Source organism: Staphylococcus massiliensis CCUG 55927 (genome assembly GCF_000298075.1).
In the GTDB taxonomy this organism is placed as follows: domain Bacteria; phylum Bacillota; class Bacilli; order Staphylococcales; family Staphylococcaceae; genus Staphylococcus; species Staphylococcus massiliensis.
In genome coordinates, this window is record NZ_JH815593.1 from 441,013 (window position 1) to 494,067 (window position 53,055).

Below are 53,055 nucleotides of genomic sequence, written 5' to 3' on the forward strand. Positions count from 1 at the left end.
GAAGCCACCTTGGTATGCTTACCAAGGTGGCTTTTGTTAATTATTATTTTGAATCTTTTACCATATTTTTTCTATAAAGGGCTTTTGCTATATAACCAAACGGAACATTCAATACAGTAGCGACTAGTTTAAGAATATATGTTGTTATAAAGATTTCGATTATTGCTTCGTTCGGTAGGGGACCGCCATAAAACGCTATGAGCACGAATAACGCAGTATCAATAATTGAACTGATTGCTGTACTACCATACGCACGAATGATAAATGTCTTATCTGAACTAAATACTTTCTTAATCAGTGCGAATATGAAAACATCAATATGTTGTCCAATGATATATGCAATAATTGAACCTAACGCGATACGGGGTACGAGACCAAAGATTGTTTTCATTGCGTCTTGAGCAACGTCTGCGCTTGCTGGATGGAACATTAATGATAATTGCATGACGATTATCATGACGATAGTAGAACTAAATCCTAACCATACTGCTTTTTTAGCGTCCTTACGACCGTAAATATCATTTAAGATATCTGTTGCTAAATAAATAGAAGCGAACATGACATTACCTAACGTGGCTGAAATCGTGAATATATCGACCGTTTTAATGACTTGCATGTTGGCAATAATAGTACCAAATGCAACCCAAACGAATAAACCTTGTTTACCGAAAAATTTATACATACTAACCATTAAAATAAACGTAACGAGAAATGAAATGACACCTAATATTTCATTCGACATTTTAAAACCTCCTAAATTTTGATAGTGCGGGTGTTTAGAAACCGCAAAATTCAACTCATCAATTTTAGTTGATATTGGCGATAAAATCAATAGGCTTTTAAAGCAAGATAATCTGCAAAAATAGAACTCAAATGATATAATGTATAACAATAAAGGAGTGACAATTATTCTAACTTTTGAAGAGAAAAAAGCGATTCAGTCAATTGATAAATTAATGAATCAATATTGTCATAGATGTTTACTAAAGACACACCTTAGAAAAGCGTATGGTAAGACACATGCACATCAGTTTTGCATCAGTGAATGTTCAGTCGGTAAACAGATTAAACAATTAGGAAACGAATTACAATAGGAGGCCATGTATGGAGATTTTACGTGTAGAACCAACACCAAGTCCGAATACGATGAAGATTGTACTGAATGAACATAGAGAAGGTAACCAATCTGATACGTATTCATCAGTTAATGAAAATAACCCTCAATTTATCAATGATTTACTTGAGTTAGAAGGGGTTAGATCTATATTTCACGTTATGGACTTCTTAGCTATAGATAAAAAACCTAAATTTGAGTGGGATGATGTATTACCTCAAATTACGTCAACTTTAAATGAAGAAAATCAAACAAATGAAACGCAGCCTGAAGAAAATTATGGTGAAATTAAAGCTGAAGTTTTAATGTTTAAAGGTATACCTTATCAAGTTAAATTGACGACTAAACAAGATGAGAAGCGTAAACAGTTACCTGAAATGTTTATTGATAGTATGATGGCTGCTCAAAAAGATGAAGACAACATTGTATTTCAACGTAAATGGGAAGATTTAGGTAGCCGTTATGGTGACATTGATGACGTTATGGATGAAGTTCATGAGGAGATTATTGCCCTTTATCCTGAAAGTCGTTTACAAGAACTTGTTAAGGATGCGAAAGAAACAGATGTTGTTATACCTGAGAAAGTATACAAACATGTAACGTTAGATGAATATAAAAATAGTGAGGACTGGAAAGAAAGACTACGTATGTTAAATGCTTTTCCAAAGCCTACTGAAGAAGACATTCCATTATTAAGTTATGCTTTAGATGAAGAAAAGGTTCCACTTCGTCGTGAAGCTGTTGTATTATTAGGAATGATTGAAGATAAAAATATCTTAGAATATATTTATAAAGGATTACATGATAAAAGTCCTGCTGTAAGACGTACTGCGGGTGATTGTTTAAGTGACCTTGGTTATAAAGAAGCTTTACCTGAAATGGTTAAAGCTTTAGATGATCCTCAAAAAATCGTTCGTTGGCGTGCAGCAATGTTTATCTTTGATGAAGGTAACCAAGATCAACTTGAAGCGTTAAAAGCGCATGCGGATGACCCTGCTTACGAAGTTAAATTACAAATTGAAATGGCAATTACACGAATTGAAAACGGTGAAGAAGCATTAGGTTCCGTATGGAAGCAAATTGCTAATCGAAATAAATAAAATGGAGTGATTAATCATATGAATCCATATGAAGCATATATGAAAGAAATCGCAAAACCAATGCGTGAAGAACTTGTTCAAAATAACTTTAAAAGTTTAGAAACTAAAGAAGACGTCTCTACTTACATGAATCATGTAGGCGAAGATGAAACAACATTTGTTGTTATTAATTCGACATGTGGTTGTGCTGCTGGCTTAGCGCGTCCCGCAGCTGTTACAGTGGCTGAACAAAATGATAAGAAGCCAGATCACAAAGTAACGGTATTTGCTGGGCAAGATAAAGAAGCTACTGAAGAAATGCGTAACTTTATCCAACAAGTACCTTCAAGCCCTTCATTCGCATTATTTAAAGGACAAAATCTTGTACACTTTATTCCAAGAGAGCATATTGAAGGCCGCGATATTCAAGATATTTGCATGGACATCAAAGAAGCATTTGATACACATTGTTCATAATTCAATCAATTAATTATAACGACTGATATCCGACGTGACACATTAGTTGGATACAGTCGTTTTTACTAAAATCGTTTATAATGAATTTTAAAGAGGTGAGAGATATGAATCCTTTCGATAAAAGTTATCACGAATTATGTGAGGAAATATTAGAAATAGGGAATAAGCGAGATGACAGAACGAATACGGGAACTATTTCTAAGTTCGGTCATCAATTACGATTTAATTTAAATCAAGGTTTTCCATTACTTACAACGAAACGAGTTCCTTTTAAACTTGTAGCAACAGAATTAATTTGGTTTATCAAAGGGGACACGAATATCAAATATTTACTTGAATATAATAATAATATTTGGAACGAGTGGGCTTTTGAAAAGTATGTGAAATCAGACGATTATCAAGGTCCTGATATGACTAACTTCGGACACAGAGCTTTAGAGGACGAGGCTTTTAAAGCAGTTTACCAAGAACAGATGGAAAAGTTTAAGACACGCATACTTGAAGATGACGCGTTTAGCGAACAATATGGTGATTTAGGTAATGTTTACGGTAAACAATGGCGTGACTGGGTTGATCAACACGGTAATCACTTTGATCAATTGAAACAAGTGATTGAACAGATAAAGACGCACCCTTACTCAAGACGCCATATTGTTTCAGCGTGGAATCCAACTGAGATTGATACGATGGCTCTACCGCCGTGTCATACGATGTTCCAATTTTATGTTCAAGATAACAAGTTAAGCTGTCAGCTCTATCAAAGAAGTGCAGATATCTTCTTAGGTGTACCATTTAATATTGCGAGTTATAGCTTACTTACGCATCTCGTAGCGCATGAGTGTGGTTTAGAAGTTGGCGAATTCGTGCATACATTTGGTGACGCACATATTTATTCAAATCATTTAGATGCTGTTCAAACTCAACTCAGTCGTTCAAGCTATAAACCGCCTAAACTTAAAATACTTACCGACAAATCGATTTTTGATATCGATTATGAGGATCTAAAAATTGAAGGGTACGAATCTCATCCATCAATAAAAGCACCGATTGCAGTTTAAATTTTAGAGGAGGATTAGTATGACTGTATCCATTATTGTTGCACACGATAAAAATAGAGTAATCGGAATTGATAACCAATTACCTTGGCACATTCCGAACGATTTAAAGCATGTTAAAAAACTAACTACGGGTAATACGCTTGTAATGGGACGTCAGACGTTCGAATCAATTGGGAAGCCTTTACCTAATCGTCGTAATGTCGTTTTAACGCGTAACACGTCTTTTAACCCTGAAGGTTTAGATGTGATTCATTCATTCAATGATATTGAAAAATTAGAAGGTCACGTATTTATATTTGGTGGCCAAACGTTATTCGATGAAATGATTGATAAAGTTGACGACATGTACATTACAGTTGTTGAAGATACGTTCCAAGGCGATACTTTCTTCCCGCCATATACGTTTGAAGATTGGGAAGTTGAATCATCAGTACGAGGCGAACTCGATGACAAGAATACGATTCCGCATACCTTCTTACACCTTATTAGAAAGTCAAAATAACGGAGGATAAAAATTTATGCCACAAAAGATTATAGTTACAGACTCTACTTCGGATTTACCGAAATCGTTTATCGAAGAACACGATATTAAAGTCGTACCTTTAAATATCACGATCGACGGTAAAAGTTACGAAGACCAAAATGATATTACTTCAGAATCATATATCAATTATTTAACTGAAGGCAAAAGTGATTTAAAGACAAGTCAACCTGCAATTGGTAAGTTCCTTGAGCTTTATGATTCTTATGCAAATCAGGACGTTGAAATTATCAGCATTCATTTATCATCATCAATGAGTGGTACGTACCAAACTGCATTACAAGCGAGTGAAATGACGAATACGAAAGTGACAGTCATTGATTCTAAATCCATTTCTTTTGGATTGGGCTTTCAAATTCAACATCTCGTTGAATGGGTTAAAGAAGGTTTACCTACAGAAGAAATTATTGAAAAGATGAACCACGTTATTAAAAACGTTAAAATCTTTGTGATTATAGGTCAATTAAACCAACTTATTAAAGGTGGACGCGTGAGTAAAGCTAAAGGGCTCATTGGTAATCTTATGAAGATTAAACCTATTTGCGAAGTTATCGATGGAAAAATTGAAATGGTTCATAACGCTAGAACTTATAACGCATGCATGAAATATATCAAGAAAGAATTACATCACTTTGTTGGTAATGATCATATTAAAGCTTTAGGTTTAGCGCATGCGAATGCCGAAGATTTAGTAGAAAAATTTAAAGCACAAATGGAAGAAACTTTCCAAGTAGATCGAGTGTCAACTAACGTTACTACACCTGTAATTTCTACGCACACTGGTTCTGGCGCACTAGGTGTTGTCGTGCTTAAGTCGTAACTTTCCGCTTACTCATATTTTAAAATAGCATTTCGAAAAGCAACATGTTAATTTTAAATCAAGCAAACTAAGGAGGGATTTTATGGCATATGCAACACTTGCTGGTGGTTGTTTTTGGTGTATGGTAAAACCATTTGATTCATTCGATGGTGTACATGCTGTGATTTCAGGTTACAGTGGTGGCCATACCGATAATCCTACCTATGAAGAAGTTTGTACCAATCAAACTGGACACGTTGAGGCAGTTCAAATAGAATTTGACCCAGATGTTATCAGTTATGAAGAAATCTTACGTAATTATTTTAAAACGTTTGACCCTACAGATAATAAAGGTCAATTTTTCGACCGTGGTGAAAGTTATGAGCCTGTCATTTTTTACCACTCGGAAGAACAGTTAGATACTGCTCGAGAAGTCATCGAAGATATCGATCAGCAAGGTATCTTTGATAAACCTATCGTTACACCTGTGAAACCTTATAAGAACTTTTATGAGGCAGAATCATATCATCAAGATTATTATAAAAAGAATCCGATGCACTACAACCAGTATCAAAATGGTTCAGGTCGTAAAGCGTTTATTGAAAAGCATTGGGGGCGTTCAAATGATTAAGAAGAATAAAGCAGATTTAAATGAAATGGAGTACTTAGTGACTCAAGAGGACGGTACTGAACCGCCTTTTCAAAATGAATATTGGAATCACTTCGAAGAGGGTATATATGTAGATAAGCTCTCAGGCAAACCATTATTTACATCTAAAGATAAGTTTGAGTCTGATTGTGGTTGGCCGAGCTTTTCAAAATCATTAGATGATGACGAAATTGTTGAACTCGTTGATAAATCATTTGGCATGGTTAGAACGGAAGTTCGTTCTGAAGGTAGTAATAGTCATTTAGGGCACGTCTTCCATGATGGACCTAAAGAAAAGGGTGGCCTACGTTATTGCATCAATTCTGCTGCGATACAGTTTATCCCGTATGACAAACTTGAAGAACTTGGATATGGCGATTTAATCCCATATTTTAAACAATAAGGAGAGATATCATGTTTAAAAAATTATTTGGCAAAAACGAAGAAGTTGATAAAAACTTAGAAATCTATGCACCGATGTCGGGCTCATATGTAAATATTGAAGATATTCCTGACCCAGTTTTCGCTCAGAAAATGATGGGTGAAGGATTTGGTATTAAACCTAACGATGGGACAGTTGTATCACCAATTAATGGTACAGTTGACAATGTTTTTCCAACGAAGCATGCGATTGGTTTAAAGTCTGAGAATGGCCTTGAATTACTCGTTCATATCGGTTTAGATACTGTTCAATTAAATGGTGAAGGCTTTGAAACACTTGTAGAAAGTGGCGATACAGTTGAAGTCGGCACACCTATCTTAAAATTCGATGTATCATATATTAATGAAAACGCGAAATCTATTATTTCACCAGTTATTATCACTAACACTGATGCATTAGAGTCTGTGAACGTTAATCAATTAGAAACACTTACTAAAGGTGAAACTAAAGTCATTGACGTGACGATGCAATAATGAAAGATTATTCATTTTACCAGTTCATAATGGCTGTCAGAAATCGACCTAATGAAGAGGGTCGTTTTGCTGAAATGGTTTATAATGATTTGTCGTTCCCTAAACAAGAAAGTGACTTTAACGTCTTATCGGACTACATTGAAACGTCGTCTGATATTACGTTATCAATGTCAGTTTTCGATGATTTATATGAAGAATATCAAGAATGGTTAAAATTCTAATGTAGCATGATTCATATATGAACAGGGGCGTTTAGAAGTCCCTGTTCTTATTTTGTATGACCTTAAGTGTTAGGAAGTGAATGAAATGCAGAATCAATCCCACAATGAAAAGCAACAAGAAGATAGCAATGCTAACTTACATAATCGTAATATGATGCACATATCTAAATTTCGATATATCTTAACAATCTTACTTACTATTATTCTTACTTCCTTTATACTTTTAGCAATCTTATTTGTTGGTACTAAAGGATTTACCATCTTTACGAGCAAGCAGAGTGGCCAAACGGCTAAAATCCAACAGGTCTATAATATGCTTGATCGCAACTACTATAAAAATTTCGACAATGATAAAGTTATTGATCAAAGTATCAAGGGCATGGTTAAAGGATTAGATGACCCTTATTCTGAATATATGACTAAAAAAGAGACTGAAAAGTTTACAGAAGATGTTTCAGGTGACTTTGTTGGAATTGGCGCTGAAATGCAGAAGAAACATGATGAGCTCATGGTAACAAGCCCGATTAAAGGTTCTCCTGCAGAAAAATCAGGTCTTATGCCTAAAGATGTCGTATTAAAAGTTGATCACAAATCGATTAAGGGTAAGGCTTTTGAAGAAGTGGTCAATTCAATCAGAGGTGAAAAGGGTACGGACGTGACGTTAACGATTAAGCGTGGCGGCGAGACGAAAGATATTACGATCACACGTGATGAAATTCATGTTGATAGTGTTACCTATGAGAAGAAAGGTAAAGTCGGCGTCTTTACGATTAATAAATTCCAAGAAGATACCTCTAAAGAATTGAAACTCGCGATTAAGAAAGCGCATAAACAAGGCGTTCGAGACATCGTCCTTGATTTACGTAACAACCCTGGAGGCTTGCTCGATGAAGCTGTGAAGATGAGTAATATCTTCATTGAAAAGAACAAAACTGTCGTCAAGCTTCAAAAAGGTAATCAAAAAGAAGCTGTTAAAACGACGATCGATCCTCTTAAAGAAGCGAAAGATATGAACGTTTCAATTTTAGTGAATAAGGGTTCTGCGAGTGCCTCTGAAGTCTTTACTGGTGCTATGAAGGATTACGGACTTGCGAAAGTGTACGGTGAAACAACATTTGGTAAGGGCATTGTCCAAACTACGCACGAGTTTAAAGATGGATCGTTACTTAAGTTTACTGAAATGAAATGGTTAACACCGAAAGAACATTATATTCACAAGAAGGGTATTAAACCTGATGTGAACATTAAGTCGCCTCGTTATCAATCATTAGACCTCATACCTGATGATAAGACGTTTAAAGTTGGTGACAAAGGTAAGAATGTGAAGTCGATTAAAATTGGTTTAGAAGCGCTTGGTTATTACAAGGGCGACGATAAACCAGTATTTGATAAAGACTTAGAACAAGCCATCATGACATTCCAACAGGATGAAAAGATAGAGTTGACAGGAACGTTTGATAAAGAGACAAATGAACGCTTCACTGAGAAACTTGTTGAAAAGGCTAATAAGCATGATGCAGTGTTAGATCAATTATTAAAACAAGTTAAATCTAAGGAGTGACGCTTTTCACATGAGAATCGCAACAGAGAAAGACATCAAAGCTATTATGCATATTACAGATCAAGCAAAATCTTTAATGAACGATGATGATCATTCACAGTGGGATGAACGCTATCCCACTCGTGATGATTTTATGCAAGATATTCAGTTAGAAAATATGTATGTTTATGAAATGGATGAACGCGTGGTAGGTTATATCGTTATCGATCAAAACCAAGCAAATTGGTATGACCGCTTTGAATGGCCGGTTAACCGCGATGGCGCTTACGTCATTCATCGTTTAGCAGTCGATACATCTCAAAAAGGTATCGCACAAAAATTAATTTCATTTGCGATAGAATTTGCTTTATCGCATAATAGCACTGTACTACTTACAGATACGCTGTCGTTAAACCAACGTGCACAACGTTTGTTTAATAAGTTTGGATTTATTAAAGTAGGTGAGACGGTTATTGACGACCCGCCATACGACCACAAAGATCCATTTTACGTATACTATAAAATACTTAAAGAATAGAGGTAGTAATTATGGCTAAAATTGCTTTTACAGGCGGCGGTACAATTGGACATGTATCCGTAAATTTAAGTTTAATTCCAGTTGCTGAAGAAAAAGGCCACGAGGTCTTTTACATAGGTTCAAAGACTGGCATTGAAAAGGAAATGCTTCAAGATAAATTACCTCAAGTTAAATATATGCCGATTTCAAGTGGTAAGTTACGTCGTTACCTTTCTTTTGAAAACTTGAAAGATGTGTTTAAGGTGTTAAAAGGCGTGCTTGATGCGAGACGCATTTTGAAAAAGGAAAAGCCGGATATTTTATTTTCAAAGGGTGGTTTCGTATCCGTGCCGGTTGTAATCGCGGCCAAATCTTTAAACATACCAACTATTGTTCATGAATCAGATTTAACACCAGGTTTAGCGAACAAAATTGCGTTGAAATTCGCTAAAAAAATGTATACGACTTTCGAAGATACTGTGAAACATTTACCTCAAGATAAAGCTGAGTTCATCGGCGCGACTGTACGTGATGACCTTAAAACAGGTAGCAGACAGAAGGGTTATGATTTAACTAACTTTAATGCTGATAAAGAAGTTTTACTTGTTATGGGCGGTAGTTTAGGAAGTAAGAAAATTAACGATGCTATCCGTAATAATCTATCGACGCTACTCGATAAATATCAAATCATTCACTTAACTGGTAAAGGTATGAAAGACGATAGTATTTCTCAAAAAGGGTATGTACAATATGAGTTCGTTACGGATGAACTAACAGATTTACTTGCGATTACGGACAAAGTTGTATCCCGAGCTGGCTCTAATTCAATTTATGAATTTCTAGTGTTACGCATTCCAATGTTACTAATTCCCCTAGGACTTGATCAATCAAGAGGCGACCAAATTGATAACGCGAAAAATTTCGTTAAAAAAGGTTACGCTAAAATGTTAAATGAGTCAGATTTAAATGAAGATAGTTTAAATAACGCTTTAACTGTTTTAGAACAAGAGCACGAGGCAATTGTTGAACAAATGCAAACATTTAAAGAAAGTTATACTAAAGAAGATTTATTCAATAAAATTATGAAAGATGCTTTAGAATAAGAGAGGTGTCCTCAACATGAGCCGTTGGAAAAGAATTTCATTATTAATTATCTTTACCTTAATCTTCGGCATTATCGCGTTCTTCCACGAATCGCGACTAGGTAAATGGATTGATAACGAAGTTTATGAATTTATCTATTCATCAGAAAGTTTTATCACGACAACAATCTTCCTTGGCGCAACTAAGATTGCCGAAGTTTGGACGATGGTCGTATTGTCGTTACTTGTCGTGTGTTATCTCATGCTTAAAAAGTTACACATCGAAGCATTATTCTTCTTCATCACGATGTCGTTATCTGGAACTTTAAACCCTATCTTAAAGAATATATTCGATAGAGAACGTCCAACATTACTACGTTTAATCGACATTTCTGGCTTTAGCTTCCCAAGTGGTCACGCAATGGGATCCACAGCGTTTTTTGGAAGCTTGATGTATGTCTTTAACCGTACTTTAAAAGGCCAGTCCAAAGGATTCATGATAGGATTATGCGCATTGTTTATATTACTTATTTCATCATCGCGTGTGTACTTAGGCGTACATTTCCCAACAGACATCATTGCTGGTATTATCGGCGGTACGTTCTGTATCGTATTCGTTCAACTTTTACTCATTTCGAAGTTAGAACAACATAAATTAGCTTAGTTGGTAGGGCGCACGTTTGAGGTTAGTTAGTTTGTGTAAGCTTAGTTTTGTGAAGGCTAAGTAAGGAATAGGGAAGTTGAGCGGGCTAACGCGGTGCGGTCGTGTAGGTTTGACTGGTCGCCGGATCACTGAGCGTCGTGCCGACGTTTACTCGAGTCGACTGAGATGATTTATAGGTGAAGCACTCATTAAGTTGAGTGCTTTTTCTTTTAATACAGATCCGCCTAGATAAATGTAGTTTCTTGTTCAATCTAGTCGAGTTCACAGGAAGGTAGGATTTTAACCATTTAATTGCAGGTAGTGGTAGTTATAAACATACATGCTTAAAGGCGATTATCAAGACTTTTCAAACGTGAGAAACGAAGGCCTTTAGTTTATCAAGACTACTCAAACGTGAGAAACGGAGCCCCTTGGTTTATCAAGACTACTCAAACGTGAGAAACGGAGGCCCTTGGTTTATCAAGACTACTCAAACGTGAGAAACGAAGGCCCTTAGTTTATCAAGACTTTTCAAACGTGAGAAACGGAGGCCTTTGGTTTATCAAGACTTTTCAAACGTGAGAAAAGAAGGCTCTTGGTTTATCAAGACTTTTCAAACGTGAGAATTGAAGGCCCTTGGTTTATCAAGACTACTCAAACGTGAGAAACGAAGGCCCTTAGTTTATCAAGACTTTTCAAACGTGAGAAATGGAAGCCTTTGGTTTATCAAGACTTCTCTAACGTGAGAAATAGAGGGCCTCATATTTACAAGACTTTCGTAACGTGTAATGCAATCACCTCTAAATTTACAAGACTCCAAAAACGTGTAAACGAAAGGGCTTTAAATTTACAAGACTTTCGTAACGTGTAAATCAAACCCCTTCAAATTTACAAGAATTTTAAAACGTTTAATTTAACCCCCTCTAAATTTACAAGACTATCAAAACGTGTAAATCAAACTCCTCCAAATTTACAAGACTTTCGAAACGTGTAAATCAAACAGCTCTAAATTTACAAGACTGCAGAAACGTGTAAATCAAACAGCTCTAAATTTACAAGACTCTAGAAACGTGTAAACCAAAGGCACTCATATTTACAAGACTTTCAAAACGTGTAATGCAATCACCTCTAAATTTACAAGACAATGCAAACGTGTAAAACCACTAAAACCAACCACAATCTAAAAAATTTACCGCTAACACTATCTATACTACCACCATTACCTAACAACCCACACAAAAAAGCCGACTTATCCGCCACAGGATAAATCGGCTTATTCTACTGTAAGAACATTCATTCTTACACGTCATTTTAGTCTTTTACACGGGCATATAAAAGGGGATACTGTGTTGAAAATGATTCAGCCAAATCGAAAGATATAGTTTGTGGGGGGAGTATATCCATGGCACTGATAATCATTTTCAATTACATTATAACGTAATGAGAATGATTGTCAATTAGAAACCCCAAAAAATTTTAAATTTATCTTTTCACTTCCGGGAACAGTGTCTATACTTTATGATAAGGATTGAGGTGTACTGTATGAAAAGAATATTAATTGTAGAAGATGAGCAAAATTTAGCTCGCTTTATAGAACTAGAATTAAAACATGAAGATTACGACGTCGACATCGAATATGATGGCGAGAACGGTTTAAACCGTGCATTAGATGAAGACTATAATTTAATACTACTCGATCTAATGCTGCCGAAAACGAATGGCCTCGAAGTATGTAGACGCATCAGACGTACGAAAGAGACGCCAATCATCATCATTACCGCAAAGGACGATACATATGACAAAGTTGTAGGTCTCGACTACGGTGCTGACGATTATATCGTTAAACCATTCGACATTGAAGAACTGCTTGCGCGAATTCGTGCAATAATGCGCCGTCATGGTGAGAACATTTCAGTACCGACGAATCAAATCGCAATCGATAACCTCATTATCGACAAAGACGCTTTCGAAGTTCGAATCGACAACCAGAATCTGGACCTTACTAAAACGGAGTACGATCTTCTGTTACTACTCGCTGAAAATAAAAACCACGTCCTTCAACGTGAGCAAATTCTAAGTCACGTTTGGGGCTTTGACACAGAAGTCGAAACGAACGTAGTTGACGTTTACATTCGATACTTACGCAACAAGTTAAGACCCTTTGAAAAGAACAAACTGATTGAAACTGTACGTGGTGTTGGCTACGTGGTACGCGCATGAAACAACGTACATTAAAGACGAAATGGACGCTTATAACAACGACTTTAACCTTTTTAATTATATTTATATTTTGTTTAATGATTATCTACTTTTTAAGTGATGTCCTTAAGCAAAAGGAACTTGAAACCATCGATCGCAGTTCTGACAATATTATTAACCTTATGGAAAATAAACCGATCGATGAAATCACTTTTTTAGATCTAAACGCATCACTAGGTAACTTTCAAAAGGTTATACTATACGATTCCAATCGAAAAGAGCTTGTTGAGAGTACGAACGATGACTCAATAACGTACTCTCCAAAGCTTAGTCAGCTTTCAAATAAGAAGATTTCGATACAACATCATAATGGAAATGACTACTTAGTTGTAAAAAGTGATATCGATAATTCGAATTTTACCGGCTCAAGCGTTATCATTCACTCTATGGAGAACTATAATTCTGTGATTCAATCCATTTATTATCTTGCGATTGTATTTGGACTTATAACACTCGCCATAACGGCATTAATTAGTTATATCTTTTCAATCCAGATTACGAAACCAATCGTAACATTATCGAATAAAATGATTCAGATTCGCAGAAATGGTTTCCAAGAGCAACTTCGCATTCCGACAAACTACGAAGAAACTGACGATATGATTGATACGTTTAATAAAATGATGGAACAACTGGAAGATTCATTTAAACAGCAACAACAATTTGTTGAGGATGCTTCTCACGAACTTCGTACGCCACTTCAAATTATTCAAGGCCATCTTAACCTAATTAAACGCTGGGGGAAAAAGGACCCTGAAGTACTTGAAGAATCATTAAACATTTCAATAGAAGAGATGAAACGCATTACACGATTAGTTGAAGAGCTTTTACTTTTAACAAAAGACAATGCCAAGATGAATGAAAACGAAATTGAAGTTGTAGATGTGAATCATGAGATTAAATCTCGTATTAAGTCACTTGAACAATTACATCCTGACTATACGTTTCTATTTGATACATCTCATGAAAAGATATCTTTAACGATGAACCGTTTCCATTTAGAACAAGTGTTGCTCATCTTTATTGATAATGCGATTAAGTACGACCAGAAAGAAAAGCGAATTAACATACAAACAACTTTAAAAAATAAACGCGTGATGATAGAGATAACTGACCACGGTCTTGGTATTCCTAAGAAGGACCTTGAATTCATCTACGACCGCTTTTATCGTGTTGATAAATCAAGGTCACGAAAACAAGGTGGAAACGGCTTAGGATTATCCATTGCCCAAAAGGTTATTAAACAATATGAAGGACATATTAAAGTGGATAGTGAAGTGGGTAAATTTACGACATTTACAATTACATTTTAAATTGTCACTTTACCTATTACTACAGTGTTTTCCCCTTTAAATGATAGTCATAAAGTGCTATTATTGTCCTGTAAGCGTTTTTATTTTTTCTGTGGAGGGTGGAACATGACGAAAGATAAACAGGTGACTGAAGCGCCTGTAAATTTTGGTGCAAACTTAGGCTTAATGTTAGAGCTTTATGATCAGTTCTTAGAAGATCCTAGTTCTGTATCAGATGATTTGCAAGTGCTCTTCAGCACAATCAAAAACGATGAAGCAACAATTGCTGCTCCGTCAACACAATCAAACTCTGGTGACGCTACTATCAAAAGCTTAATGCGTTTAGTAGATAACATCAGAATGTACGGACATTTACTTGCTGATATTTACCCAGTAAATAAACCAACAAGGAAGAATGTCCCTAAATTAACGATTGAAGACTTTGGATTAGATCGTGAAACATTAGAAAAGATTCCAGCAGAACTTGTTTCTGATCACTTCAAAGGCATTTATGACAATGCTTATGAAGCTATTCTTAGAATGGAGAAACGTTATAAAGGACCTATCGCGTTTGAATATACGCATATTAATCATAATGAAGAGCGTGTATGGCTTAAGAGTCGTATCGAAACACCTCATCAAAATGAATATTCAAACGAAGAAAAGATTGAATTCTTTAAAAATCTTGCACACGTAGAAGGTTTCGAAAAATATCTACATAAAAACTTCGTAGGGGCTAAACGTTTCTCTATTGAAGGTGTAGATACATTAGTACCTATGCTTCAAAGAACGTTACAACTTGCTAGTGATGAAGGGATCACTAATATTCAAATCGGTATGGCGCACCGTGGTCGTTTAAATGTTCTGACTCACGTATTACAAAAACCATACTCAATGATGATTTCAGAATTTATGCACACTGATCCAATGAAATTCTTACCAGGGGACGAGAGTTTAGAATTAACTTCTGGTTGGACAGGCGATGTTAAATATCACTTAGGTGGTACTAAAGTGACTGACGCATACGGCATTGAACAACGTATTTCACTTGCTAATAACCCAAGTCACTTAGAAATCGTTTCACCAGTTGTTATTGGTAAAACACGTGCAGACCAAGACGACACAATGCACGAAGGTGCACCTACAACAGATTATACGAAAGCAATGCCAATCATCATTCATGGTGATGCCGCTTATCCAGGTCAAGGTATCAACTTTGAAACGATGAACCTTGGTAACTTAAATAGTTACTCTACTGGCGGTACATTCCATATCATTACGAACAACCGTATAGGTTTCACTACAGAACCAGAAGATGGTCGTTCTACAACATATGCTACAGACGTAGCTAAAGGTTACGATGTACCAATTATGCACGTTAACGCTGACGACGTTGAAGCTACTATCGAAGCAATCAACATCGCTATGGATTTCAGAAAAGAATTCCATAAAGACGTTGTTATCGACTTAGTTGGTTACCGTCGCTTCGGTCATAACGAAATGGATGAACCATCAATTACAAACCCAGTTCCTTACCAAAACATCCGTAAACACGATTCAGTTGAAATTCTTTACGGTAAAAAACTTGTTGAACAAGGTATCATTTCTGAAGATGAAATGAACGAAGTAATCGATGGCGTTCAAAAAACAATCCGTGCTGAACACGATAAAATTGACAAAGAAGACAAAATGGACGATCCAGACATGGATAAACCAAATTCAATTGAATTACCGTTACAAGATAACGAAAGCGAGTTAAGCTATGAGCGCTTAAAAGAAATTAATGACGCTATGCTTTCTTATCCTGAAGATTTCACTGTCTTCAAGAAGTTAAATCGTGTACTTGAAAAACGTAGAGAACCATTTGAAAAAGAAGATGGTCTTGTAGATTGGGCTCATGCTGAACAATTAGCTTTTGCTACAATTATGCAAGAAGAAACACCAATTCGCTTAACTGGACAAGATTCTGAACGTGGTACATTCAGTCACCGTCACGCAGTATTACATGACTCAGAAAACGGTAATGAATTCATCCCACTTCAAAATGTACCAGATCAAAAAGCGACATTCGATGTTCACAACTCACCACTTTCTGAAGCAGCAGTAGTTGGTTTCGAATATGGTTATAACGTTGAGAATAGTAAAACAATGACGATTTGGGAAGCACAATACGGTGATTTCTCAAACATGTCACAAATGATCTTTGACAACTTCTTATTTAGTGGAAATGCTAAATGGGGTGAACGTTCAGGTTTAACATTATTCTTACCTCACGCTTATGAAGGTCAAGGTCCTGAACACTCTTCAGCTCGTTTAGAACGTTTCTTACAATTAGCTGGAGAAAACAACATGACTGTTGTTAATTTATCTAGCTCAGCAAACTACTTCCACTTATTACGTGCACAAGCTGCAAGCTTAGATACAGATGCAATGAGACCACTCGTTGTTATGTCACCTAAGAGCTTATTACGTAATAAAACAGTAGCTGACACTATTGATAAATTCACATCAGGCAAATTTGAGCCAATTTTACCTGAACCACATGAAAAAGAAAAAATTAAAAAAGTCATTTTAGCATCGGGCAAAATGTTTATCGACTTAAAAGAGCATATGGCTAAAAATCCTGATGAAGAAATTCTTTTAGTAGCGGTTGAACGTTTATATCCATTCCCAGAAGAAGAAGTTCAAGCAGTTATTAATGAACTTCCAAACCTTGAAACAGTAGCTTGGGTTCAAGAAGAACCTAAAAACCAAGGTTCATGGTTATACGTATATCCTTACCTAAAAGAAATTGTTGGTGACGCATATAACTTAAGCTATCATGGAAGAGTAACGCGTGCGACGCCAGCTGAAGGTGACGGAGAAATCCATAAACTTGTTCAAAAAATTATCATCGAAAATAGTATGAATAAAAACTAGGGGGAAGTAAGATGCCAGAGGTAAAAGTTCCAGAATTAGCAGAATCAATTACAGAAGGTACAATTGCAGAATGGTTAAAGCAAAAAGGTGACACTGTTGATAAAGGTGAAGCTATTTTAGAATTAGAAACAGACAAAGTTAACGTTGAGGTTGTTTCTGAAGAAGCAGGAACATTACAAGAATTATTAGCTGAAGAAGGCGACACTGTAGAAGTAGGTCAAGCAGTAGCTGTAGTAGGCGAAGGCGTCGCTAGTTCTTCAAGTGATGACGCTAAAGAAGAGAAAAAAGACGACAGCAATAAAGACAACAAAGAAGAGAAGAAAGAAGAATCATCTTCAGATAACAAATCAGAAGATACTTCATCTAAAGACGAATCTTCTCAAGATCGCGTAAATGCGACACCATCAGCTCGTAAATATGCGCGTGAAAAAGGCATCGACTTAAGTGAAGTTAGTGGTAAGTCTAACGATGTTGTACGTAAAGAAGACGTTGACCGCAGTCAACAACCTAAATCACAACCATCAAATGAAAAATCTCAATCTAAACCACAAAAACCTGAAAACCCATCTAAACCAGTTGTTCGTGAAAAAATGAAACGTAGAAAACAAACAGCTGCTAAGAAATTATTAGAAGTATCTAATAACACAGCAATGTTAACTACATTCAACGAAGTTGACATGTCAGCAGTTATGAACCTACGTAAACGTAAAAAAGAACAATTTATGGAAAACCATGATGGTACTAAACTTGGTTTCATGTCATTCTTCACTAAAGCTTCAGTAGCTGCACTTAAGAAGTTCCCTGAAGTTAATGCTGAAATTGACGGCGAAGACATGGTTACTAAGCAATACTATGATATCGGTGTAGCTGTATCTACAGACGACGGCTTATTAGTACCGAATGTTCGTGACTGTGATAAGAAAAACTTCGCAGAAATCGAAGCTGAAATTGCTAACCTTGCTAAAAAAGCAAGAGACAAAAAATTAGGCTTAGATGACATGATGAACGGTTCATTCACAATCACTAACGGTGGTATCTTCGGTTCTATGATGTCTACACCAATCATCAACGGTAGCCAAGCTGCTATCTTAGGTTTACATTCAATCATGACACGTCCAGTAGCAATCGACAAAGACACGATTGAAAACAGACCAATGATGTACATCGCATTAAGCTATGACCACCGTATCATCGATGGTAAAGAAGCAGTAGGTTTCTTAAAAACAATCAAAGAATTAATTGAAAACCCAGAAGATTTATTATTAGAATCATAATTCTGGAACATACGTTAACTTAATTCACAATATAGCTACCAACATGGCACATTGCTTTGTTGGTAGCTTTTTTTTGCCTTTTTTCTCTCCCTTCAGCAAAAGCCCTTTATATCAAACATCTCTTAATTAAGCGTAATTAAATATGTGATAACAATAGTCTTGTTTTAAAATTATTTATGAAATGTAAACTTTTAGTAATTTCTTTAAAATGCTTGCTTTTACTAAAAATTATTATGATATAGTATTATTATATTGAAATCTGACTATAATAATTTGAAAGGAGCATTAAATGAGATTTCTAAATAACAAATACTATAAAACCGTAGCAATCACGACATCTTCAGCGATTCTACTTACGTCGCTTTTCACAGGGAATACGCAAGCAGAAGAAAAACCTGCAGAAGCCTCTAAGACGCAACAATCTCCTAAAACGGCCAATCATAATGAGCTTGAACAACAGGCTAAACAACTTCAATCTCAATCTGAAGAGAAACAAACAAATCAATTACTTCAACAAAACGCGAATCCTAAATTTTCACGTGATGCTTCTGTAAACCAATTATCACGTGACTCAAAAGGAATTAAACAGGCGAATACGCAAGCTAACCAAACTAAAAACAAGTATCCGATCGTCTTCGTTCATGGCTTCGCTGGTTTAGTAGGCGAAGATCGACCAAGTGCTATTTATCCGAACTACTGGGGTGGCGATAAATCACCATTAATGGAAACACTTAGAAATAGTGGTTATGAAGTATATGATGCCAATATTGGTCCATATAGTAGTAACTACGACCGTGCAGTCGAATTATACTACTACATTAAAGGTGGTACGGTTGATTACGGTGCTGCGCACGCTAAAAAATATGGACACGCACGTTATGGTCGTACGTACGAAGGGGTTTATCCTGATTGGAAACCTGGCGATAAAATCCATTTAATCGGTCATAGTATGGGTGGCCAAACATCTCGTTTACTTGAAAATATGTTACGTCATGGTAATCAAGAAGAGATTCAATATCAAAAAGAACACGGCGGCAAGATTTCACCATTATTCAAAGGACAAAAAGACCATATGGTTTCATCTATGACGACACTAGCTACACCTCATAATGGTACGTATGCTTCAGAACCAGGTGAAACGAACAAAAAGTCTACTGAAATCCTATATAATATTGCTACATTCTTCGGTCATAAGGGCTCTAAAGTGAACTTAGGATTCGATCATTGGGGCTTACGTCAAAGAGATGATGAAACATATCTTGAATATGCAGACAGAGTTAACAAAAGTAAGTTATGGAACACGAAAGATAACTCATTCTATGATTTATCACCAGAAGGCTCTCGTAAGTTAAATGAACAAACTACAACGAACCCTGAAATTGCTTACTCAAGCTATGCTGGTGAAGCATCACATCCTAACGCACAAGGTGATCACGTGCCAGATATGGGTATGTATTTCTTAGGTCTTGATTCAGGTAAGACAATCGGTAAAAATGCACCTGAACAATATAAGATGAATGATGGTTTAGTACCAACGCGTTCAGCGTTCTATCCAGAAGGCCGTAAACATACAACGGATACAAGTACAATTAAGAAAGGTACTTGGCAAGTATTCCCAGTTAAGAAAGATTGGGATCACTTCGATTTAATCGGTCTTGATACGCTTGATCTTAAACGTACGCCAAAAGAGCTCGAAAACTTCTATCAACAGTTAGCCGAGCGAACAGTTAAAGTAGAGCAACAAGAAGATAAATAATAATAAAAAGGGACTTGGATTTCATCAATAAACCCAAGTCCCTTTTCTGTATTTAGGATATATATAAGCCCTCGCTCCATAGTCGGGCTTTGTTATACATACAAACGTTTACACATTGGCAATGTACACAAGTTAAACTTTAGTACATCACTACCATACATACAAAATTCACCCTAAAAGTTAAAGTAAAACAGAAGCGCAATCGTTATTGCAATCGCAAATATCGTCAAAATGCTTCCTATTTTTACATTTTTATAGTGAAACATTAATGCAGGAATCATTAATACCGAAAGTACCCCTAATGGAATAGGGTTAATAAAGTTGTTTTGATATTGATTTAAAATAAATGTCGCGATAGATACTAGAAACATCAGTACAAAAAATATCAGACCCACATGCGTAACTTTCGTGTTCATTGTATATCTCCTTAAATAACTAATTTATAATTTTGATATTCTAAATAATTTGATAACCTAACACTTAATTTATGTCATTTTACTTTGGAATTCAAATAATCCCATTGAATAGTTATTGATACTATGACAGATTCCTATTGTACGTTATAATAAATTTAACTTAATAATTTAAGGAGCGATTTTGATGAGTGGCATTCGAAGTATTACTTTAGGTACAACTAACATAGATCAAACAATTGAATTATTTAGAGATATTCTAGGTATGAACTATCGAAGTGTGAACCAAAATGCACAGTTCGGTGATGCTGAATTCAGTCCTGGAACATGTATTCAGTTTGTAGAGGTTCCTGAACTACAAGATAGCTATCAACATTATAGAAGCATCGGTTTAAGAATTCCGACAGACGATGGACTAGAGGAGTATCAAGCATTACTTGATAAATCTAATATTTCTTATAGTGATGTCGCACATCTTAATCAAAACGAACATTTTGGTTTTAACGACAGCAACCATCAATATTATGATATTTATTCTAATGAAACGAATAGCGGTATCCCGTTAGGTGTACCTAGTGATTCAAGTAATGTAAGTCCGTTTCATCAAATAACTGGTCTTGGACCAATTATCTTAAATACAAATGAACCTATCGTGACCGGTTCACTTTTAACTCAAATTTTCGGATTCAAGCCTTTAGCTGAATATACTGTTGAAGATGGTAATAAGAAAGTGATCGTATTTACAGTAGGTGACGGTGGCCTAGGTGGCGAAGTTCACGTTGTTGAGGCTGATGAAGCAATGAAGCTTCCTGAATTTGGTATCTTTGAACAACTTGAATTCACTGCGCCTTCTCAAAAAGCATTTGAGACAGCACTTGAAAAGCTTAAGCTTAACGAAATTCCTTTTCAAGAGTTGAAGAGTGAAGAAAGACAAACACGTTCTATTCGAGTTAACGATACAAGTGGTATTGCATTCATATTCACGCTTGATGAAAAGTAGAACATGAGGCATAATAGAATTTATTAGAATAAGGACGGTGTAACAATGTTACATGAAACATGGAAAGATAAGACACCTATCAAACAAGTTAAGGTCGTACATACTGATGCGAAGAAATTCACTGTAGCCGATATGCTTACGATCGATAAAGTTTACGACGTTGTTAATGAAACTGAGGAATATTACCAAATCATTGACAACTCAGGACTTGTAGGTGGTTATTACAAGGAATATTTTAAAGAAGTTTGATGTCTATAAACTTTAAGGGAATTAGACTTATGTCTAATCCCTTTTTTCATTGTAAATAAATAGAGAGGGAGTTTGAAGATGGCTAATACGAAATATATCAATTCTGATGAAACTGTATACAATGATGCGAAAGCGCTATTTCAACTAAATAAAAACATTTTATTAAAAGGCCCAACTGGTTCAGGTAAAACGAAGCTCGCTGAAACGTTAAGTGACGAGCTTAATCAACCGATGTATCAAATCAATTGTTCTGTAGATCTTGATGCTGAGAGTTTACTTGGTTTCAAGACCATTGAATCTACAGAAAAAGGCCAACAAGAAATTGTCTTTGTCGACGGCCCTGTTATCAAAGCCATGAAAGAAGGTTCGATTCTTTACATTGATGAAATTAACATGGCTAAGCCTGAGACATTACCTATTCTAAATGGTGTACTTGATTACCGCCGTAGTTTACAAAATCCTTTTACAGGAGAAACGGTTGTAGCGAAACCTGGATTTAACGTTATCGCAGCAATTAACGAAGGATATATTGGTACGTTACCGATGAACGAGGCGCTTAAGAACAGATTTGTCGTAATTGAAGTTGACTATATCGATAGTGAATCACTAGCAGAAATTATCTTAAGTCAAAGTAAGTTACAAGATAAAGCACTTATCAAACAAATCGTTCAATTTAGCAACGATCTCAAAACTATGACGAAACAAGGTCAAATTTCTGAAGAGGCAGCAAGCGTTAGGGCGCTCATCGACCTTTGTGATTTAGCAACGGTTATACCAGTTGAACGTGCGATTAAACGTGTTATTACAGATAAACTTGAAGACGAGCGTGAACGACGTGCGATTATAAATGCCGTAGAACTTAACTTTTAGTAAGGAGATTTTACATGAGTGAACGTTTTATAAAGTTTAATGACGAACAGCTTGATGCGAAAAAGGTCATGATGCTTCAAGACTTAGCACGTTTATTGTTGAAAGATCCCACAACTAAGGTTAAGATTCACAAGTTTCCGTACTACGATCCGATTCATAATGAGTTGATAGCAAGTTCTTTCTGGTCACATCGACCTGAAAACATAGAAATAACAGGTCTTAAATCTGATGTCTTATTAGCTACCTATAGCTATCTAAAGATGTCTGTAGAGATTACGAAAGAAGTACTCGATAACGATTTCATGCATCCAAAGATCTATTATCAGCTCTTTAAACTTATTGAAGAAATCAGAGTAACACAGGCAATCGTTAACGAGAGGCCGTTTGCTGATAAAATCTTTCAACTCAGACGTGACATGCGTTTGAAATATAATCGAAGTCAAATCAAGGTTTATCAAACAAAGACGACATATACAGACTTACTCTTTCTATACTTGGAGCAATCATTTTTAACTGGTAATTTCTATGACGTACCTCAAATGACGGACGAACTTGATGATATTTTAAATGCAATGTACATGTATTTACCAGATATATTCCAAATAGAAAGCTCTGAAGACAGTATGTTTTTAGCTGATCGCATTATGTTCCAAATTGACGATATTTTAAAAGAAGATATGTTAAATGAATACTACCACTTACCTAGACGCGTTTATGAACAAATGGATACGATTGACCCTGGAAAACGCGTCGACTCAGACAATTCTGATGGTAAGAATGATCAAACTAATGAAGAAGACGAGACCGAAGAAGTCGACATGAAAGCCGAAGATTCTAAGTCAAGTGGCGGTAGCTATATGGAAATGGAACTGAATGAAGGCGAAAATTCTGACGCATCTACTTCAAATGACGACACAAGAGAAGGTGATTCAACAGACGATATCACTGAAATGGCTACTAAGAAAGGCAAGGGTACAAATGACGACGTCCTTGATGATGAAGAAGGTGGCCAGCTCGGCATGAACCCAGGTCTCAAACTTAAAGGTATTAACGAAAACGTTGAGATAAAATGGAACACACCATCCATTGAGCCTGAATTCTATGAATCGTATCGTGAAGTTGAGGAACATGTCCATTTTGAAATCAAAGATTTAATTCAAATGATTAAAAAGACAATTGAACGTGAACAACAGTCTGAACGCCATAATTTAACAAAAGGGCGTATACAAAAGAATTTAATTAATTGGTTTATAGATAACCAATACAAAATGTTCTATAAAAAGGAAGATTTAAGTCACGAATTCGATGCAACATTTACGTTGTTAATAGATGCATCGGCAAGTATGCATGACAAAATGGATGAAACGATTAAAGGTGTCGTCTTATTCCATGAGACATTAAAACACCTTAATATCAAACACGAAATTCTAGCGTTTAACGAGGATGCTTTTGACGCAGATGACAGAAAGCAACCTAACATTATTGATGAAATTATTTCGTTCCATCAGTCTGTCACTAACAAAGACGACTTACGCATCATGGCATTGGAACCTCAAGATGATAACCGAGACGGCGTTGCGATACGTCTTGCAAGTGATCGTTTACTACGTCGCTCACACAAGCAAAAGTTCTTAATTGTCTTTTCAGATGGGGAACCATCCGCTTATAACTATAGCCAGGATGGTATCTTAGACACTTATGAAGCAGTTGAAACGTCGCGTAAACTTGGTATCGAAGTCTTTAACGTTTTCCTTAGTCAAGACCCGATTACTGAGGATATCGAAGAAACGATTCATAACATATATGGACCATATGCTATATTCGTTGAAGGTGTCGAACATTTACCTGAACATTTATCACCTTTACTCAAAAAGTTACTTTTACAGACATTTTAACGCTTTATACTAACAAAGTTTTTAAATTTTCTGAAAAATGTATAGACCTTACATTTATTATGTGTTAGAATGACGTATAATTTAAAAATGATACTATCTGGAGGATAAATTAATAATATGAATAAAAATACTTTAATTATAGGATTTATGTTATTTGCGATATTTTTTGGCGCAGGAAACTTAATCTTTCCGCCTAATCTAGGGCTTAACAGTGGACCTAACTTTTGGCCAGCTATTTTCGCATTTGTGATTACAGGGATAGGGCTACCGTTATTAGGCGTTGTTGTTGGTGCACTCGATAAACAAGGGTACATCGGTGCTTTTAATAAGATTCATCCTATGTTCTCAGTCGTGTTCTTAGTTGTGATTTACCTAACAATCGGACCACTATTTGCGATTCCGAGAACAGCATCAACATCTTTTGAAATGACCATTACACCGATATTCCATACGACGAATAACATCGCTTTATTTGTATTCTCAGCAATATTCTTTTTAATCGTCATCTTTTTATGTATCAATCCTAACAAGATTGTTGACCGCATTGGGGCAATCTTAACGCCATTACTTCTTATTACGATCATTGCGATGATTATCAAAGGGTTTACGGATTTTGGTACAGCGCCACAGGGTGCAGGTGATACGAAAGCTTTCGCTACGTCAATGTCTAGTTTTGCGAAAGGCTTCACTGAAGGATATTTAACGATGGATGCAATAGCAGCTATCGCATTTTCCATGATTGTGGTTAATGCTGTAAAAGCCACGGGCATCTCTCATGCAAACACAATCTTTAAACATACTGCTATGGCTGCTTTAATTGCGGCTGCAGCACTAGCCGTTATCTATATTTCTTTAGGATTTATTGGTAACCATATGAATATTTCTGAAGCTAAAATGAATGAACTGGTATCTAAAGATCAGAACATCGGTACATTCTTGTTAATTACGATCGCGAAAACAGGTTTTGGTGCCTTTGGTAAGTACTTATTAGGTATTATCGTTGCACTAGCTTGCTTAACGACTGCTTGCGGTTTAATTGTCTCTGTAAGTGAATACTTTAATAGCATATTTCCTAAACTTTCATATAAAGCATACGTTATTATTTTCACTTTAATTAGCTTTATTATCGCAAATTTAGGATTAAACACAGTCATTTCGATGTCAGTACCAGTTCTATCAGTTGTGTATCCAATCGCGATAACAACGGTACTCTTAATCTTAATCGCACGATTTGTTCCTATGAAACCAATCACACAACAAATTACCGTACTAGTTGTAACAATCGTATCGATTTTAAGTGTAATTCATTCTCTTGGTGTCAAAGCACTCGACTTTATGAATCATTTACCACTTAAGTCATATTCTTTAGAATGGTTCCCAATTATGATTATTGGTCTTATCATTGGATACCTCATTGGTATTTTCTTTAAAAAGCAATCCGCTATCGTTTATCAAAAAGAATAAGTACGCTATTTAATTCGATAGGGTAGAAATGAGCTTGGGACCTATTAAACAATTCTCTTAAAACAGCATGCTTTCCTGTAAAGTTCAACTCGAATTTTAATTCGTTAGTTGAACTTACAAAGAAGCTTTCGCTTCTTTGTTCATTACATTGAAAGCCCCGGCAGAGAAATTTGCTAGCGCAAATTTCTCTGCCGGGGTCCCATCCCTAGGAGTCAGCTGTTTTGAGAATTGTATAAAATAAAGTTTTAATGCACTATTTCATAACTTATGTCTCAAGCTTATAAAAAAGCCACTCGTTAACGTATAACGAGTGGCTAAATTTTTATTTTAAATTAATTTAAACGGTCACGGTTATCTTGATTAATTGTAAGCTTTTCTCTTAAATCAGTCTCAAGTTGTTGTAACTCAACTTCAGCAGCTTGTCGTTTTTTACGACCGTCATCTTGAATACGAAGTGTTTCTTCAATCGTTTCAATAATGTTATCTTGCGTCGTACGTAACGTTTCAATATCTACAATACCACGTTCGTTTTCCTTAGCAGTTTCAACGGCATTGTGTTTAAGCATTTCAGAGTTCTTCACAAGAAGTTCGTTCGTTGTATTCGTAACTTGTTTTTGAGCTTCTACTGCGTTGTGTTGACGCATAAGCGTTAGGGCAATAGCCATTTGATTTTTCCATAATGGGATACTTGTAAGAATAGAACTTTGAATTTTCTCAGCAAGCGCTTGGTTAATATTTTGAATCATTCTAATTTGAGGTGCAGATTGTAAGGTGATTTGACGAGAGAGTTGTAGGTCATAAATACGTTTATCTAAACGATCAACGAATTGTTCCATATCCGCTACATCTTGAACTGCCATTTGATTACCATCTTGTTGTTTCGCTTTATTCCTAAGTTCAGGTAACGTGATAGTTTCAATGTCTTCTTTTTTCTTCTTAGCTGCCGCGATATAAATATTTAATACATAAAAATAGTCTTTATTTTGGTTGTATAATTCATCTAATAATTTAATGTCTCTCATGAGTGTATTTTTGTTCTTTTCAAGTTGAACTGAAATACGGTCAACTTGAGAACCCACTGATTGCATTTTCGTAAATACTTGTTGAATCGAATTTTTAGTACGTTTAAAAATACGTTTGAATATAGATTGTTCTTTTTGGTTTAATTCATCAGGGTCAACTTCTTGAAGTTTTGACATCAGTTGTTGCAACGTATCTCCAATAGGACCCACGTCTTTAGATTGAACTTCATCTAACATTTTATGAGAGAAGTTTGATAAATTACCTTGAGCGTTAGAACCAAACTTTAATAATGCGTCATTATCAAGCGGTACGATTTGTTTAGATAATTCATCAATCTTTTGTTTATCTTGTTCAGTAAAATGTGATTCATACGTCGTAGAAGGGTTGTTTTCTTTCGACTGCTTTTCGAGTTCATTCGTCTCTTCAAAGTATGCATCTAATGGGTGAGAATTTTTAAGATCTTGTTCCTTCATTTATTTTCTCTCCATTTCTTTTGGATTTTCTTGTTTATCGAATTGTTCTTGAATATCTTTAGTCTTCGTGCGATTGCGCTTTTGCTCAAGATTATTCAATTCAATTTCTACTTCTAATTGACTATAATCATCCTCGTTTAAACGCTTTAAGTCAGCTACAAGCGTACGTTTAATCTCATGAAGCGTAATGCGCGTTTGTTCAAGCGTTTGCTTCTCGTCTTTGGATTTATTAGAAATACGTGATAGGCGCGTATAATTATCAATTAGATTTGTAGCGTTTTCGATATGGGAGTAGAAATAACTTTCTACTTTATAAAACTTATATGGACGTTTAGCAACGATTTGGTTAATTGTGCGTGTTAGTCGATAAATATCATTAACCGTTCTAAAATCTTTCACTGAACGCACATTAATAAAACTTTTGAAAATGCGCTTAGATTTATGTTGTGATTGTTCAAGTTGACGTCTAATATAGCGGTATTCTTTTCTCGATAGGCCATTCTCTTTTAAAAAGGATCTAGACACAAGTCTTTGAGTAGGGAGATAACCTACAAAGAAGCCTAGAAACCCTATTAAACCATCGAATAAAAAGAAGATATCTAATCCAAACACACTACTGAGCCATGCTGCAATAGCGATTGGGATACCAACTAATACACCAATGACTTTTGAAATATAATATCTCATTTACATCTTCCTTTATTTAGTCCAAAATCCTTTAATACTCTCATCAGGAGGTAATTCATCAATTGTATACGTATCTACCTTTGACATAGGGGACGGACCTTTAACAATTCTTTCAATAAAGTTATTGAGCTGAGTTTCAGGACCTTGTGCGTAGATTTCTACAAAGTCCTCGACGTTTTCAACAGTGCCCTCAATGTCTAAGGCTTTAGCAATTTTTTCTGTATAAAACCTAAACCCAACACCTTGAACACGTCCATACACACATATATGTTTAAGTTTCATAATAATCACCTCTTAATTACATTATACGTATTTTAATCGCAAAAAACTAATATTTGCGTTAGTGAAACATCGGCCATAGGACTTAAGTCTTTGGACTTGATTTTAAAGTTTAAAGGCTTTACATTGTTTCATAAGAGTTTATAATTAAGGAGGTCATCCTCACATGTGGACAATTACTAAAATTGTTGCTGATTTTGAAGGATGGTGGCTGTTTGATGATTGGAAAACTTACATAACTGAAGAAGAATCCTTTAATACATATGATGAAATGATAGAAGAATATTCAAGTAAGATATATACTGCGATCGATAAATACGATAATTATATAGTTGGTAAATATAATATATATGCATTTTACAATAATTGTGACTTAAAATTTTGTAAGCATTGTGATGAGGACTTACAGATATTTCACAGTTATATCATTTTAAAAAACAATAATATTTATTATAATCTACCTATTATTGAATAATTACAAATTTTTCAAATTTGTATTGCAATTGTTTATTCATTACTCTATAATAGTTAATAGCAAGTGCATTATTCCATATTGCAAAGAATATTTTTACATAAAAGTTGAATAATTATAAGTATTTTTTGTAATATGCGAATAACGCATATTGAATTTTAGTCTTGGAGGTTTCACAGATATGAAACAAGGTACAGTTAAATGGTTTAATGCTGAAAAAGGATTCGGTTTTATCGAAGTAGAAGGTGAAAGCGACGTATTCGTTCACTTCTCAGCAATTAACCAAGAAGGTTACAAATCTTTAGATGAAGGTCAAGCAGTTGAATTTGAAGTAGTTGAAGGCGACCGTGGCCCACAAGCTGCAAACGTTGTTAAACTATAATCATAGATTGTAATATTGACTAACAAACACCTTACAGCACGTAAGGTGTTTTTTGTATGCATTCATTTAAATGGATCTATTATCTATAATCCATGAGGCTTTATACATCGAAAATAGAGGATTTTAATTGATAATAAAATTATTTTATAATACTATACATATATAATTTATGACTAGAAGGTGCATATATGTATAAAGTGCTTTTATATGATAACGACGCTCAATTCCTTAATACTATGACTAACAATATAAACTGGCATGATTATCACTTTTCTAAAGTGCTTTTCGCAAATGAGGGCAAAGAAGCCTTTAAACTCATCTATACACATCATCCTGAACTCGTAATCACAGAGATATGCATGCCTCAAGACGATGGGTTCACATTGCTACATACTATCCAGGATTACGCGTGTGAGAAAGTAGTCATTTCAGTGTCTAAAGATTTTGATTGTATAAGAGCCGCACTTAAATTACGAGTTTCTGATTATATCTTGAAGACTGAAGTTATGCACGAGCTCCCTAAATGTCTTGAACAATTTACACTTCGTTCGGTGCATCAACTCCCAGTGTTCCAGCCTCTAGAGCCGAGAACGTATCATCACTTTTACGTAAATAAAGTGATCGAATTTATGAAACAGAATTATCATACGCATTTTAATGTTTCTCATCTCGCAAAAGCCCTTCACGTTAGTGAATCGTATGTAATGCGTATCTTTAAAGCAGAAGTGGGTATTTCAATCAAAGATTATTTAAATCGTTATCGAACATTAATGGCATTGAACTTCCTTAACCAACATTATAAGCACTATGAGATAGCACAAATGGTTGGCTTTAACGACTACAAGAACTATATTTATCACTTTAAAAAGTATGTAGGCGTAACACCAACTTTATATAGAAATATGAGTAGCACTTCTAATAATCAAAAAAAGGCTAAGACATTGAATCATGTCTTAACCTTCAATATTAATGATTGAGCGATCGAATTTTCTTTTCCTCAAAGATAGCTACAACTGCGAGTAATATAATGCCGAGTATTAACGCTGCATAGAACACAACAAATACGTCCGTCCAACCACTAAGCGTATGTCCAAAAATGTGTAGACCATTCTGTTCAGGGTCAGCAATTGCTGCGAGTCCGACCTTAGCCATCGAATCACCAAATAAGTAGGCGAAAGAACCCGTCAATCCGTTTGCCACACTTATGGCACGTTTAGGTACGAAGCCAGTTAGAGAAACGCCGATTAGTAACTGAGGACCGAAAATTAATGCACCTAGTAAAAATAATGCGATATTCACCATTAGAACACTTGTCGCATTCATATACATGAGTACTACAAAGGAAATAATAAACATACAGCCAACAGCTACTAGAGCACGGCGACCTTTAAGTAAGTCCGATACATAACCCCATAACAAACTCGCTACGAGCGCACCGATTTCAAAGTAAAAAATCGTATTGATTGCATCACCTTTATTAAAGTTTAAATGCTCTGAAACGTAGAGTGGTGCCCAGTTATCGATACCTATTCGAATGATATATACGAAGACATTAGATACACATAGTATCCATATGACAGGGTTTCTAAGAATATACTTTTTAAATATCGCAAATTTAGACATTTTAACGGAATCGATATTTTCTTGATCTACTGGTTCCTCAAAGATATCTTCTGCTTTATTCCATCCAAGTTCCTCTGGGTCGTCTTTACCAATAAAGAGACCTACAATACCTACGAATAAAGCAATCACTGCTGGGAATATGAACATACCGACTACGTGTCCGTCAAAGAACATATTCGCACCCCAAAGTGCAACACCACCTGCAATAGCACCACCAATATTGTGAGACGTATTCCAGAAACCTAAGAATCTACCTCTTTTAGGACGTGGTGCCCATCTTGAGATTGTAGAGTAACTCGCTGGGCCACCAGCAGATTGGAATACACCATTTAATCCCCATAAAACGATGAACAATCCAATTATAGAACCGAAATAACTTAGAACAAACCCCATTGTAAGTACGACGATAGAGGACATTATCAATAGAAAGGACACGATCTTTTTCGTGTTACGTCCGTCGACTAAGTAACCGATAACTGTTTTACCGATTCCATACGTGATACTAAAGGCGAGACCTATGTATCCAAGCTCAAGCGTCGAAAAGCCGATTTCTTCTTTAAGCATTGGTCCGGCTGCTTTAAAGTTGTTACGTATCAAATACATGGCCATATATGCAAAGAACACGACAAAGAAAGCTTGAAGAAAGTGACGTAGCCATAATTTTCTTTGCATTGCTATAGGTATGTTTTTGAGTGGTATTTTATTAATTTCGAAAAATTTCATACCATCACCTCATTTTATTTAGATTTTCAATTAAGTATAGCAATATTAATTATGTAAATAGAATCCGAAAAACTATTATTTTATACCAAAAACTGAACTTAAAATGAGGTGGGTGGGGAATTATGATTAAAATTGAGGATATATATTATAGATGTAATAGGGCACATCGTTTAATGATGTGCGTCGGTTTCACTTAAACAAACCGACGCAACTCACTCCAGCGATACACCCTTACACCTAAACCACTTACAAATCCATTCCAATCTAATAACCCTAATCCAAAAAGCGCCTATACCGTGAACTTAATCACGATATAGACGCTTCAGACAATCTATCAAACTCTATTAAATTATTTCGTATCGTTAATAATTAATTGACGTAAAGACTGGCGTTTAATCACTTCACGCGCCTTACCATCTTTTAAGAAGAAGACAGAAGGTTTCTGCATTTGGTTATAATTTGAAGCCATAGAATAATGATAAGCACCAGTTGATAATACAGCTAGGTAATCACCACGTGCTACACTTGATGGTAGCTTAACATCTTTCGCAATTATGTCGCCCGATTCACATAACTTACCGGCAACCGTAACCGTTTTATCCGATTCATCATCACGATTCACAAGCTTCACATCGTATTTCGCATCATATAGCGCAGTTCGTATATGATCACTCATACCGCCATCAATTGATACGTATTTATTCACTTCTGGAATTTCTTTAATCGTGCCAACTTCATATAACGTAACCCCAGCTTCACCTACAATTGAACGTCCTGGTTCTATCGCAATTTCAGGTAGTGGATAACCAATAGAGTCACTCACAGACTTTAAGCTATCCGTAATCTTCTTAATACCTGATTCAATAAGGAATGACGTATCACCGTCAACGTAACGGATACTGAAACCGCCACCTAAATTCAAGATATCAACTTTGATATCATTTTCCTTCAACCAGTTTAAAACAATTTCAGCAGTTTCAATCATACCGTCAGTTTCTTCAATTTGAGAACCGATATGGAAGTGAATTCCTTTTAAATTTAATTTTTTAGAAGCGTTAATTTGATCAACCGCTTCTTTAGCAAGGCCTTTTGCAAGAGAAAGCCCAAACTTGCTATCTTCCTGACCAGTACGGATAAACTCGTGCGTATGCGCCTCAACGCCTGGATTGACACGAATTAATACGTCAACTTGTTCTGACGCATAACGGTCGATTAAAGCGATCTCATCAAGTGCATCGACTACAAAGTAACCAATACCTTGTTCGAGCGCATAACGAATTTCATGTTTCGTCTTATTGTTACCGTGAAAGTGAATATGCTTTGGATCAAAGCCAGCTTCGAGTGCTGTGTACAATTCACCCTCAGACACAACGTCTAACTCAAGATTTTCTTCTTGTACAAGTTTTACCATTTGAATACATGTAAATGCCTTAGATGCATATGAAATGGAATAGTTTAAGCCACTTTCTTGAAAAGCCTTATGGTAACGTCTCATTTGTTCACGAATTTGATCTTCATCATAAACAATCGTTGGGGTACCAAAGCTTTGAGCTAAAGTACGTAAACTTGTACCGCCCATCGCGAGTTCGCCACGTTTATTATAATTAACAACCATTATACATACTCCTTTATTAAAGAATCATGATTCATTGCACTTAATTGTTCGGAGTTAGCGCCAACTCCTTTGAAAGTGAACTCATCAATTCTGATATCATTATTATATAAAATTACGTCATCTTCTGCATGGACAGTGTCATCTACTTCGACAAACATATGACTCATCATAAGCCCACGAATCGGATAACGCTTGCCATTAATAATTGCTTCTTGGCCTTTTGCGCGCGCTTTTAGAATGCCATCACCATAGCCAATATCGACTACAGCTAATTTCGTATTTTCCTTAACTTCGTATGTAAAACTGTATCCGCAATAATCACCTTGCTTCAGATCTCTTACTTGTATCACTTTACCACTAACAGTGAGCGATTGCTTGATTAAAGCAAGGGATAATTGGCTGTAGGGACGAGAACCATATAACGCTATACCAATTCGCGCATGCGTGTGATGGGGGAAGACACCATCTTCACGATAGTAACTTGCACTGTTTTGAGCGTGTATATAATCAAATGTATAGCCTTGATTTAAAAGGGCGTCTACAATTTCTAACCAATCGCGCTTTTCTGTTTCATATTCTGGTACATCAAATTCATCTGCATAACCGAAATGTGTCCATAGTCCAACGATATTCATTTTATGAGATTGGTCGTTATTCGCGTGATCTTCAAGTACTTCAAGAATCTCACTATAGTTATGTAATCCTGAACGATGTAACAAATTTTCAAATTCTAAATGAACGGACACACCCGCTAATTCCTTCTTATTATAATAGTAGAAATCTAGCGACGGAAGGGTCATTTGAATGCGATACTTACGCAATAAATCGAATTCAAACGTAGGGTTCATTAGAAAAATGGTCGCATCGTCTGTAAGTTTACGGACACGAATCGCTTCTTTAAGTGACGTTGTGCTAAACGTGTTAATGCCTGCCTTTAAAAATTGTTTCACTGAAAACTCAAGATCGTAATGGTAGGCGTTATTCTTCACAACAGCCATGATTGAATTGTTCGAAACAACATTTTTAGCGTTATCAAGAAATTGTGCCGTGTTAACTGACCATGTGGCTGTCATAGTTTCACTCCTCGTTAAAATGCATTAGTAACTGTTCATAAAAATTCGCCACATCTACTAATATCTTTTCATCAAAGTTAAGTGTAGATGTGTGTAAACCTGTCACGAAGTCCTTGTCAACATTGCGCGTACCAAAGAACACGAAGTAACTTGGCGCAATTTGATTATAGAAACTGAAATCTTCACCGAAGAGGTAAGGTTCTTCGTTAAATACAGGCTCAAGTTGATTTAATTCTAAACTACGTAATACGTGGTCTTTTAATACAGGCGCATTCATCGTAGGTGGGTAACCGACCTCAAATTTTAATTCACAAGAAACACCATATAACGCTTTGACGCTCTCAGAAATTTTCTTCATTTGTTCCTGAATAATGCTGAGATCATCCATATCATATGTACGAATCGTACCTTCTAAATAACCATTACTTGGCACGGTATTGATCGCTTCACCCGCGCTAAAGCGACCGATATGGACGATATTACGTTTTAAACCATTTAAATGAAAGTGTTGAATTTGAGTCAATTGCGTAATCACATGCGCCAACGCTTCGCTTGTTGCGCGCCCTTGTTCTTTATTCGCAACGTGGCTTGAAAGACCTTTTAAAAAGAAACGATACTCAGTCGCACTTGCGGTAAGTTCATGATCCTTAACGACAACTTTGCCTTCTTCTTCAAAAGGCATGACGTGAACGCCAAAGATTGCGTTGATATCATCCTTTGAAAAGGCACCTTCTTGAATGAGAAGGTTAGCGCCGCCACCACTTTCTTCTGCAGGTTGGAAAATGAAGATCACATTGTGAGGAAGCGCACCCTTGTCATAAAGCGCTTTACAACGTGTGACAAATAGCATGAGGGCAGTCGTATGACCGTCGTGACCACAAGCGTGCATGCGACCTTCATGTTGACTCTTGTAAGACACGTCATTCTCTTCAGTAATCGGTAGTGCATCGATATCCGCTCGAAACGCTATGGTCTTGTCACTGTTACCTTCAAGGCGACCGATTACGCCTGTTTGAAGAGGGCGTTCATAAGGAATTTCTAACTCTTCAAGAAAGTTAACGATATAAGCCGTTGTATCAAATTCTTGAAGACTAACCTCGGGATATTGATGTAAGTGACGACGGTGGTGTGTCACAAATTCTAAATCTGTCATAAACTCAACCTTTCATAACATACTAGGTAAAAAACTAAGCGAATATCCAAAGCACGGACTTCGCTTAGTTAGAAAGAATATTATTGATTTAAATTTCTTAATGCTGAAACAATTTCACGCTTAGAGTCTTCAACGTCAGTCGCTTTTTTAATTACTTTAGCCGGAGTACCTGCTACAACTGAATTCTCTGGAACATCTTGCGTTACGATTGCACCTGCAGCAACGATAGAACCTTTACCAACGCGTACGCCTTCAAGAATAACTGCGTTCGCACCGATTAATACGTCGTCTTCGATAACAACTGGTGATGCGCTAGGTGGTTCAATTACGCCAGCTAATACAGCGCCTGCACCAACGTGCACGTTTTTACCTGTTGTAGCGCGTCCGCCTAATGTCGCGTTCATATCAATCATTGTGCCTTCGCCAACTACAGCACCAATGTTAATCGTAGCACCCATCATGACTACAGCACCGTCACCGATTGTCGCATGTTCACGGATAAAAGCACCTGGCTCGATACGAGCGTTTGTATTTGTTAAGTCTTTCATAGGGATAGCAGAATTACGGCGATCCATTTCAATTTCGAATTCTTCAATGACTGTTTCGTTTTGCTCATAGAACGCTTTCCAATCATCCGCTTCGCAGAATACGACTTTAGAACGTTCCGCACCAAATACTTTAAATGTGTCCGGGAATGTGACTTCACTAAATTCACCGTTCATATATACTTTTAACGGTGTTGATTTCTTAGCCTCACTAATATATTGGATAATTTCCTCTGCAGTAAAATCTTTAACCATCTCTTAATTCGCTCCTTTGTTTAAATTATCAAATGTGTAATAGCCATTAGGCTTGTCAACTAGTGTCAATGCTGCTTGAATCGCACCATTTGCGAAGATATCTTTAGACTGCGCACGATGTGTTAGGGTGATTGTTTCATCAATACCTGCGAAGAGTACATCATGTTCACCCACAATCGTACCACCACGAAGGGCGTGAACGCCAATCTCATTGTTTGTACGCTTACTATTTTTCTCATGACGATTATGTTCTTGATAAACGTCTTGTCGTAACGACTCGATGACATCGTATAGTTTCACAAGCGTACCACTTGGGGCGTCTACCTTTTGATTATGATGCGCTTCAGTTAACTCAATATCATAATCATTGAGTAGGGGAACTGCCACTTCTAACAACTTCGTTAAGACATGAATACCATAACTCATGTTCGCGCTGAAGAAGACGGGCATATCTTGACCAAGCTCTTGTAAGCGTTCAATAATTTGTTCCTTTTCACCAGTTGTTGCGATAACAAGTGGTAATTTGAAATCTTCTTTTAATAATAGAAGTAATAGTTCCGGATTTGAAAAGTCGATAGCGACATCCGCAAGCTCCTCAACATCCTTAATTGAATGATAGACAGGGTAGGGATATGATTTATCACTTTTCACAATCACACCTACAACTTCATGACCACTTTCTTCCGCTAATCTTGCAACACGTTTATTCATTGCACCGTAACCGATTAATGCGATTTTCATGAATTATTCACCTCTTTTATATGCTTCATATGCTTTTTCTAATTCTGCTTTGTCTTCATCTAACATTGGAACAAGAGGTAAACGTAACTCATAGTTTCCAAAGCCTTCATATGCAGTTAACACTTTGATAGGGATAGGGTTCACGTCAACTTCAAGTGCATTGAGTAATGTTTGAATGTTCTTGAAATTATCATTAAGATTCGCTTTGTCATCATCGAAAAGTCTTTGATAAGCGCCAGGGATCACATTAGCGATTACAGAAATGATACCATGACCACCGCGTTCAATGTATTCAACAACATTGCCATCATTACCACTATATAAAGCGAACTCATCCATGTTTAATTGGTCTTTAAGCGCTTTAACATATTCCATGTCGTCTGTAGCGTCTTTAATACCTACAATGTATTCGTTCTTGCTTAATTCAACAACCGTTTCAACATCAATAAATAGGTTTGTTCTTGATGGTACGTTATATAAAATGACTGGTAACTTTGCTTCATTCGCGATTGTTTCAAAGTGCTTAATTAAGCCACGTTGATTCGTTTTGTTGTAATAAGGCGTGATTAACATGATACCATCTGCGCCAAGTTCACGCGCTTCAACAGATGCTTTAACTGATTTCGCTGTATTGTTAGTTCCTGTACCAGCGATAATAGGAACGCGTCCGTTTGCTTCTTCAACAACTGTCTTTAAGATTTGACTCTTCTCATCGTCTGTTAAAGTAGGGTTCTCAGCTGTAGTACCATTTACAACAATTGATTTCGCGTTATTTTCAATTAAAAAGTTAACGTGTTTCTTTAAAGCCTCGTAATTAACCTCGTCATTTACAAAAGGTGTTGTAATCGCGACACCTGTACCTTCAAAAATATGTGCCATATTTATTTATGCTCCTTTCGAATTTAATAATTGTTCTAAGATTTGAACTGCGTTTAATGCTGCACCTTTTAATAAGTTATCCGACGTACACCATACGTGGAAAGTGTTTGGAAGTGATTGGTCTTGGCGAATACGTCCGACAAAAATCTCATCCTTACCAGTTGAGTGGATAGCTAAAGGATACTCGTTATTCTCAGGATTATCGACTAAAACGACACGATCATCTTTGTCAAATACGTCTTGGATAGCTTGAACTGTCGCTTCTTTGTCTAACGTAACGTTGATATGCACGCTATGACTGTCTTGAACAGGTACACGTACACATGTCGCCGTTACGTTTAAGTCAGGTAAGTTTAAAATTTTACGTGTTTCATCAATCATTTTCTTTTCTTCTTTCGTATAGCCATCTTCTAAAAAGACATCGATATGAGGTAACACGTTGTTGTAGATAGGGTGAGGGTATGCTTCTGGAGCTTTACCGTTTGCACCTTCCTCAAGATCGCGTTTACCTTTGACACCTGAACCTGATACCGCTTGATATGTTGTGTAAGCAACACGATTTAAACCGAAAGCTTCATCTAATAATTTCAGTGGTACCACTGATTGAATTGTAGAACAGTTCGGGTTTGCGATAATCTTACGTTCAAGCTTAGGTGCGTTAACCTCAGGTACGATGAGATCGATATCTTCAGTCATACGCCATTGACTCGAGTTGTCTATTACAATTGCACCATGTTGTTCGAATAATGGAGCGAATGTTTTACTTGTGCCGCCACCAGCACTCATAATTACATAGTCAAAATTGCCATCAGTCTTATCCTCAGTAAGTTCTTGAACCGTGTACGTTTTACCATCGAATTCAACTTCTTGTCCTGCTGATCGCTTTGATGAAAAAAGCACAAGTGAATCGTAAGAAATGTTTTTACGTTTAATCGTTTCCAAAACATTTCTTCCTACTAATCCTGTTGCGCCTACTACTGCTAAATTTGCCATTGACATTCACTCCTAAAAATAAATATAAAAATTTTAAAATTCTGAAACTTTTAATTGTAATTTAGACCAATTTCATATTTTAAAACAAACATTCGACACAGAGTACAATAGAATATAAAAAAACAAGTTCGGGTGCGCCGAACTTGTTATATCTATATACAAGTGATGCACTCCATTATCTTTCAAATAATGACAGACTCTCAGCTCTTAACCATAGAATCCAATAAATGAAATCTGCTACATCATTTATTTCGGCATCTCACCCTTTCATAACCAGCCACTAGCAGGTGGTCATCTGGCTATTACTGATGATTGATGCGCCTCATCAATATCATATTCAATTGGTATGGTTTACATTATACATAAACCCACATGTCCTGTAAACTCATTTGACAGAAAATTTAGAAACTCTTACGCATTTATGCGTTAGAGTTTCTTATGGGGAGCGAGATAGAAGGCGGGAACCGACTTCGTTTTCGAGCCCTCGCAAGGCTGACTAGATTGCTTGGAAGCTTGAAAAGCGCATCAAGCATTCAGTCAGCTACTGCGCATTGAGCTTTATAGAAGAAAGTATACTTAAATTCTAGAAAAAAATTCAAACAATCCAAATTATATCTAAAGGGCTTTTCAAAAAGTAAAAATTTAACACTTTAAGAAAGTGTTTCAAATTAAACTTTCACGTTATAAGAAAGTTAAATGGGGTAGAACGTTTATAATTAAAGATTCTTAAATAAATACATAACTACAAAAAGGAGTCTACTCAATGAAAGCATCTCGTTTAATTACGGCATCTATACTCGTATCAGCACCTTTTGCAGTCTTAGGTTTTTACAAATTTGCGGAAAAGGATTCTATTCTAGCACGAATTATTCAACTTAAAGATGGATTTACGAACTACCGTAAGGCTAAAACTTATGAAGAAGTGATTGATGATAAATATAAAATTATTAATAACGTTCAATATGATACAGAATTACCTCGTGGCTTTTGCGACATCATCACGAAAAACGATGAAGGTGACGCAACACGCCCAACTTTCATCTATATGCATGGTGGTGGCTTTGTCGTAGGGGATAAAATCGAAGGCGATCCAACGACTAATGCGGATGATGCGTATATGAAATATAAATTCGAGGCGATGGTGGAATATGGCTATAACGTGGTTACGACGAATTATGCCTTTGCGCCATGGTACAAGCATCCGAAACAAGTTGAACAAATTTCACGCTTGGTCGAATTTTTAAAAGCCAATGCTGAAAAGTTTAATTTAAATAAAGACGAATTTATCATTTCTGGAACGAGTGCAGGCGGTAATCTCGCAGTCGAATTTGCGCTCATTCAAGTAAGCGAAACGTATCAACAACAAGTCGGCATTAAACCAGTATTAAATAAAGACAATATTAAAGCATTGTTACTTGAAGTACCTTTATTAGATCCTTATCGTTCTAACAAGACCCAAGCGCCGATTATATTAAATAATTTCTTATTCGGTAGAGGGGCGCGTGCCTATTACTATAAATCAGTGATACGAAAGTATAATCCGAAACTCGATTTAATCCGATATGTGGATTCAAACTTCCCGCCAGTCTTTATTACAGACGGCAATGCAGGTTCGTTTAAAGACCAAGCAACGGACTTCTACAACAAACTACAGGAACATGGCGTACCATCGGATATCTACGTCCCGTCATTTAAGTATGGTAAGAAGACGCATAGCTACATGAGTGATTTAAATTCACAAGCGACCAAAAATTATCATGAAGCACGTCATGCATTTCTATTACAACAAAACTTAGTACGATGAGTGAAAAGCCACGCCCATAGAGTAGGGTGTGGCTTTAGTAATTTGGTGAACAGTTAGCTTAAAATTTTTATCTTATGTCATTTTCTATAATCGACAAAAAAGGTACCGCATCTCAAACATGCGGTACCTCATTCATATAGCTTATAAGCTTTGTAATACGCCTTCTTCTTTAAGATAATCTTCGTATGAAAGTTCTTTTGAAACAGCGCCTGGTTTATTTAGATCAATGACGCGGTTCGCGATTGTATTAATGAATTCAAAGTCGTGTGACGTGAAGATGATAGAACCTTTGAAGTTCTTAAGACCTTCGTTGACAGATGTAATACTTTCAAGGTCTAAGTGGTTTGTTGGTTCATCAAGTAATAGCACGTTAGCGCTTGATAACATCATCTTACTTAACATACAACGTACTTTTTCGCCCCCTGAAAGCACGTCAGCTTTCTTCTTAACTTCTTCACCGCTGAATAACATACGACCTAAGAAGCCACGTAAGAATGTTTCAGTTTGCTCATCTTCAGGTGCATATTGACGTAACCAATCTACTAAGTTCATTTCAACACCATCGAAGTACTCAGAGTTGTCTTTAGGGAAGTAACTTTGAGAAGTTGTTACACCCCATTTAACTGTACCTTCGTCAGGTTCCATTTCACCAGCTAAAATCTTAAGTAATGTTGTTTTAGCAATTTCACTATCGCCGTATAATACAGCTTTATCATTAGGGTTCATCGTGAATGAAATGTTATCTAATACTTTTTCGCCATCTACTGTTTTAGAAACGTTTTCAACAAATAAAAGATCATTACCAATTTCACGTTCCGGCGTAAATTTAACATAAGGATAACGTCTTGAAGATGGTTGAATGTCATCTAGTTCGATTTTATCTAATTGTTTCTTACGACTTGTAGCTTGTTTAGATTTAGAAGCGTTCGCAGAGAAACGTGCGATAAAGTCTTGAAGTTCTTTAATTTTTTCTTCTTTCTTTTTATTTTGTTCTTGCGCCATTTTTTGAGCAAGTTGACTTGATTGATACCAGAAATCATAGTTACCCACGTAGATTTTAATTTTACCGAAGTCTAAGTCGGCAATGTGTGTACAAACGTTGTTTAAGAAATGTCTATCGTGAGATACAACGATAACCGTGTTTTCAAAGTTGATTAAGAAATCTTCTAACCACGCGATGGCTTTAATATCAAGACCGTTTGTAGGCTCATCCAGTAAAAGCACATCAGGATCACCGAATAAACTTTGCGCAAGTAATACTTTGATTTTTTGGTTATTTTCAAGTTCTGACATTGTTTTATCATGTAGGTTAGCTTCGATGCCTAAACCAGATAATAGGGTAGCTGCATCTGCTTCAGCGTTCCAACCATTCATTTCAGCGAATTCGCCTTCAAGTTCAGCAGCGCGAATACCATCTTCATCACTGAAATCAGGTTTCATATAAATTTCGTCTTTTTCTTTCATTACGTTAAATAAACGTTCGTGACCTTTAATAACCACATCAATCACACGTTCTTCTTCATAAGCGAAGTGGTCCTGTTTTAAAATAGCAAGACGCTCGTCTTTTCCTAATGAAACATGACCAGTTTGTGAATCAAGTTCACCAGAAAGAATTTTAAGGAAAGTCGATTTACCAGCACCATTAGCACCAATGAGACCATAACAGTTGCCGGGTGTGAATTTAATATTGACATCTTCAAATAATTTACGATCACCAAAACGTAAACTAACATCAGTAACTTGTAACATGTATTTTCTCCTTTATAACTTTATTCTAACGCATGCATTATACCACAAATCATAGTGACTTTCGATAAGGTAGGGACTTAGAAGTTCACGAAATCTTTGTTCGTCGCAAACCTTTTCGTGCTATGGTAAACACGCCATGTTATAATGAACAAAGTTAATCTGTACAAGGAGATAATTAAATCTATGGATCAAAATGAAATCATTGGTACGATAACCTTTTTAGAGGTAGTCGGGTTAAACGGCTCAACTTACCAACTTAAAGGACCTAATAACGAAACGATTAAAATGAATCAATCAGAAGTGAATGAAGAGGACGATCTAGAAGTCGGCGAAGAATATAGTTTCTTTGTTTATCCGAACCGTTCAGGAGAATTATTCGCAACTCAAAACATGCCTGATATAACAAGAGACCGTCATGGCTATATTACGGTAATTAAAACTGACCGCGATGGGGCACATATGGACGTTGGCCTGCCGCGTGAGGTGTTAATTCCTTGGGTGGATTTACCTAAGTTAAAAGACCTTTGGCCGGAAAAAGGCGATCAATTGTTGTGTACATTGCGTGTAGAACGCGATGGTCAATTATTCGCACGCCTAGCTACAGAAACAATTGTTCAAGAGATGTATACACCAATTCATGATGATTCATTACAAAATGCGGTAATCGAAGCGCGTCCGTACCGCTTATTACGTGTCGGCACTTTCTTATTATCTAAAGACGGTCATAAGATATTTGTGCATGAGTCAGAACGTAAAGAAGAACCAAGACTTGGCCAATTAATGGAAACACGTATTATTGGTTACAATGAAAAAGGTGAGCTTAACGGTTCATTTTTACCACTTGCGCGTGAGCGCCTAGATGATGACGGACAACTCATTTTCGAATTACTTGTTGAATATGACGGAGAATTACCATTTTGGGATAAATCAAGTCCTGAAGCCATCAAGGAAGTTTTTAATATGAGTAAAGGCGCGTTCAAACGTGCAATCGGTCATTTATACAAGCACAAAATCATTAATATCGAAACAGGTAAAATTACGTTAACGAAAAAAGGTTGGTCTCGTGTAGACGATCCTAAGTAATGTTGATTTAAGTCCTCGACCTACAATGGATAATAAATCTGTTGTAGTTCGGGGCTTTTTATGTGGTCAAGCATCATTCAGTGGTAGGTGGGGAAGGTAGAAACTTGATGGGGAAACCGTCATCACGTCTCAGAACCCTTGAAACTTGATGAGGAAACCATAATTACGTCTCAGAGCCCTTGAAACTTGATGGCGAAACTGTCATCACGTCTCAGAGCCCTTGAAACTTGATGGTTGAAACTTAATCAAGTCTCAAGACCACCACATTCCCCAATTCATGCATTTATTATAAATTAGATTTACAACTTTTTAACTGAATCAATATATTTACTAAATTTCCCATTGATAGAATGAACTTGGTTACTATCATAGGGAGGGTTTTTATGAAATCGTTATCTTCTAAAATATTGTTAAGTATCACACTCTGTCTCGCATTATTATCTATTCCTTTTGTGCTGAATCAAGCCACTTCTAAAACCTCTAACACGAAATCCTCTTCACATGAACACACAATTTTACATACAAATGATATTCATGGGCATTACTTAGAAGAAAAGGGCGAATTTATCGGAGCGCCTAAGTTAAAGACCATTAAAGATGAAACGAATCCTGATTTATTCGTGGATGCCGGTGATATTTTCCAAGGATATCCTGCTTCAGATCACTCTAAAGGTGAAGCGATGGCAAAAGTCATCAACGAACTTGATTACGACGCGATAGCGGTAGGTAATCATGAGTTAGATTTTGGTTATGACCAACTCATGAAACTCAAAAACCAAGTGAAGGCACCTATATTAAGCGCGAATATGTATAAAGATGGCGAGCGTCCATTTAAATCTTCAACATTTGTGAAAAGAAACGACACGAACTATGGGATTATCGGAGTTAATACTCCAGACACTGGTCGCATCACGCGCATATCAAGTATGAAAGGTGTCGAGTTTAAAGATCCGATTCAAAGTGCTACAAATGAAGCTTTAAAAATTCAAGATCAATCAGATGTTATCGTCGTACTGTCACACTTAGGCGATAAAAATAAGAAAGCAGCATATCGTGGCGATACACTATTAAAGCGATTAACAGATAACCCAGCAATTCATAAACCAGTTGTCGTGGTCGATGCGCATTCGCACACTGTATTAAAAGAAGGACGTACTTATAAAGGTAATGCGATGGGGCAAACGGGTCGTTATTTAAGAAACATTGGTCAAATCGACTTTAATCTTAAAGACGGTAAATTCTCTGACATCCAACCATCACTTATCTCAGAGGGTGAAACAAAACATGTTAAGCCTGATTCAAAGTTAAAGAAAGTCGTTAAAGATTTATATCATACCTTTAAGAAGGAAACTTCCGAAGTGATTCGTCAAGACAATCCAGTGACTTACCAATCACCGCTAGATAACGACGTGTCTAAAGAAACATCTCTAGGTAATGTGTTTACAGATGCTTTAGAAACATATGAGTTCGATGAGCCAACAGATTTTGCAGTTTCAAATAGTAGTGCACTTGAAAAGGATATTCCAAAAGGTTCAATAACTATTAACGACGTCATGAACGCTATTCCATACGGTGTGACAAGCGCAGTACAAACTGATGTAAAAGGGCACGAAGTTAAAGCAGCATTTGAACATAGTTTAGCTCAAGAAGTTGTCAACGTTAACGGCGAATCACAACTTAAATTCTATGGTGGCTTCTTACAAGCTTCTGATTCAATTAGTGTGAAATACGATATCAATCAGCCTAAAGGTTCCCGTGTCACAGAAATTAAAGTTAAGAATAAAGAAACTGGTAAGTTTGAGCCACTTGATAATGATAAAACATACCATGTCGCAATGCATGATTACATTGGTCGTGGTGGTCAAGGATATTCAATGTTTGGTCGCAACATTGAAGAAGGTGACGCAATGGATAAAGTGTTTATGAACTATCTAAAGGATGCCGACTTAAGTAAATACGAAGGTAACCAACCAAGCCGCATCATTCCAATGTCTTGAGTTAAGCCATTTTGAAAAGCATTTGATACGAATATAGCTAAAAAATAAGCGAGGCTAGGATGAATTAAGGAATTGGCATAATTGCTTTATTCTATTACAATTCTCCAAACAGCTGACTCAGAGGGCGGGGCCCCGGCAAAGAAATTTGCGTAGCAAATTAACAAGCTATGCAAGCCGGGGCTCTTTATTATGATCAAAGAAGCCTGAGCTTCTTTGTAAGTCCAACTACCGTATTAAAAATACGAGTTGGATTTTAGAAGACTACAGGCTCCGGCCACGCCCCAGGAAAGCATGCTGTTTAAGGGAATTGTAAATATATCCTAGTCTCACTCTTATTTATGCTACGCGTGCGCTTCAATTTCGTCTGTTAATGCTTCAAGTTCATCCACTAATTCACCAATATAAGCAATTGTTTCTTTAAGTGGCTTTTCAGTGGTGATATCGATGCCTGCTAAGTGAGCTAAATCGATAGGCGACATACTGCCTCCAGCTTTCAAGGTCTTAATCCAATCATCTACCGCAACTTGGCCTTCGTTCTGAATACGTTTCGCCATTACAGTACCAATCGTTAAACCTGCTGAATACGTATATGGATATAAGCCCATGTAATAGTGTGGCTGACGCATCCAAGTTAACTCAGCACCTTCAGTTATCAATATTTCGTCTCCCCAGAAGCGTTCAATCACATTACGCTTAATTTCATTTAATACAGGTGCGTTGATAACTTCACCTTCATCAACACGGCGGTATACCTCACGTTGATAACAAGCTTCTAATAAGTGCGTTACCATATTATGATAGTACGTTCTTGAAATGATTGAACCTATCACCCAACGTTTAAACTTCGCATTGTTACTATTCTTGAAAAGATATTGTGCCATCAACATTTCGTTCATCGTAGATGGTGCTTCGACAAAGTACATAGATGGTTCTGATTCAAGATAATTTTGATTATCATGCGTTAATGTAAAGTGACCTGCATGGCCTAATTCATGAACGAGCACGAATGCTTCTGTCATTTTTCCTGACCATGAGATAAAGATATAACTGTGAGATGCATAAGGACTCGCACAATATGCGCCAGTATCCTTATTTTTATTCTTAGGGAAGTCAATCCAGCGCTCATCATATGCACGTTTCACCATATTTAAATAATCCTTACCTAAAACTTCTAACGCACCATACATATATTTCTTAGAGGTTTCAATGGAGATATCCGGTTCATATGTGGGATCGACAGAAATCTTTAAATCCTCAAATCGAATTTGATCAAGTTGGTTGGTACGCTTGATAACCTGCGCATATTTACGCATAATTGGTGCCAATTCCTCCATGATGATATCGATTTGACAGTCGTACATGTCACGTGTCACATCATGACTTTGTAATAAGAAGTCGATAACTGAATCATAGCCTCTTAGATCAGCTTCAATCTTTTCACGTTGAACGTGGAGATTATAAGTTTCTGCTGTCGTATGTTGATACTTTCTTAATGCATCAGAGAAATGCTCGAAACTTTTACGTCTAAAGTTTGTGTCAGGGTGATCTTCATACTCATTTTCAAAGGTCACATAGTCCATTGGATACGTTTTACCATCGACCTCAAAGTCACCAAATTGTAAATCTAACATCTTAGTCGTACCGTATAAATTCATCGGCGCATAGAAAATAGGTGAAAAACTTGCTAGTGCCTCTTCAACATTAGGATCAAGTTGGTACGGCTTTAGTGCTTTAAGTTTCGTTAAATAATACGGATATTCAGAGGTTTCAATAAGTTCATTAAGTAAAACCTCATCAAGCTCTAGAAGTTCAGATTGCACGAATGTCAAGTTTCGTGCCATTTTACCACTTACACTTACGAATTTAGCTTCTACTTTTTGATATTCCGGATTAGCAGTATCTACGCTTAATTGAATACCAGAATAATTGGCTAATCTTTCATATTGAATAAGTAAGTTGCTATATTCTTTTAAAGCTTCAATAATGGTTTCTTTATCTGTTAATCGGTTTTTATAAGTGTCATGGAACTTCTCTGTGGCTTTTAACGTGTCGTCTAACGTTTCATAAAAGGCTTTGTCAGAAGGGAATAGGTCTGTTAAATCCCAAGTTTCTTCAGTTGTGACTTCTTGTCTAGTTGGTAGTTGATTGGTCATTACATTCACTCCTCTAAAATACTATTAAACTAAGTATAACGTAAAACACCAATATTCGCTTAAATCTTATTTTAATTAGCGTTTAAATCATGTAAAATTAAATAAAAGCATAATAAAAGAGTAAACATCATATGGCTATTTTTGAATTACCTAACTATTTATGGATTTCAGCTTTATCAGTTATAGTTTTAAACCTATTTTGTATTATCGCTTTAAAAAAGTGGATTGTAAGTGCAGTCATATCGTTCCTCGTATTAGGTTTACTCGCATTTGTCATTCCAAATTTCTATGATATTACGTTCGAACCTTTACTAGGTTACGCAGCGTTTATGGGTATCTTTAGCTTAGTACTAAGCTTTCTAATTTGGTTCTTTACCAAGGATTATAGAAGAAAGAGACGCGAAAAGAAACTACGCAAAGAGCTCGCTAAATACGAAACAGAAGATGAGAAAATAGATGAGCCTTGGACAAAATAATGTCCAAGGCTTTTTAGTTAGAACGAAAAGTAGACACACAATATATTAGAAATTTGTAGTTTTTTTATTCTTGTTTAACACAACCTTAATAATTAATTGGTATCATGCATTTAATTGAGTTTTAAAAAGGGGTTATGTATATGAAGAATTGGAAAAAGTTACTAGGTGCCACAGCCACATTATCTTTATTACTTACAGGTATCCATACTACTGACGAGGTGTCAGCTAAAGGTAAAAGTGAACATAGTCATAAAGAAATTTCAGTCGAAGAAACAGGGCGTTACGATAGTGGCGCGGCTTTTGGTGAAGGAGGCGCAGAAATTGTTAAATACAATAAGCACAATGGTTATGCGTACTCAATCAATGGCCATGAGTTGTCACTTGATATCATTGATGTGAAAAATCAAAAAGAAGGTAATATTGACTTAGTTAAACGAATTAAGTTATCTGAGTTTGGTATCGAAGCTAGCGATTTAACAAGCGTAGGCGTTCATCCTAGTGGCGAATATATCGCGGTAAGTGCGCCTGCTAAGGATAAAACAGATAAAGGTCATGTCGTGCTTTTCAATAAAGAGGGCGAACATATTAAAGATTTAGAAGTAGGTAGTTTACCTGATATGGTGACGTTCTCGAAAGACGGTAAAAAATTAATGGTTGCGAACGAAGGTGAACCATCTGATGACTACAAAACGAATCCTGAAGGTAGCGTTTCAGTAATCGACACTGAGAAGAAACCTGAATCTATTTCTCAAGACGACGTTCATACGTTGCCTTTCACAAAGGATAATTTACCTGAGGACTTAAGGCAAGTTGGTCCTAATAAAGAGGACGATTACTTAAATGCTGAGCCAGAATTCATCTCAGTAGATGACAATAATCAATTTGCATATGTAACGTTACAAGAATCAAATGCTCTAGCAAAAGTCGATATCCAATCAAACGAAATTGTAGACGTGAAATCAATGGGTTACAAAGACTATTCATCTAAGCGTAATCGTTTAGATGCGTCAGATAAAGACGATAAGCACCAATTAAAACATCAACCTGTTTTAGGTATGTACCAACCTGATGGCATCGCAACGTACCAGAAGGATGGTAAAACTTACGTCTTAACAGCGAACGAAGGTGACGCTCAAGATTATGAAGGCTATAGCGAAGAGACGCGCGTTGAGGATCTTAAAGATCAAACTCATTTAAAAGCCAAGCATTATGACGGTTATGGTCAGAAGAAACTAGATAACATGGCAGACCATAAAATCTTTGATGAGGATTCTTTAGGTCGCTTAAAAGTCACGAAGTCACATCCATTTAAAGATGGCGATAAGCATGAAGCATTCGTAACATACGGTGGACGTTCATTCTCTGTTTATGATACAAATTTATCTCAGATTTTTGATAGTGGTGACGATTTAGAAAAGCAAACGAAGAAACATGCGCCAGATCGTTTTAACGCTGAATATGAGTCTAAAGAGGAATTTGAAGCAGACAAACGTAGTGATAACAAAGGTCCTGAAGCTGAGTCTGTAGAGGTAGGCGAAGTGAACGGTAAAACGTATGCTTTCGTAGGTTTAGAGCGTACTGGAGGCGTTATGGTTTACGATATTTCAAATCCAAAACACCCTAAATACGTTCAATACATTTATAACAAGGAAAATAAAGACATTTCACCAGAAGGCATCACATTTATCGATAAGAAAGATAGCCCGAACGGTAAACCAATGCTTATGGTAGCACATGAATTAACAGGAACTGTCACAACTTATGAATTAGATTAACGCGTTTAATTATGGATAGGAATTGCATAGAAATTGCATGCTTTAGTAATTCAAAAATATAGCTTGATGAAATGATAAACTAAATAAATGGTTTCAAATGTACATTTTACAAATTATCAAACATTCGTAAATAATAACTAAAAGAATTTAAAAATTTTAATGAAAAATGCATAATTAAGCAAAGATGTGGTATTAAGGTACTATCACAAGATAAGGAGTGAATTTGAAATGAAATTAAAAGCATTAGCAGCAGGTATGACAAGTTTAGCATTAATCTTAGGTGCTTGCGGTAATGACACTGGTAAGAAAAAAGAAGAAAAACCAAAAACTGAGAAAAAATCAAGTACAAAAGATAAAATTAAAAAAGGTAAAGACGCAGCTAAGAAAGGTAAAAAGAAATACGATCAAAACAAAGACAAAATCAAAAAAGGTAAAGACGCAGCTAAAAAAGCAAAAGACAAAGTTAGCAACTAATACTGATTTTGATTTAGTAAATGCAGCTTAACATTACTATGTATAAATTACGTTGTTAATGTTTATACATAGCATTTACGTTAAACCTCAAGCGTTAACGCATGTCGTTAATGACTTGAGGTTTTTTTGTTTTCAAAAATATACATTTTAAGCCTATCCATATCTTTAATCTTTTTAATATTGTTGTATAATGAAATAAAAATATTCTAAAAAGGTGATATGTTAATGAAAAAAGCTATAACACTTTTATTAGTAAGCTCACTAATCCTTAGTGCTTGCGGTAATGAAGAACATAAAGATACTAAGTCAAATGAAAAGAAAACTGAAAGTAACAAATCAACTAAAGACAAGAAATCCCAAGATAAACAAAGTGAGAATGATAAGAAAACTGAGGAAGATTCTAAGGCATCAAATGAACAAGCTACTAATGAAGAACCTAAGCAAGTTGATAACTCATCAAATAGTCAAAGTAATCCTTATATCAAACATGAAGGCCAGGAATGGCGTTACAATACTGGAACAGGTTTGAGTTCAGGTGAAATGCAAAAAAAGTACGCGATTGAAAATGGTACTTATCAAGGTAAGGATGCACAACTCATTTTAGAAGCTTTAAAGTACTATGAAAGAACTTATGGCAATCCAGATACTATTAAAAAGGTTGAAGAATCGTCCCAGTATCCTTATACTGCTGAAGAATATAACCAATCAGTTGACGAATACAATGCCTTAACAGATGGCGAACAAATGAATTACGTTCAACGTGGCGTTACAAACAAAGAATATAATGATTTGCAACAACGTATAAATCAATTACGTTCTCAAATGGATACATCTCAGCGTGGTACTGATGCTGGTATGCTTGAAAATACACCTGACGCTTATTATTCTAACGATCAATTAGATCCTGAAACAGGTTTGCCAAGAGATGGTGAAGAACCTCATAAAGTGGAATAATTTTTAGTTTCACATATAAACTACTATAAAAATAATTTAGAACATCCGTAGGGGTGTTCTTTTAGTTACACCCATTACTTCCTATAATATATATTATGTAAACTAAAAGATAGTAAATCTTAGGTACCTCGCTTTATACGTCTATATTGTTGCTATTTTTGTACATTTAATTTCTTAGCATCTTTAATACGTTTTAATCGCTATATAATCATGAAGTTATATATGTTTTGGTTTGTTACGTGACCTTAACCACTAATCATTTAATTTAATCTAATGTCTTAAACCATGACCTTAACGTTATAACAAATCATTATTTTTCATATGAGATTTTGTTTTACGTAGATATCATTGGTAATTTAACACAACAGCTTATTACTATTATTTAGATTAGTCATAAATTACGCACTAGGAATTCTTTGTCTAATGTCAGCTATTAAGCAACCAATGATTACGATTTTACTAACGATATTATGCGTCATTGCTACCATTAATGACTAACATGCTGTAATTTGCATCGACGGATGATTATCCAAGTTAAACATCTCTCAGTGCACGAGAAACCGTCTCTCAGCGTCAGCAATCCCTTAAAGGTTTTTTGAACTAAACAAGTACAAATACCCACTAGTTTACATAACATAATTATAGTTACTTCATCCACATATGTTATACTTACCTAAAATCATAATTTAGGAGCATTCGATGTTATTAACAATCTTAACTTCAACGATATTATATATTGCTACGGCGGTAGATTTGCTCGTACTTTTGATCATTTACTTTTCAAAGGCGCAAACAAAACAACACCGTAGGCAAATCTATATTGGCCAGTATATAGGTTCACTGACGCTAATTACTATAAGTTTATTCTTCGCATATGTACTGCATTTCGTACCTGAAAAGTGGCTATTAGGTTTACTGGGTTTAATTCCTATTTACCTCGGCATTAAAGTGGCAATCTTTGGCGACGAAGATGAAGAAGAAGCTATGGAGAAACTTGATAAATATGGGCTTTCAAAGCTTGCTAAAACCGTTGCTTTAATTACAATCGCAAGCTGTGGCGCCGATAATTTAGGGTTATTCATTCCTTACTTTATTTCACTGAACTTCATAGAGCTTGCCGTAACCTTGGTCATCTTCATCATACTCATTTACATCATGGTGAAGGTTGCTGAAAAGATTAACCAGATTAGTGGTATAGGTGAAATGATTGAGACATATAGTCGGTGGATCATGGCGATAATTTACATCGGGCTTGGTATTTACATTCTCCTTGAAAATCATACATTTCAAACATTATGGGCTATGTTAACTTAAGGACCGAGCGCCGCTTTTTTAATAAAAGCCCTATAAGTAAAACGTTCTAATAAATTATTTTAAATTTATATTGCCAATATTTTAAAACGTGGTAAAATATAATTAAAGATTGATACATCATGATTATACTTCCTAGAAAATCTTTTAGGACTTGAGTTTCACGTCGTGCGACACGTGTGATTCAAGTCCATTTTTATGTGCTCATATACCGTTTGTCACCTTTAGCTTCCACAACTGCGCTTACAACTCAACTCTAGTCCTAAAAGTCAATTTACCTTCAAACTCCAACGTATACCGACGTGGCTTTTAAAAAAGTCAAATCAAATCAAAAAAC

The 53,055-nt window shown here is 36.1% G+C and carries 50 protein-coding genes and 1 riboswitch; of the genes, 35 read left to right on the top strand and 15 right to left on the bottom strand.

Annotation, left to right across the window (positions count from 1 at the left end; all coding sequences use genetic code 11):
• Positions 1-43: 43 nt before the first annotated feature.
• Positions 44-742, bottom strand: coding sequence for a queuosine precursor transporter (locus A33S_RS0102495; RefSeq protein ID WP_009383792.1), 699 nt, complete (start codon positions 740-742; stop codon positions 44-46).
• A gap of 157 nt (positions 743-899) precedes the next feature.
• Between A33S_RS0102495 and A33S_RS11970 the strand changes: the two genes are divergently transcribed.
• The 19 genes from A33S_RS11970 to lip all read left to right on the top strand — a co-directional run bounded on the left by A33S_RS11970 (position 900) and on the right by lip (position 20,135).
• Complete coding sequence (locus A33S_RS11970; protein WP_009383793.1) at positions 900-1,094, top strand: zinc-finger domain-containing protein; 195 nt, start codon at positions 900-902, stop codon at positions 1,092-1,094.
• A 10-nt stretch (positions 1,095-1,104) separates the two neighbouring features.
• Positions 1,105-2,214, top strand: coding sequence for a conserved virulence factor C family protein (locus A33S_RS0102500; RefSeq protein WP_009383794.1), 1,110 nt, complete (start codon positions 1,105-1,107; stop codon positions 2,212-2,214).
• A gap of 18 nt (positions 2,215-2,232) precedes the next feature.
• Positions 2,233-2,670, top strand: a complete 438-nt coding sequence (gene brxA, locus A33S_RS0102505; protein ID WP_009383795.1) for a bacilliredoxin BrxA — start codon at positions 2,233-2,235, stop codon at positions 2,668-2,670.
• Between the two features lie 104 nt (positions 2,671-2,774).
• On the top strand, positions 2,775-3,728 hold the full coding sequence (locus A33S_RS0102510) for a thymidylate synthase (protein WP_009383796.1): 954 nt from the start codon (positions 2,775-2,777) through the stop codon (positions 3,726-3,728).
• A gap of 19 nt (positions 3,729-3,747) precedes the next feature.
• Positions 3,748-4,230 carry a dihydrofolate reductase gene (locus A33S_RS0102515; RefSeq protein WP_009383797.1) on the top strand — a complete coding sequence of 161 codons (483 nt, stop codon included), beginning with the start codon at positions 3,748-3,750 and terminating at the stop codon, positions 4,228-4,230.
• A gap of 16 nt (positions 4,231-4,246) precedes the next feature.
• On the top strand, positions 4,247-5,089 hold the full coding sequence (locus A33S_RS0102520; protein ID WP_009383798.1) for a DegV family protein: 843 nt from the start codon (positions 4,247-4,249) through the stop codon (positions 5,087-5,089).
• 82 nt (positions 5,090-5,171) lie between these two features.
• Complete coding sequence (msrA, locus tag A33S_RS0102525) at positions 5,172-5,699, top strand: peptide-methionine (S)-S-oxide reductase MsrA (RefSeq protein ID WP_009383799.1); 528 nt, start codon at positions 5,172-5,174, stop codon at positions 5,697-5,699.
• Positions 5,692-6,120 (top strand): peptide-methionine (R)-S-oxide reductase MsrB, encoded by a 429-nt coding sequence (gene msrB / locus A33S_RS0102530; RefSeq protein WP_009383800.1) that lies wholly within the window; start codon positions 5,692-5,694, stop codon positions 6,118-6,120. Before msrA ends, msrB begins: the two co-directional genes overlap by 8 nt.
• 11 nt (positions 6,121-6,131) lie before the next feature.
• A complete protein-coding gene (locus A33S_RS0102535) occupies positions 6,132-6,632 on the top strand; it encodes a PTS sugar transporter subunit IIA (protein WP_009383801.1) in 501 nt (166 codons plus the stop codon).
• Complete coding sequence (locus A33S_RS0102540; RefSeq protein ID WP_009383802.1) at positions 6,632-6,853, top strand: YozE family protein; 222 nt, start codon at positions 6,632-6,634, stop codon at positions 6,851-6,853. The genes A33S_RS0102535 and A33S_RS0102540 overlap by 1 nt, the downstream gene beginning before the upstream one ends.
• A 76-nt stretch (positions 6,854-6,929) precedes the next feature.
• Positions 6,930-8,414: a S41 family peptidase gene (locus A33S_RS0102545; protein WP_026048949.1), complete on the top strand. Its 1,485-nt coding sequence runs from the start codon at positions 6,930-6,932 to the stop codon at positions 8,412-8,414.
• A 10-nt stretch (positions 8,415-8,424) separates the two neighbouring features.
• A complete protein-coding gene (locus A33S_RS0102550; RefSeq protein WP_009383804.1) occupies positions 8,425-8,931 on the top strand; it encodes a GNAT family N-acetyltransferase in 507 nt (168 codons plus the stop codon).
• An 11-nt stretch (positions 8,932-8,942) separates the two neighbouring features.
• Positions 8,943-10,013: an undecaprenyldiphospho-muramoylpentapeptide beta-N-acetylglucosaminyltransferase gene (locus A33S_RS0102555; protein ID WP_009383805.1), complete on the top strand. Its 1,071-nt coding sequence runs from the start codon at positions 8,943-8,945 to the stop codon at positions 10,011-10,013.
• A 16-nt stretch (positions 10,014-10,029) separates the two neighbouring features.
• Positions 10,030-10,656 carry a phosphatase PAP2 family protein gene (locus tag A33S_RS0102560; RefSeq protein ID WP_009383806.1) on the top strand — a complete coding sequence of 209 codons (627 nt, stop codon included), beginning with the start codon at positions 10,030-10,032 and terminating at the stop codon, positions 10,654-10,656.
• Between the two features lie 1,521 nt (positions 10,657-12,177).
• Positions 12,178-12,855 (top strand): response regulator transcription factor, encoded by a 678-nt coding sequence (locus tag A33S_RS0102565; protein WP_009383807.1) that lies wholly within the window; start codon positions 12,178-12,180, stop codon positions 12,853-12,855.
• On the top strand, positions 12,852-14,207 hold the full coding sequence (locus tag A33S_RS0102570; protein ID WP_009383808.1) for a HAMP domain-containing sensor histidine kinase: 1,356 nt from the start codon (positions 12,852-12,854) through the stop codon (positions 14,205-14,207). Before A33S_RS0102565 ends, A33S_RS0102570 begins: the two co-directional genes overlap by 4 nt.
• A gap of 105 nt (positions 14,208-14,312) precedes the next feature.
• Positions 14,313-17,105 carry a 2-oxoglutarate dehydrogenase E1 component gene (locus tag A33S_RS0102575; protein WP_009383809.1) on the top strand — a complete coding sequence of 931 codons (2,793 nt, stop codon included), beginning with the start codon at positions 14,313-14,315 and terminating at the stop codon, positions 17,103-17,105.
• An 11-nt stretch (positions 17,106-17,116) separates the two neighbouring features.
• A complete protein-coding gene (gene sucB / locus A33S_RS0102580) occupies positions 17,117-18,379 on the top strand; it encodes a dihydrolipoyllysine-residue succinyltransferase (RefSeq protein ID WP_017176516.1) in 1,263 nt (420 codons plus the stop codon).
• A gap of 289 nt (positions 18,380-18,668) precedes the next feature.
• Complete coding sequence (gene lip / locus A33S_RS11530; RefSeq protein WP_009383811.1) at positions 18,669-20,135, top strand: YSIRK-targeted triacylglycerol lipase; 1,467 nt, start codon at positions 18,669-18,671, stop codon at positions 20,133-20,135.
• Positions 20,136-20,308: 173 nt separating this feature from the next.
• On the opposite strand, the gene A33S_RS0102590 is transcribed toward lip, so the two are convergent.
• Complete coding sequence (locus tag A33S_RS0102590; RefSeq protein ID WP_009383812.1) at positions 20,309-20,551, bottom strand: hypothetical protein; 243 nt, start codon at positions 20,549-20,551, stop codon at positions 20,309-20,311.
• A 184-nt stretch (positions 20,552-20,735) separates the two neighbouring features.
• Between A33S_RS0102590 and A33S_RS0102595 the strand changes: the two genes are divergently transcribed.
• The 5 genes from A33S_RS0102595 to brnQ3 all read left to right on the top strand — a co-directional run bounded on the left by A33S_RS0102595 (position 20,736) and on the right by brnQ3 (position 26,026).
• Complete coding sequence (locus A33S_RS0102595) at positions 20,736-21,548, top strand: VOC family protein (RefSeq protein ID WP_009383813.1); 813 nt, start codon at positions 20,736-20,738, stop codon at positions 21,546-21,548.
• Between the two features lie 45 nt (positions 21,549-21,593).
• Positions 21,594-21,797 carry a DUF6501 family protein gene (locus tag A33S_RS0102600; RefSeq protein WP_009383814.1) on the top strand — a complete coding sequence of 68 codons (204 nt, stop codon included), beginning with the start codon at positions 21,594-21,596 and terminating at the stop codon, positions 21,795-21,797.
• Between the two features lie 78 nt (positions 21,798-21,875).
• Entirely contained in the window at positions 21,876-22,667 is a 792-nt protein-coding gene (locus A33S_RS0102605; RefSeq protein WP_009383815.1) for an ATP-binding protein, read from the top strand.
• Positions 22,668-22,681: 14 nt separating this feature from the next.
• Entirely contained in the window at positions 22,682-24,562 is a 1,881-nt protein-coding gene (locus tag A33S_RS0102610; protein ID WP_017176517.1) for a vWA domain-containing protein, read from the top strand.
• Between the two features lie 117 nt (positions 24,563-24,679).
• The gene (gene brnQ3 / locus A33S_RS0102615) at positions 24,680-26,026 is read left to right on the top strand and encodes a branched-chain amino acid-like transporter carrier protein BrnQ3 (protein ID WP_009383817.1); all 1,347 of its coding nucleotides are present in this window, start codon (positions 24,680-24,682) and stop codon (positions 26,024-26,026) included.
• Positions 26,027-26,358: 332 nt separating this feature from the next.
• On the opposite strand, the gene A33S_RS0102620 is transcribed toward brnQ3, so the two are convergent.
• Genes A33S_RS0102620 through A33S_RS0102630 form a run of 3 tightly spaced genes read right to left on the bottom strand, consistent with a single transcriptional unit; the run spans position 26,359 to position 28,491 of the window.
• On the bottom strand, positions 26,359-27,522 hold the full coding sequence (locus A33S_RS0102620; RefSeq protein ID WP_009384017.1) for a toxic anion resistance protein: 1,164 nt from the start codon (positions 27,520-27,522) through the stop codon (positions 26,359-26,361).
• Positions 27,523-28,209 (bottom strand): 5-bromo-4-chloroindolyl phosphate hydrolysis family protein, encoded by a 687-nt coding sequence (locus A33S_RS0102625; protein ID WP_009384016.1) that lies wholly within the window; start codon positions 28,207-28,209, stop codon positions 27,523-27,525.
• A 12-nt stretch (positions 28,210-28,221) separates the two neighbouring features.
• The gene (locus A33S_RS0102630; protein WP_009384015.1) at positions 28,222-28,491 is read right to left on the bottom strand and encodes an acylphosphatase; all 270 of its coding nucleotides are present in this window, start codon (positions 28,489-28,491) and stop codon (positions 28,222-28,224) included.
• A 163-nt stretch (positions 28,492-28,654) separates the two neighbouring features.
• Between A33S_RS0102630 and A33S_RS0102635 the strand changes: the two genes are divergently transcribed.
• The 3 genes from A33S_RS0102635 (at position 28,655) to A33S_RS0102645 (ending at position 30,319) form a co-directional block, all read left to right on the top strand.
• Positions 28,655-28,963: a DUF1033 family protein gene (locus A33S_RS0102635; protein ID WP_009384014.1), complete on the top strand. Its 309-nt coding sequence runs from the start codon at positions 28,655-28,657 to the stop codon at positions 28,961-28,963.
• 178 nt (positions 28,964-29,141) lie between these two features.
• Positions 29,142-29,342 (top strand): cold shock protein CspA, encoded by a 201-nt coding sequence (gene cspA, locus A33S_RS0102640; protein ID WP_009384013.1) that lies wholly within the window; start codon positions 29,142-29,144, stop codon positions 29,340-29,342.
• A gap of 188 nt (positions 29,343-29,530) precedes the next feature.
• The gene (locus tag A33S_RS0102645) at positions 29,531-30,319 is read left to right on the top strand and encodes a response regulator transcription factor (protein ID WP_009384012.1); all 789 of its coding nucleotides are present in this window, start codon (positions 29,531-29,533) and stop codon (positions 30,317-30,319) included.
• On the opposite strand, the gene uhpT is transcribed toward A33S_RS0102645, so the two are convergent.
• The 8 genes from uhpT to A33S_RS0102685 all read right to left on the bottom strand — a co-directional run bounded on the left by uhpT (position 30,309) and on the right by A33S_RS0102685 (position 38,942).
• Entirely contained in the window at positions 30,309-31,688 is a 1,380-nt protein-coding gene (gene uhpT, locus A33S_RS0102650; protein ID WP_009384011.1) for a hexose-6-phosphate:phosphate antiporter, read from the bottom strand. The genes A33S_RS0102645 and uhpT overlap by 11 nt on opposite strands.
• 349 nt (positions 31,689-32,037) lie before the next feature.
• Positions 32,038-33,303 carry a diaminopimelate decarboxylase gene (gene lysA / locus A33S_RS0102655; protein WP_017176518.1) on the bottom strand — a complete coding sequence of 422 codons (1,266 nt, stop codon included), beginning with the start codon at positions 33,301-33,303 and terminating at the stop codon, positions 32,038-32,040.
• Positions 33,303-34,376 (bottom strand): alanine racemase, encoded by a 1,074-nt coding sequence (locus tag A33S_RS0102660; RefSeq protein ID WP_017176519.1) that lies wholly within the window; start codon positions 34,374-34,376, stop codon positions 33,303-33,305. The genes lysA and A33S_RS0102660 overlap by 1 nt, the downstream gene beginning before the upstream one ends.
• A 4-nt stretch (positions 34,377-34,380) precedes the next feature.
• Complete coding sequence (locus tag A33S_RS0102665) at positions 34,381-35,529, bottom strand: M20 metallopeptidase family protein (protein ID WP_009384008.1); 1,149 nt, start codon at positions 35,527-35,529, stop codon at positions 34,381-34,383.
• 80 nt (positions 35,530-35,609) lie between these two features.
• A complete protein-coding gene (dapD, locus tag A33S_RS0102670; protein WP_009384007.1) occupies positions 35,610-36,329 on the bottom strand; it encodes a 2,3,4,5-tetrahydropyridine-2,6-dicarboxylate N-acetyltransferase in 720 nt (239 codons plus the stop codon).
• A 3-nt stretch (positions 36,330-36,332) separates the two neighbouring features.
• Positions 36,333-37,070, bottom strand: a complete 738-nt coding sequence (gene dapB / locus A33S_RS0102675; RefSeq protein WP_009384006.1) for a 4-hydroxy-tetrahydrodipicolinate reductase — start codon at positions 37,068-37,070, stop codon at positions 36,333-36,335.
• Positions 37,071-37,073: 3 nt separating this feature from the next.
• The gene (dapA, locus tag A33S_RS0102680; RefSeq protein ID WP_009384005.1) at positions 37,074-37,949 is read right to left on the bottom strand and encodes a 4-hydroxy-tetrahydrodipicolinate synthase; all 876 of its coding nucleotides are present in this window, start codon (positions 37,947-37,949) and stop codon (positions 37,074-37,076) included.
• A 6-nt stretch (positions 37,950-37,955) separates the two neighbouring features.
• The gene (locus A33S_RS0102685) at positions 37,956-38,942 is read right to left on the bottom strand and encodes an aspartate-semialdehyde dehydrogenase (RefSeq protein ID WP_009384004.1); all 987 of its coding nucleotides are present in this window, start codon (positions 38,940-38,942) and stop codon (positions 37,956-37,958) included.
• Between the two features lie 157 nt (positions 38,943-39,099).
• Positions 39,100-39,276: riboswitch (Lysine riboswitch) on the bottom strand.
• Between the two features lie 429 nt (positions 39,277-39,705).
• Here A33S_RS0102685 and A33S_RS0102690 point away from each other — a divergent pair.
• Positions 39,706-40,746, top strand: coding sequence for an alpha/beta hydrolase (locus A33S_RS0102690; protein ID WP_017176520.1), 1,041 nt, complete (start codon positions 39,706-39,708; stop codon positions 40,744-40,746).
• A gap of 141 nt (positions 40,747-40,887) precedes the next feature.
• Here A33S_RS0102690 and A33S_RS0102695 read toward each other — a convergent pair whose 3' ends face one another.
• A complete protein-coding gene (locus tag A33S_RS0102695) occupies positions 40,888-42,495 on the bottom strand; it encodes an ABC-F family ATP-binding cassette domain-containing protein (protein WP_009384002.1) in 1,608 nt (535 codons plus the stop codon).
• Between the two features lie 183 nt (positions 42,496-42,678).
• Here A33S_RS0102695 and A33S_RS0102700 point away from each other — a divergent pair, with 183 nt between their 5' ends.
• Complete coding sequence (locus A33S_RS0102700; RefSeq protein WP_017176521.1) at positions 42,679-43,578, top strand: CvfB family protein; 900 nt, start codon at positions 42,679-42,681, stop codon at positions 43,576-43,578.
• A 383-nt stretch (positions 43,579-43,961) separates the two neighbouring features.
• On the top strand, positions 43,962-45,575 hold the full coding sequence (locus A33S_RS0102705) for a bifunctional metallophosphatase/5'-nucleotidase (RefSeq protein ID WP_009384000.1): 1,614 nt from the start codon (positions 43,962-43,964) through the stop codon (positions 45,573-45,575).
• Positions 45,576-45,916: 341 nt separating this feature from the next.
• Here A33S_RS0102705 and pepF read toward each other — a convergent pair whose 3' ends face one another.
• The gene (pepF, locus tag A33S_RS0102710; protein WP_009383999.1) at positions 45,917-47,728 is read right to left on the bottom strand and encodes an oligoendopeptidase F; all 1,812 of its coding nucleotides are present in this window, start codon (positions 47,726-47,728) and stop codon (positions 45,917-45,919) included.
• A gap of 131 nt (positions 47,729-47,859) precedes the next feature.
• Here pepF and A33S_RS0102715 point away from each other — a divergent pair, with 131 nt between their 5' ends.
• The 5 genes from A33S_RS0102715 (at position 47,860) to A33S_RS0102735 (ending at position 52,721) form a co-directional block, all read left to right on the top strand.
• Entirely contained in the window at positions 47,860-48,204 is a 345-nt protein-coding gene (locus A33S_RS0102715) for a hypothetical protein (protein WP_009383998.1), read from the top strand.
• A 140-nt stretch (positions 48,205-48,344) separates the two neighbouring features.
• Complete coding sequence (locus A33S_RS0102720) at positions 48,345-49,979, top strand: choice-of-anchor I family protein (RefSeq protein WP_009383997.1); 1,635 nt, start codon at positions 48,345-48,347, stop codon at positions 49,977-49,979.
• Between the two features lie 228 nt (positions 49,980-50,207).
• Positions 50,208-50,453 carry a hypothetical protein gene (locus tag A33S_RS0102725; RefSeq protein WP_009383996.1) on the top strand — a complete coding sequence of 82 codons (246 nt, stop codon included), beginning with the start codon at positions 50,208-50,210 and terminating at the stop codon, positions 50,451-50,453.
• Between the two features lie 225 nt (positions 50,454-50,678).
• Complete coding sequence (locus A33S_RS0102730) at positions 50,679-51,407, top strand: hypothetical protein (protein ID WP_009383995.1); 729 nt, start codon at positions 50,679-50,681, stop codon at positions 51,405-51,407.
• A gap of 699 nt (positions 51,408-52,106) precedes the next feature.
• Complete coding sequence (locus A33S_RS0102735) at positions 52,107-52,721, top strand: CadD family cadmium resistance transporter (RefSeq protein WP_009383994.1); 615 nt, start codon at positions 52,107-52,109, stop codon at positions 52,719-52,721.
• The last annotated feature ends 334 nt before the right edge of the window (positions 52,722-53,055 follow it).

Bases quoted from the DNA above. Each gene is read 5' to 3' on its own strand.
- A33S_RS0102730 (WP_009383995.1), top strand. From the start codon at position 50,679: ATGAAAAAAGCTATAACACTTTTATTAGTAAGCTCACTAATCCTTAGT.
- dapA (WP_009384005.1), bottom strand. From the start codon at position 37,949: ATGGCACATATTTTTGAAGGTACAGGTGTCGCGATTACAACACCTTTT.
- A33S_RS0102570 (WP_009383808.1), top strand. From the start codon at position 12,852: ATGAAACAACGTACATTAAAGACGAAATGGACGCTTATAACAACGACT.
- pepF (WP_009383999.1), bottom strand. From the start codon at position 47,728: ATGACCAATCAACTACCAACTAGACAAGAAGTCACAACTGAAGAAACT.
- cspA (WP_009384013.1), top strand. From the start codon at position 29,142: ATGAAACAAGGTACAGTTAAATGGTTTAATGCTGAAAAAGGATTCGGT.
- A33S_RS0102565 (WP_009383807.1), top strand. From the start codon at position 12,178: ATGAAAAGAATATTAATTGTAGAAGATGAGCAAAATTTAGCTCGCTTT.
- A33S_RS0102630 (WP_009384015.1), bottom strand. From the start codon at position 28,491: ATGAAACTTAAACATATATGTGTGTATGGACGTGTTCAAGGTGTTGGG.
- A33S_RS0102550 (WP_009383804.1), top strand. From the start codon at position 8,425: ATGAGAATCGCAACAGAGAAAGACATCAAAGCTATTATGCATATTACA.
- A33S_RS0102695 (WP_009384002.1), bottom strand. From the start codon at position 42,495: ATGTTACAAGTTACTGATGTTAGTTTACGTTTTGGTGATCGTAAATTA.
- A33S_RS0102540 (WP_009383802.1), top strand. From the start codon at position 6,632: ATGAAAGATTATTCATTTTACCAGTTCATAATGGCTGTCAGAAATCGA.
- A33S_RS0102700 (WP_017176521.1), top strand. From the start codon at position 42,679: ATGGATCAAAATGAAATCATTGGTACGATAACCTTTTTAGAGGTAGTC.
- A33S_RS0102735 (WP_009383994.1), top strand. From the start codon at position 52,107: ATGTTATTAACAATCTTAACTTCAACGATATTATATATTGCTACGGCG.
- A33S_RS0102620 (WP_009384017.1), bottom strand. From the start codon at position 27,522: ATGAAGGAACAAGATCTTAAAAATTCTCACCCATTAGATGCATACTTT.
- dapD (WP_009384007.1), bottom strand. From the start codon at position 36,329: ATGGTTAAAGATTTTACTGCAGAGGAAATTATCCAATATATTAGTGAG.
- A33S_RS0102515 (WP_009383797.1), top strand. From the start codon at position 3,748: ATGACTGTATCCATTATTGTTGCACACGATAAAAATAGAGTAATCGGA.
- brxA (WP_009383795.1), top strand. From the start codon at position 2,233: ATGAATCCATATGAAGCATATATGAAAGAAATCGCAAAACCAATGCGT.
- brnQ3 (WP_009383817.1), top strand. From the start codon at position 24,680: ATGAATAAAAATACTTTAATTATAGGATTTATGTTATTTGCGATATTT.
- sucB (WP_017176516.1), top strand. From the start codon at position 17,117: ATGCCAGAGGTAAAAGTTCCAGAATTAGCAGAATCAATTACAGAAGGT.
- A33S_RS0102590 (WP_009383812.1), bottom strand. From the start codon at position 20,551: ATGAACACGAAAGTTACGCATGTGGGTCTGATATTTTTTGTACTGATG.
- A33S_RS0102645 (WP_009384012.1), top strand. From the start codon at position 29,531: ATGTATAAAGTGCTTTTATATGATAACGACGCTCAATTCCTTAATACT.
- A33S_RS0102715 (WP_009383998.1), top strand. From the start codon at position 47,860: ATGGCTATTTTTGAATTACCTAACTATTTATGGATTTCAGCTTTATCA.
- lysA (WP_017176518.1), bottom strand. From the start codon at position 33,303: ATGGTTGTTAATTATAATAAACGTGGCGAACTCGCGATGGGCGGTACA.
- A33S_RS0102560 (WP_009383806.1), top strand. From the start codon at position 10,030: ATGAGCCGTTGGAAAAGAATTTCATTATTAATTATCTTTACCTTAATC.
- A33S_RS0102495 (WP_009383792.1), bottom strand. From the start codon at position 742: ATGTCGAATGAAATATTAGGTGTCATTTCATTTCTCGTTACGTTTATT.
- msrB (WP_009383800.1), top strand. From the start codon at position 5,692: ATGATTAAGAAGAATAAAGCAGATTTAAATGAAATGGAGTACTTAGTG.
- dapB (WP_009384006.1), bottom strand. From the start codon at position 37,070: ATGAAAATCGCATTAATCGGTTACGGTGCAATGAATAAACGTGTTGCA.
- A33S_RS0102510 (WP_009383796.1), top strand. From the start codon at position 2,775: ATGAATCCTTTCGATAAAAGTTATCACGAATTATGTGAGGAAATATTA.
- A33S_RS0102725 (WP_009383996.1), top strand. From the start codon at position 50,208: ATGAAATTAAAAGCATTAGCAGCAGGTATGACAAGTTTAGCATTAATC.
- A33S_RS0102690 (WP_017176520.1), top strand. From the start codon at position 39,706: ATGAAAGCATCTCGTTTAATTACGGCATCTATACTCGTATCAGCACCT.
- A33S_RS0102635 (WP_009384014.1), top strand. From the start codon at position 28,655: ATGTGGACAATTACTAAAATTGTTGCTGATTTTGAAGGATGGTGGCTG.
- A33S_RS0102600 (WP_009383814.1), top strand. From the start codon at position 21,594: ATGTTACATGAAACATGGAAAGATAAGACACCTATCAAACAAGTTAAG.
- A33S_RS0102685 (WP_009384004.1), bottom strand. From the start codon at position 38,942: ATGGCAAATTTAGCAGTAGTAGGCGCAACAGGATTAGTAGGAAGAAAT.
- A33S_RS0102605 (WP_009383815.1), top strand. From the start codon at position 21,876: ATGGCTAATACGAAATATATCAATTCTGATGAAACTGTATACAATGAT.
- A33S_RS0102665 (WP_009384008.1), bottom strand. From the start codon at position 35,529: ATGACAGATTTAGAATTTGTGACACACCACCGTCGTCACTTACATCAA.
- A33S_RS0102500 (WP_009383794.1), top strand. From the start codon at position 1,105: ATGGAGATTTTACGTGTAGAACCAACACCAAGTCCGAATACGATGAAG.
- A33S_RS0102610 (WP_017176517.1), top strand. From the start codon at position 22,682: ATGAGTGAACGTTTTATAAAGTTTAATGACGAACAGCTTGATGCGAAA.
- uhpT (WP_009384011.1), bottom strand. From the start codon at position 31,688: ATGAAATTTTTCGAAATTAATAAAATACCACTCAAAAACATACCTATA.
- A33S_RS0102720 (WP_009383997.1), top strand. From the start codon at position 48,345: ATGAAGAATTGGAAAAAGTTACTAGGTGCCACAGCCACATTATCTTTA.
- A33S_RS0102575 (WP_009383809.1), top strand. From the start codon at position 14,313: ATGACGAAAGATAAACAGGTGACTGAAGCGCCTGTAAATTTTGGTGCA.
- A33S_RS0102555 (WP_009383805.1), top strand. From the start codon at position 8,943: ATGGCTAAAATTGCTTTTACAGGCGGCGGTACAATTGGACATGTATCC.
- A33S_RS0102535 (WP_009383801.1), top strand. From the start codon at position 6,132: ATGTTTAAAAAATTATTTGGCAAAAACGAAGAAGTTGATAAAAACTTA.
- A33S_RS0102625 (WP_009384016.1), bottom strand. From the start codon at position 28,209: ATGAGATATTATATTTCAAAAGTCATTGGTGTATTAGTTGGTATCCCA.
- A33S_RS0102520 (WP_009383798.1), top strand. From the start codon at position 4,247: ATGCCACAAAAGATTATAGTTACAGACTCTACTTCGGATTTACCGAAA.
- msrA (WP_009383799.1), top strand. From the start codon at position 5,172: ATGGCATATGCAACACTTGCTGGTGGTTGTTTTTGGTGTATGGTAAAA.
- A33S_RS0102660 (WP_017176519.1), bottom strand. From the start codon at position 34,376: ATGACAGCCACATGGTCAGTTAACACGGCACAATTTCTTGATAACGCT.
- A33S_RS0102595 (WP_009383813.1), top strand. From the start codon at position 20,736: ATGAGTGGCATTCGAAGTATTACTTTAGGTACAACTAACATAGATCAA.
- A33S_RS0102705 (WP_009384000.1), top strand. From the start codon at position 43,962: ATGAAATCGTTATCTTCTAAAATATTGTTAAGTATCACACTCTGTCTC.
- lip (WP_009383811.1), top strand. From the start codon at position 18,669: ATGAGATTTCTAAATAACAAATACTATAAAACCGTAGCAATCACGACA.